A 48,728-nucleotide genomic window follows, 5' to 3' on the forward strand; every position below is an offset into this window, starting at 1 on the left:
GAACGCCGTCGCCGCGCCGGCGACGACGATGGCGGCCGCGACCGCGTCTCTCAGAACTCGCTTCATGGCCTCTTCCTCCTGCGGTGGTCGGAACGCCGTCGACGCCCACGCCGGCCCGCAACGGGGTCCTGAGGCGAACCGTTCCCTCCCGCGGCACCGTGGACGCGCGGCCGGTGACACCGACCTGCGCTGTCCTCGGCTAAGTCGGATCACGGCCTTGCGATCGGGCGCGTCACCTGTAACGTCGCGCCGCACCAAGAAGAGACCGGCCTCGGCCGGCACCAAGATTGATCGACGGAGACGCCATGTCCGCCTCGCGCGACGATACGATCGGTATCGCACCGAGCGACCTCGATGATGCCGCAGACCGCAAGCGCCGGATCTGGGCGATCGTCGGCTCGTCGTCGGGCAATCTCGTCGAGTGGTACGATTTCTACTGCTACGCGTTCTTCGCGCTCTATTTCGCGCCGGCCTTCTTCCCGAAGGGCGATTCGACCAGTCAGCTCCTGCAGACCGCCGGCATCTTCGCGGTGGGCTTCTTCATGCGGCCGATCGGCGGCTGGCTGTTCGGGCGCATCGCCGACCGCGTCGGCCGCCGGACCTCGATGGTCATCTCGGTGCTGATGATGTGCTTCGGCTCGCTGCTAATCGGCATCCTGCCGACCTACGAGCATGTCGGCACGCTGGCGCCGGTGCTGCTGCTGCTCGCGCGCATGCTCCAGGGCCTGTCGGTCGGCGGCGAGTACGGCACCTCGGCGACCTACATGAGCGAGGTCGCGATCAAGGGGCGGCGCGGCTTCTTCGCCTCGTTCCAGTACGTGACGCTGATCGGCGGCCAGCTCCTCGCCTCGCTGGTCCTGGTGCTGCTGCAGACGGTGATGACCGGTCCGGAACTCACCGCCTGGGGCTGGCGCATCCCGTTCTTCATCGGCGCCGCGCTGGCGGTCGTCGCGCTCTATCTCCGGCGCTCCCTGGCCGAGACGAAGGACAGCAGCGACAAGGAGACCGCCGGCACCTTCGCCGCGCTGGCCAAGCACTGGCGGGCGTTCCTGGTCGTGGTCGCCTACACGGCCGGCGGCTCCCTGAGCTTCTACACGTTCACGACGTACATGCAGAAGTACCTCGTCAACACCGCCGGCATGCCGAAGACGTCGGCCTCGCAGACGATGACGGTGGTGCTGTTCGTCTACATGATCATCCAGCCGATCTTCGGCGCGCTCTCCGACAAGATCGGCCGCAAGGCGAACATGCTGCTCTACAGCGGCCTCGGCACGCTCATGGTGGTGCCACTGATGACGGCCCTCGGCACCAACAAGGACCCCTACCTCGCCTTCGCGCTGATCACCCTCGGGCTCGCCGTGGTGTCGTTCTACACGGGCATCAGCGGCATCGTGAAAGCCGAGCTGTTCCCCACCAACGTCCGGGCGCTCGGGGTCGGCCTCTCCTACGCGATCGCCAACGCCACCTTCGGCGGCACCGCCGAGTTCGTCGCCCTGTGGTTCAAGGACGCCGGCATGGAGAGCACGTTCTTCTGGTACGTGACCGTCCTGATGGCGATCGCCTTCGTGGCCTCGCTGATCATGCCGAACCCCAAGGTCCACGGCTATCTCGACGGCGCGGGCACCGTGGAGGAGGCGCTGGGGAAGAAGCCGCGCCTCGCCCACGCCTGATGGGACGCCCGGCTGGACCGGGCCGGACTTTCACGCTGATATGCCTCCCGCCGGGCGCGCCAGACGCCCGCGGGAGGACGCCATGTCGAGGAACGCCGCCGCCGGGGCGCTGGCCCTGCTCTGTCTCGCCATTGCATCCCCGTCCGGGGCCGCCGAGCCGGGTGCCGCCGAGCCCGCAGCCGCCGACCGGCCGTCTAGGCCGACGCGGCCCGCGGGCTACTTCTTCGTCGGCGGCCGCTACGCCACCGCGGGCGGCAAGACGACGGCGTCCGGCCAGATGTACGTGGAGTACCGCGTTCCGGAGCGGGTGACGCAGCCCTACCCGATCGTCCTGGTGCACGGCACCGCCCAGACCGGGACCAACTTCCTCGGGACGCCCGACGGCCGGCCGGGCTGGGCCGACCGCTTCGCCGCGCAGGGCTTCGCGGTCTACGTCGTCGACCAGGTCGGTCGCGGCCGCTCGGGCGGCGACCCGGACACCTACGGCCCCTACGCCCGCCTGCCCGCCGAGGATCTGGAGATGGTGTTCACCGGGCAGGAGCGCTCCGCGCTCTACCCGCAGGCGAAGCTCCACACGCAGTGGCCGGGCGGCGCCGGGATCCGCGGCAACGCCGCCTTCGACCAGTTCTACCTCTCTCAGGTGCCCTACATCGCCAGCGCGCTGCGGAGCGAGGAGCTGGTCGACCCGGCGCTGATCGCCCTGCTGGAGAAGATCGGCCCGGCGATCCTGCTGACCCACTCGCAGGCGGGCGTCTTCGGCTGGGCGGTGTCGGATCAGCGGCCCGACCTCGTGAAGGCGCACGTGGCCGTCGAGCCGAACGGGCCGACCTTCTACGACATCCGCTTCAAGGGCGGCGCGGACTGGTACGAGCGCGTCGGCGAGGCCCGGGCGCGACCCTACGGCATCACCCGGGTGCCGCTGCACTTCGAGCCGCCGGTGAGCGGCCCGGCGGACCTGACGGTTGTCCAGGCGGAGAGCGCCGCCGCGCCCGACAGGATCCGCTGCTGGCTCCAGGCCGAGCCCGCGCGCCGATTGCCGAACCTCGCCCGGGTGCCGGCGGTGATCGTGACCGCCGAGGCGTCGTTCCGGGCCACGATGGACGATTGCACGGCGGCCTTCCTGACCCAGGCGGGCGCGAAGCCGGACCGGCTGGCGCTCGCCGAGCACGGCATCCGCGGCAACGGCCACATGATGATGCTGGAATCGAACAGCGACGCCGTGGCGGACGCGATCGCCGGCTGGATCCAGGGCCGGGTCCAAGTCCAAGTTCAGGGCCAAGTCGGGGCGCCGGCCCGGCCTTAACCCGCCGCTTACCCTGCCGGGCCAGGGTGCCCCCGTCATCCGACGAGGGACTGCATGACCGACATGACCGACACCGTGGGCGTCGCGGGCGACCGCATCCGCTCGATCATCGAGCGCGTGGAACGGCTGGAGGAGGAGATCAAGGACCTGATGGAGGCCAAGAAGGAGGTCTTTGCCGAGGCCAAGGGCGAGGGTCTCGACTTGAAGGTGCTCAAGGAGATCCTGAAGATCCGCAAGCAGGACAAGGACGAGCGCGACGAGCAGGAGACGCTCCTCGACGTCTACCTGCGCGCCATGGACGCGCCGTCGCCGGCCCCGATCGCCGCGGCGGCCTGACAGGCTCGACCGGGTGCGGCGTCGGGCGCCGCACCTCCCGTCCCGACCCCGAAGCTACGCCGCGAGATAGGCGGCGATGTTGCGCCGGATCCGCTCCAGGGGCTCCTCGGCCGGGTCCGGCAGGACGAAGCGCTTGCCCGTGATCGTCTCGTAGGCGCGGATGTAGACCGCGGCGGTCTCCAGGACGACCTCGGCGGGGATCTCGGGGATCGGGTCCTTGTAGGGGTCGCAGCGGGCGACGACCCAGTTGCGCACGAAGTCCTTGTCGAAGCTCTCCGGGGCCGAACCCGCGGCGAAGCGCTCGGGATAGCTCTGCGCGAACCAGTACCGGCTGCTGTCCGGCGTGTGGATCTCGTCGGCGAGGACGATCCGGCCCTCGGGATCCGTGCCGAACTCGTACTTCGTGTCGGCCAGGATCAGGCCGCGCTCCGCCGCCAGGGCCGTGCCGCGCGCGAACAGCGCCAGGGCCGCCCCCGACACGGTCTCCCACTGCGCGCGCGTCAGCAACCCGCGCTCGAGGATCTCCGCCTCGGTGAGCGGTTCGTCGTGGCCGCCGTCGAACGCCTTGGTGGTCGGCGTGATGATCGCCTCCGGCAGGCGCTGGTTCGGCCGCATCCCGTCGGGGAAGGTGTGGCCGTACATGTCCCGCTCGCCCGCGCGGTAGCGCGTCAGGATCGAGGTCGACGTGGTGCCCGCGAGGTAGCCGCGCACCACCACCTCCACCGGCAGGATCTCCAGGCGCCGGCCGACCACGACGTTGGGATCGGGATAGGCGAGGACGTGGTTCGGGCACAGGTCGGCGGTCTGCTCGAACCAGTAGCGGGCGGTCTGGGTCAGGACCTGGCCCTTGAACGGGATCGCCGCGAGCGCCCGGTCGAAGGCGCTGATCCGGTCCGAGGTGATGAGGATGCGCCGGCCGTCGGGAAGGTCGTAATTGTCCCGGACCTTGCCGCGGTAGTGCCGGGGCAGCTCGGGCAGGGTCGCGTCGCGCAGGACCTGATGCGCGTGCGGGGCGAGATCTGCCGTGTTCATCGGGCTTTCCGTCAGGCTGAACGGCGACCGCGCCGCCGGACTTCTGTGCGCGGACGGGCCGGGAAATTCCAGTCCCGGCCTCACCGAGGGCGCCCGGCGCCAGCCCTCGCCCTGGTCGCGCCCGGCCGGGACCCTACACTTGGACGGGGACCAACGACGGTGGACGACCGGCCGCGCGACGCCGAGCGCTTCTGCCGGACGGCCGAGGCGCGATGTACGAGACACCCCAACCGTCGGGCAGAGACCCTTTCCTGCGCCGGATAGAGACCGTGGCCCTGTTCCGGCTGTCCGACGCGGAGCGCGCCGCCCTCGTCGCGCTCCCGCTGCAGGTCGCCCAGTTCGAACCCAACCAGGACATCATCCGGGAGGGCGACCGGCCGTCCCGGAGCTTCGCGCTGCTCAGCGGTATCGCCTGCACCTACAAGTCGACGCGCGCGGGCAAGCGTCAGGTGATGAGCTACCACGTCCCCGGGGACGTGCCGGATTTCCAGAGCCTGTTCCTGGAGGTGCTCGACATCAACATCGCCACGGTGAGCGCCTGCCGACTCGGCTTCGTCCAGCACGACACCGTCCGGGCGATGCTGCGGGCGCACCCGCGCCTCAACGAGGTGTTCTGGCGCGCGACGCTGATGGACGCCGCTCTGGTCCGGGAATGGATGCTCAACACCGGGCGGCGGGAAGCGTATGCCCGGATGGCCCACCTGTTCTGCGAATTGATGACTCGCCTCGACGCCGTCGGGCTGGCACCCGACCGGACCTGCGACCTGCCGATGACGCAGCCCGAACTCGCGGATGCCCTCGGGATCACGTCGGTCCACGTCAATCGGACGATCCGCGACCTCAAGGCCGCCGGCCTGGTCACGCTCCGGGGTCGCCGCCTCACCGTCCACGACTGGGCCGGGCTGCAGGAAGCGGCCGAGTTCGATCCGACCTATCTGCACCTGCGCGATGCGGAGACGCGCTGATCGACGCACGTCAGCTGCAGCCAAGCGTTGTCGGAAAATCGAGGATCTCGCTCGCCGGCTCTACCGATCCGATGGTCGGGCGCTCAGCGGGATGATGGTGCCCAGGGACGGAGTCGAACCGCCGACACTGCGATTTTCAGTCGCATGCTCTACCAACTGAGCTACCTGGGCGTCGTCCGCGCCGGTGCCGGCCTCGGACGTCGCGGGGTATAGTGAGTGCTTGGCGGCCTGTCCAGCCTCCGGTGACATCGACGGGACCGGAAGGCCGAAAAATTCAGCGCTCCGGATCCGGCGGGGGCGGCGGCGCGTCGGGATCGAGCTCCTCGGGAATCGCGTAGCGCTCGTTGAGCCAGCGCCCCAGATCGACGTCGGCGCAGCGCTGGGAGCAGAACGGCCGGAAGTCCGGCGTGGAGGGCTGCCGACAGATCGGACAGGGGGGCGGCCGGCGCTCCCGGGTCATGCGAGGGCGCCCCACCCGGCCCGCACGGGATAGCCCTCCCCGTCGAGCAGGCTCAGGGTCTCGTAGAGCGGCAGGCCGACCACGCCGCTGTAAGAGCCGACCAGCTTGACCACGAAGGCCCCGGCCAGTCCCTGGATCGCGTAGCCGCCGGCTTTGCCGCGCCACTCGCCCGAGGCCACGTAGCCCTGGATGTCCCGGCCCGAGAGCCGCTTGAAACGGACGCGGCTCTCGACGATCCGCTCGCGGCGCCCGCGGGGCGAGAGCACGCAGACCGCCGTGTAGACCCGGTGCTGCCGGCCCGAGAGCAGGCGCAGGCAATCCGCGGCCTCGTCGGGGATCTCGGCCTTCGGCAGGACGCGCCGCCCGACCGCGACGACCGTGTCGGCCGAGAGGAGCCAGGTCGGCGTCGTCGTGTCCTCCAGGTGGAGCGCCGCCTCGGCGGTCGCGAGCTTCGTCCGCGCGAGGCGACGCGCCAGCTCGCGCGGCGGCTCGGCCTTGCGCGGGGTCTCGTCGATCTCGGCGGGCAGGAGCGCCGCGGGCTCGATCCCGATCTGCTGGAGCAGCGCGAGACGGCGGGGCGAAGCGGACGCGAGCACGAGTCGCGCCGTCGGCTCATGCGTCGCGCCGATCGCTTCAGGTTTGGCGTCCATGATGTCCCGTTCGCACAATCGACCGGAGCCGCGCGACCGGAGCCGTGCGCGCCCTGCGCGGCGGCACTTCGTCGGCCGGGACAGGCTCGATGCGCCTGCCTGATAAGGGATGGGGTCCGGCTTGTGAACTCGAACGGGTCGCGACGCCCTGGCGAACGCGCGTCGATTCGGCTGCGCGATCCCGCGCGGTTCGGCGCGTCCGCGGGCAGCGTTGCTCAGGTCTGGCGGCGCCTCGGCGTGATCGGGGCGCCGGGGAGTCCGGCTCAGAGCCCGGTGCGGGAGCATCCGCAAGACCAGCGCAAGATGTCGAGGCGGCACGTAACCCATCGTTAACCACGATCGACCCAGGATGGCGTCAGTCCAATGGGATCGTCATCGATGCTGAACGCTGACCCGCTCGTGCCGCGCCCGAAGCTCGTCAATGCGGCCCTGCTCGCCCGCGCCCTCGACGGGCTCCGACCGCAGGTCGCCTCGCCGATCGAGATGTGGCAGCGCCTCACCGACCAGTACGTGGTGGATCTCGACGCGGTCGCGGCGCTCCTGCCCGCCGACGAGCCGGAGACGCGCTGGCTTCCCGCCCGCGACTGAAACCGGCCCGGACGGCACTGCATCGCTCAAGCGACGCGTCGTGCTGCGGTGGCACATGACGTGCTTCAAGTCTTCAGCAACCGGAGGAAGCGACCAGGCAACGACAACGCGGTGGCTCGCACGCCGGAGCACCCCGCGGACCTTTCGATCACTCGAAGCTGAGGTCCGTCATGTCGGAATTGCTCTCCGTTGCCCTCGTCTGTGCCGGCACGCTGCTGGCTCAGGACTGCTCGCGCGACACCGCCCTCGACGTCATCGTCGCGCCGGCGCACACGCCGATGGAATGCCTGATGCACGCCCAGACGATGGCCGCCCAGGCCGGGTTGCCCGGGGGCAGCGACCGGTACCTCAAGGTCGCCTGCGAGCATCGTCGGAGCGAGGCCGATCCGCGCCCGGTCGTTCGCCGCGCCTCGTGACGGCGGGGTGTGCCAGGCGATTCGGCACACCCGATTGTGATCGGCGCCGCGCGTGGTGCATCAAAGTCACGTCACGACAATTCTTGTTCGCATCCGCCTATCGGACAGTTGCCGCCCCCGGGAACGGGACCCATCCTGCACGGCCACGCTGATGCAACCCTCACTTAGGCATCCGCCAACGTTGCCGCCCCGATGGCCCGCGTGCCGGGCAGGGCTCAAGCGAGTGCCTGCCCGATGCTGTACGACGCGTTCGATCTGCAGACCGACATGGCCGCCCAGACCCGGGCGTGGGGGCGGCTGCTGAACGACATCTGGTCGCCCTGGGTCGGGTGGGGCGAGCCGGCGACCTGGATGTCCGCCGGGGCCCGGATGATGATGCGCGCCGGCCTGACCTTCGCGCGGCCGCCCTACGGCATCGAGTCGGTGAATGTCGGGAACCGGAGCGTCCCGGTCTCCGAGGAGGCGGTCGAGGTCACGCCCTTCGCCACGCTGCTCCACTTCAAGAAGGACATCCACACCGAGCAGCCCAAGGTGCTGATGGTGGCGCCGATGTCCGGCCACTTCGCCACGCTGCTCCGCGCGACCGTGCGCACCATGCTGCCCGACCACGACGTCTACATCACCGACTGGCACAACGCCCGGGACGTGCCGCTCTCCGACGGGACGTTCGGCTTCGACGACTACGTGAGCCACCTCATCCAGTTCCTGCGGACCATGGGCGAAGGCGCCCACATGGTGGCGGTGTGCCAGCCCGCCGTGCAGGCCCTGGTGGCCGCCGCCGCGATGGCGCAGTCGAAGGACCCGGCCGCCCCGCGCAGCATGACCCTGATGGCCGGCCCGGTGGATTGCCGGATCAACCCGACGGGCGTGAACGAGCTCGCGACCTCCAAGCCGATCGAGTGGTTCGAGAAGAACCTGATCGCCACGGTGCCGTCGCGCCACAAGGGGGCCGGCCGCAAGGTCTATCCGGGTTTCGTGCAGGTCTCGGCCTTCATGGCGATGAACGCCAAGCGCCACGTCCAGGGCCACGCCGACCTGTTCTGGCACATGGCCAACGGCGAGCACGACAAGGCCGAGGCGATCGAGACCTTCTACGACGAGTATTTCGCGGTGCTCGATCTCGCCGCCGATTTCTACCTGGAGACGGTCAAGACCGTGTTCCAGGACCACGCCCTGGCCCGGAACGCGGTGTCGTATCGGGGCGAGCCGATCGACCTGCGCGCGATCCGCCGCACGGCGCTGATGACGGTCGAGGGCGAGCGGGACGACATCTGCGCGGTCGGACAGACCATGGCGGCCCACGACCTGTGCTCGGACCTCGCCCCGTACATGCGGACCCACCATCTCCAGGCCGGCGTGGGCCATTACGGCGTCTTCGCCGGGCGGCGCTGGGAGTCGCAGATCTACCCGCAGGTGCGCAACTTCATCCAGGCGCACAACTGACCGGGGCGCCGGTCGGGCCGCCGTCGCGCCGATTTGACCCGCCGACCTGCGCGGCCCACCATGCTAGGCACGTGTGACGGGGCCCGCCGGGGGCGGCTCCGTGGGCCACTCCTTCGGCGTGAGGCGGAACGGTCGGCGTGATCGGCAGCAACGGCACCGAGAGCAAGACCCGGGTGGGCGGAGCGGACGCGGCGTCCACGCGGCTCGACCGGCTCGTGGCGCAGGCGCGGGCGGCCGCCCTGTGGGAGCAGGCGTGGCCCGTGCTCTGGCGCGGTATCGGCGTCTTCCTGCTCTTCTTGGTCGTCTCCTGGGCGGGCGTCTGGCTCGACCTCACGCCGCTCTGGCGCCAGATCGGCCTCGGCGCCCTCGCCATCCTCCTCGTCGCCGCGCTCCTGCCGCTGATCCACATCGCCCGGCCGGACCGGCGCCTCGCCCTGGCGCGGCTCGACCGCGAGGCCGCGTCCCGCGATCCGAAGCTGCGGCACGGGCCGGCCTCGGCCGCCCAGGACAGCCTCGCCGTCGGCGCCGCCGATCCGGGGAGCCGGCTGCTGTGGGACCTCCACCAGCGCCGCGCCGCGCAGGCGATCTCGGCCCTGCGGGTCGGCCTGCCGCGGCCGGGCATGACCCGGCACGACCCCTTCGCGCTGCGCGCCGGCCTGGTGGTCGCGGCGGTCGCCAGCCTGTTCGTGGCCGGCCCCGAGTGGCGCCAGCGGATCGGCGCCGCCTTCGACTGGCAGGAGCCGGCGGCGCCCGGCCCGAACTTCCGCGTGGACGGCTGGATCGACCCGCCGCTCTACACGCGGCTTCCGCCGCTGCTGATCGCGATGGACGGGAGCGACCAGCACCTGCGCGCGCCGGTCAACGCGCAGCTGATCGTGCGGATCGCCGGCCAGGGCAAGGCCGCGTCCGAGACGACCCTCACGCCCAATGCCGGCCTCGTCCCGGTGCCGGGCCAGGAGGCGCGCCCCGACCTGCGCGAGGAGCGCTACCGCATCGTCGGCGGCGCCGCGCTGACGATCGTGACCCCGGCCGGCAAGCAGCGCCTCACGGTCGACGCGATCCCCGACAGGCCGCCGGAGGTGACCGCCGTGGGCGGCCCCGAGGTGAACGGGCGCGGCACCTTCAACCTGACCTACCGGGCGAAGGACGATTACGGGATCAGCTCGGCCGAGGCGGTGATCGAGCCGCTGAAGTCCGCGCGGGCCCTGGTCCCGGTGCCGCAGATCAACCTGGCGCTGCCGGGCGACGCGAGCGGCGACACCGACACCAAGACCCTCGTGGACCTCACCGAGAGCCCGTGGTCCGGCGCGAAGGTCCGCTACCACATCGTCGTCAAGGACGAGGCCGGCCAGGAGGGGCGCACGCCGGACACCGAGATCGTCCTGCCGGCGCGGCCGTTCCGCGAGCCCCTGGCACGGGCGCTCGCCGAGCAGCGCCGCCGGCTCGTCATCGCGCCCGACACGGATCGCCGCTGGGTCCAGGGAGCGCTGGACGCCCTGCTGGTCGCGCCCGACACGTACACGCCGCAGCCCGCGATCTTCCTCGGCCTGCGGACCGCGACCGAGCGCCTGCGCCGCGCCCGCACGGATGCCGACCTCGTCGCGGTGGCCGACCTCCTGTGGGAGATGGCCCTCAAGATCGAGGACGGCGACCTGTCGGACGCCGAGAAGCAGCTCCGCCAGGCTCAAGACCGGCTGAAGGAGGCGATCGAGCGCAACGCGCCGGACGACGAGATCAAGCGCCTGACACAGGACCTGAAGCAGGCGCTCGACAAGTTCCTGTCCGAGATGGCGCAGAAGCAGGGCCGCGAGCCCCGCGAGCAGAGCGAGCGCGGCCAGAACAACGGGCAGACCAAGACCGTCACCCCGGAGGATCTCGACAAGATGATCCAGGACATGGCGGAGGCGATGAAGCGCGGCGACACCGCCGAGGCGCAGCGCCTGATGGAGCAGCTGCGCAACATCCTGGAGAATCTCCAGACCGCCGAGCGCGGCGGCCGCTCCGATCAGGCGTCCCGCGAGATGCAGAAGCAGATGCGCGATCTCGACGCGATGTCGCGCGAGCAGCAGGGCCTGCGCGACGAGACCTTCAAGGACGGCGAGGAGCAGCGCGACGGCCAGCGCCCGCAGAACCGCGGCCAGCCGCAGCAGGGACAGCGCGGCCAGCAGGGCCAGGGGCAGCAGGGCCAACGCCAGCAGGGTCAGAAGGGTCAGCAGGGGCAAGGCCAGCAGGGTCAGGGCCAGCAGGGCCAGAAGGGCCAGGGGCAGCAGGGCGAGGGCCAGCAGGGCGGCGTCGGCGAGCGCCAGCAGGCGCTCCGGCAGCGGCTGGAGGACCTTCAGAAGCGCATGAAGGAGAACGGCATGCGCGGCGAGCAGGGCCTCTCCGACGCCGAGGACGCCATGCGCGAGGCCGAGAACAGCCTGAAGGACGGCGATTCGGACGGCGCGGTCGACGCGCAGGGCCGCGCCCTCGACGGCCTCAAGCGCGGCGCCGACGGTATGGCCCAGCAGATGCAGGAGATGGCCGAGGGCCAGGGCGAGGGTCAGCAGGAGGGCGGCCAGCAGCCGGGCCAGCAGGGTCAGGCCGGCGCGCGGGACGACGATCCCCTCGGGCGCCCGACCCGCGGCCGCGACATGAGCGACGGGCGGGTCCGCGTCCCCACGGCCGACGAATCCGCGGTCCAGCGCGCCCGGCGCATCATGGAGGAGCTGCGGCGCAAGCTCGGCGACCCGAGCCGCCCCCGCGAGGAACTCGACTATTTCGAGCGCCTGCTCCGCCGCAACTGAGCGCCCGACACCTCAACGACGCGCCGAGCCGCATCGCGGCTCGCGCCCCACCCGGATCCCCGACCGCATGTCGTCCAACACCCTCGTCCTGATCGCCTGCCTCGCCGTCGCCGCGGTCCTGGTCGCGGGCCTCGCCAATATGATGCGCGGCGGCAGCGTCAACCTCTCGCAGAAGCTGATGCGCCTCCGGGTGCTCCTGCAGTTCGTCGCGATCGTGATCATCATGGGGGTCGTCTGGTGGCGCTCGGTGTGAGCGCGTCGGGCCGGGTGTGACCGCGCCGCCGCACCGAACACCTTTCGATCCGGTGAAGGATGAATAGGCCGCCCTGCCGCGCGGGCCTCTGCTACGCTCGGTAGAAGCAAATCGCTGCGCCTAACCGGCCGAGCCCGCATGACTGCCCCTTCCCGCCTCCGTCTGTTCGGCCTTCTGACCGGGGCGGCGATTCTGCCGGCTTCGGCCGCCGACCTCGCGCCGCCGCCGCCCGCCGCCTACGCGGCCCCGGTCCAGCCGCTCAGCATCGTGTCGGAGATCCGGATCGGCGGCGCGGTGCAGGATCCCGGGAGCGCCGAGGGCAAGCTCCCCGGCTTCAGCAAGGCGAACGTCAACGGCGAGATCCTGTTCGCCAAGCCGCGCATCAGCGACGATCCGTTCTGGCAGGCCTTCGTGCCGCGGCCGACTGTGGGCGGCAGCTACAACACCGGCGGCCGGACCAGCTACGCCTATCTGGGCGCGACCTGGACGCTCGAGATCTTCCCCGAGACCTTCAACCGCCGCGTGTTCCTCGACGGGTTCTTCGGCGGCGTGGCCCATAACGGCTGGACCGGCCCGAAGGCCGAGACGCCCTACGGCTTCAACACCCTCGGCTGCTCGCCGATGTTCCGCGAGGCCGCCGCCCTGGGCTTCCGCCTGACGGAGCACTGGAGCATCATGGCGACGGTCGAGCACATGTCGAATGCCGGGCTCTGCGCCAACAACCGCGGCCTGACCAATTTCGGCGGCAAGATCGGCTACACGTTCTGAGGCACGCCACCCCGTGGTCAAGCTCAACCGCATCTACACGAGGACCGGCGACAAGGGGACGACCGCGCTGGCGGACGGGCAGCGGCGCTCGAAGGCGGACCTGCGGGTCGAGACCTACGGCACCGTCGACGAGACCAACGCCTGCATCGGCATGGCGCGCCTGCACACGCAGGGTCCCCTCGACGGGATGCTGGGGGCGATCCAGAATGACCTATTCGACCTCGGCGCCGACCTCGCGACGCCGCCGACCCCGGAACCCCTCCCCTACGAGCCGCTGCGGATCGTGGCGAGCCAGGTCGACCGGCTGGAGCGCGACATCGACGCGCTCAACGCCGCGATCCCGCCGCTGAAATCCTTCGTCCTGCCCGGCGGCTCGCCGGCTGCCGCGGCCCTGCACCTCGCCCGGACCGTCTGCCGGCGCGCCGAGCGGCTCGCGGTGAGCCTCGCGGCGCGGGAGGACGAGACGGTCTCGCCGGAGGCGCTGCGCTACCTTAACCGCCTGTCGGACTTCCTGTTCGTGGCGAGCCGGGCGGCGAACGGCGACGGGGCCGACGACGTGCTCTGGGTGCCCGGCGCCAATCGCTGAGGCGGCGGCCCGGGTTTTCGCGGGGCCGCCACGGCGCCGCGTTGACAAGGCGGAAATGTGGCCGCTACGGTCCGGCGCCTTGCGTGCCGCGGCCACGCTGCGCCTCGCGCGCCCGTGGGAGTGGCCTGCACGACGACAAGAATCCTCCGGGGAAGGATCGTGACCGCCATGAAGGTGCTGGTGCCCGTCAAGCGGGTGGTGGACTACAACGTCAAGATTCGCGTGAAGGCCGACGGCTCCGGCGTCGAGCTCGCCAACGTCAAGATGTCCATGAACCCCTTCGACGAGATCGCCGTCGAGGAGGCGATCCGCCTGAAGGAGAAGGGCAAGGTCACCGAGATTGTGGCCGTGTCGATCGGCCCGCAGCAGGCGCAGGAGACGCTGCGCACGGCGCTCGCCATGGGCGCCGACCGCGCGATCCTGGTGAAGACCGACGTGAACTGCGAGCCGCTGGCCGTCGCGAAGCTCCTGAAGGCCGTCGTCGAGAAGGAGACCCCTGAGCTCGTCATCCTCGGCAAGCAGGCGATCGACGACGACTCGAACCAGACCGGCCAGATGCTCGCCGCCCTGCTCGGCTGGCCTCAGGGCACCTTCGCGTACAAGATCGAGCCCGGCGAGGGCAGCCTCGACGTCACCCGCGAGGTCGACGGCGGCCTGCAGACGGTGAGCCTCAAGCTGCCGGCCATCGTGACGACGGACCTGCGCCTCAATGAGCCGCGCTACGCGTCGCTGCCCAACATCATGAAGGCCAAGAAGAAGCCCCTGGAGGAGCTGGCACCCGACGCCCTCGGCGTCGACGTCACGCCGCGGCTCACGGTGCTGAAGACCGCCGAACCGCCGGGCCGCTCGGCCGGCGTGAAGGTCGCCTCCGCGGCCGAGCTCGTCCAGAAGCTCAAGGTCGAAGCCGGCGTCATCTGATCCGAGGCTGGGCTCCCGGTCGACGGTCGAGCCCCGCGCCACCACCTTCGAGGGCACCCCAGACCATGACGACACTCCTCTTCGTCGAGCACGGCAACGGCCAGATCAAGGACAGCACGCTGAAGGCGCTCGCCGCCGCCAAGCAGATCGGCGCGCCGGTCCACGCCCTCGTGCTGGGCACCGGTTCCAAGGCCGTGGCCGAGGCCGCGGGCAAGCTCGACGGCGTCGAGAAGGTCCTGAACGCCGAGGACGGCGCTTACGACCACGACCTCGCCGAGCCGGTCTCGGCGCTCATCGCCGCCATCGCCGAGCCCTACGACACGATCATCGCCTCGGCCTCGACCACGGGCAAGAACGTGCTGCCGCGCGTGGCCGCCCTGCTCGACGTCGCGCAGGTCTCCGACATCATCAAGGTGGTCTCGCCCGACACGTTCGAGCGGCCGATCTACGCCGGCAACGCCATCCAGACCGTGCAGGCGCCCGCCGGCAAGAAGGTGATCACCGTGCGCACGGCGGCCTTCAAGGCGGCCGAAGACGGCGGCGCCCCGGCGCCGGTGGAGGCCGTCTCGGCGGCCGCGCCCGAGGCGGGCGGCTCGAGCTTCAAGGGCGAGGAGATCGCCAAGTCCGACCGGCCGGAACTGGCCTCGGCGCGGATCATCGTCTCCGGCGGCCGCTCGCTCGGCTCCTCGGACAAGTTCCACGAGCTGATCGAGCCGCTGGCCGACTCGCTCGGTGCCGCCGTCGGCGCCTCCCGCGCCGCCGTGGACGCGGGCTACGCGCCGAACGACTGGCAGGTGGGGCAGACCGGCAAGGTCGTGGCGCCGGACCTCTACGTCGCCGTGGGGATCTCGGGCGCGATCCAGCACCTCGCCGGCATGAAGGACTCGAAGGTCATCGTCGCCATCAACAAGGATGAGGACGCGCCGATCTTCCAGGTGGCCGATTACGGCCTCGTCGGCGACCTGTTCCAGGTCGTTCCCGAGCTGCAATCCGAGATCGGCAAAGCCAAGGGCCAGTAACGGCACCGGATCTGGCAACCCGCGAGCATTGTCGCAGAACGCGGCTTCACGGGTTCCTTCCGGATCGAGGATTGGTCTAGAAGGCAGCAGCGGCGAGACTTCGCGCGGTGCCGTCGCGTCCGTGCCGTCCAGAGAGCTGGGCGGCAGCGCTGCGGCATCCGCCTTGGGGGCACAGGTCGGCACATGCATATGGAGATCAAGCGGGTCGGCATCGTCGGCGCGGGCCAGATGGGCAGCGGCATCGCGCAGGTCTGCGCCACCGCCGGCTTCGAGGTCCTGCTGAACGACCGCGATCCCGCCCGGCTCGAGAACGGGCTGTCGGTGATCGAGGGCAGCCTCGCGCGCCTCGTCTCGAAGGGCACGCTCACCGAGGGCGACAGCGGCGAGGCCCGCTCGCGCATCGTCCCCGCCCGCGACTTCGCCGCCCTCGGCCCGTGCGATCTCGTCATCGAGGCGGCGACCGAGAACGAGGCGACGAAGCGCGAGATCTTCACCACGCTGTGCGGGTCGCTGCGGCCCGAGACCCTGGTGGCGACCAACACGTCGTCGATCTCGATCACCCGGCTGGCGGCGGCGACCGACCGGCCGGAGAAGTTCATCGGCATCCACTTCATGAACCCGGTGCCGGTGATGCAGCTCGTCGAGCTGATCCGCGGCATCGCCACCGAGGACACGACCTACGAGTCGGCCAAGGCGTTCATCGCGAAGCTCGGCAAGACCTCGACGATGTCGGAGGATTTCCCGGCCTTCATCGTCAACCGGATCCTGCTGCCGATGATCAACGAGGCGATCTACACGCTCTACGAGGGCGTGGGATCGGTCGAGTCGATCGACACCGCCATGAAGCTCGGCGCGAACCACCCGATGGGCCCGCTGCAGCTCGCTGATTTCATCGGCCTCGATACCTGCCTGTCGGTCATGCAGGTTCTCTACGAGGGCCTCGCCGATTCGAAGTACCGGCCCTGCCCGCTCCTCGTGAAGTACGTCGAGGCCGGCTGGCTCGGCCGGAAGGCCAAGCGCGGCTTCTACGACTACCGCGGCCCGACGCCGATCCCGACCCGCTGAGAGGGTCGGCCGCGGGACGGTCGAGGCCGTCCCGCGCGCGACGCCTTACTTCGGCGCGCCGTTCGCGCCCGGCTGGGCCGGCTGCGGATAGGACGGGTTGCCGCCCGGAACCGCGGTGCTGTTCGACGGCGACGAGCCGCCGGACTGACCGTTGACCGAGCCCGTCACCTCCTTGCGCGACGCGTCCTGGCTCTGGCTGGCGTAGTCCTTCGGCGAGTTGGCACCGTTCCACGTGAGCAGGCCCACGGTGGCGATCGCCAGCAGGACGAGGCTCGCCACCAAGACCCAGAGCACCGGCTTGCCGCGCTCGCCCTGACGGCTCTCGTTGGGGTTCAGTCTCTCGGCCATGTGCAAAACCTTCCTCGGCGGGACGCCACACGCCGGAACGGGCGCTGTGCGACACGATCTCGTTACCGGCCGCCAACGCGGGGCCGCCGAGGCAGGTTCCTGACGGGGCCGGCTCAGCGGCCGGTCGTCAGCAGGATCTTGCCGAGATGGGCGCTCGATTCCATCAGCTCGTGCGCCGCCCGCGCCTCTTCGAGCGGGAACGTGGCGTGGGTGACGGACCGGATGCGTCCGGCCTCGAGTTCGGGCCAGATGTCCCGGCGGAGACCGTCGGCGATCGCGGCCTTGTCGCCCTTCCCGCGCGGCCGGAGCGTCGAGCCGGTGAAGGTCAGGCGGTTGCGCATGATCGGCGTGATGTTCAGCCCGTCGACCTTGTAGCCGCCCATCAGCGCGATCATCACCAGCCGCCCGTTCGGTGCCAGCGACTTGAGGTTCCGGGCGAGGTAGCTGGCGCCGATCATGTCGAGGATGACGTCGACGCCGCGCCCGTCGGTGAGGCGCTTCAGTTCCTCGGCGAAGTCGGCCTGCTTGTAGTCGATCGCGGCATCCGCCCCGAGATCCTCGCAGAACCGGCACTTCTCGGCGGAGCCGGCCGTCGCGAAGACCCGGGCGCCGACATGCTTGGCGATCTGGATCGCCGTAGCGCCGATGCCGCTCGACCCGCCGTGGACGAGGAAGCTCTCGCCGCGCGTCAGGCGGCCGCGCTGGACCACGTTGGAGTAGACCGTGAAGAAGGTCTCCGGCAGACCGCCGGCATCGATCAGCGAGACGGCCTTCGGTCGCGGCAGGCAGTGGGCCGCCTCGGCCACGGCGTACTCGGCGTAGCCGCCGCTGATCACCAGAGCGCAGACCTCGTCGCCGGCCGACAGGCCCTCGACTCCGCTGCCGAGCGCGACCACGCGGCCGGCGACTTCGAGGCCCGGAATCTCGGTGGCGCCGGGCGGCGGCGGGTACACCCCGGACCGCTGCGCGACGTCGGGCCGGTTCACGCCGGCCGCCACCACCTCGATCAGGACCTGGCCGGGCCCCGGGCTCGGCACGGGCGCGTTCTCCAGGCTGATCACCTCCGGTCCGCCGGAACCCGCGTAGCGGATCTGGCGCATGGTCCCGGGCAGGTCGGTGGTGGCCATCAGCGATTGTCCTCAGCGCGCACGTCGTCTCGGCCGCGCTCACGGTGTCGCGGCCCGGCTCTACTTGCGGCAACGGGCGCGCTTGGCAAGCCGCGGGCGCGCCCGTCGCCGGTCGGGAGAACCGCCTAGCGGGCCGCCGCCTTCACGGCCGCCGGGAGGACGATCGCACCCTGCGCGAGGCTCTTCGGCCAGACCGCGACCTGCTTGCCGTCCTGCCACTGCGCCATCAGGCCGGTGACGAAGCCCGGCCCGTACTTGATCGAGTGGGTGAACGGGTCGTCCTTGCCGTAGAACTGCGTGCGCCCGACGGTGCCGACCCAGTCGGTCTTCTCCAGGGCGTCGACCAGCTTGTCGGCCTCCGTGGTGCCGGCCCGCTTCACCGCGTCGGCGGCGTAGTAGACCTGATCGTAGGCCATGTACCCGGCGTAGGACGGGTCGCTGCCGAAGCGCTTCTTGAACGCGGCGCTGAAGGCGAGCGACTTGTCGGTGATCGCCGCGCCCGGCACCGCGATGCTCTGGAAGATCACGCCCTGGGTCGCGCCGTTGGTGTTCGACCAGAAGGTCGAGGAGGTCGCCTGCGAGTTCATGCCGGTCATGGCGAGCGGCACCTTCTGGTTCTGCCACTGCACGGTCGGCTGCACGCCGACATGCGAGATGCCGGTGACGATCAGGTCGGGCTTGGCCGCCTCGATCTTGTTGTAGATCGGCGTGAAGTCGCCCGTGTCCGGCGAGAAGCGGATGTGGTCGACGACCTTCACGCCGATCTCGGGGAGGCACTTCTCGTACCCGACGTCGAGCGGCCGGGTCCAGGCCGCGTCCTCGCTCATGATCGCGGCGGTCTTCACCTTCATCAGGTCGATCAGCATGTCCTTGGTGGAATCGCAGATGGACTGGGCGAGCGCCGCCGAGGTCAGGTAGCCGTGGAAGGTGTACTTGTTGCGCGCGTAGTCCTTGTGGACCGCGGCGCTGATCTCGTTCGAGGCCGCGCCGGGCGTGATCATCGGCGTCTTGAGCCGAGCCGCCCAGGGCATCAGCGCCAGCACGACCTCCGAGATGTAGCTGGCGATGACGAGGTTGACCTTGTCCTCGGAGACCGCCCGCTGGAAGGCGCGGACCGCGTCGGAGGCGGAGGACTTGTCGTCGTAGGTGACGACCTGGATCTGGCGCCCGTCGACGCCGCCCTGGGCGTTGATCTCGTCGGCGGCGAGCTGGACGGCCTGCGGGATCGAGGCCCCGACCACGGACTGCGCCTCGGCGATCACCCCGATCCTGATGGGATCCGCGGCCCGCGCCTGCGTCGATCCCAACAATCCGGCCACTGCGAGCAGGGCCAGGGCCCGGCTCGAAACGCTGCGTTCCATCGGCATGGGCTTCCTCCTGCGGCCCGTGCGGCTTTTGCCGCCGCATCGGGTCCAGGACAGGATTGTGCATCACGCGGATGCTTGAATACAGTGTGCAGATGCGGAAAGCCGTGACAGACGGGCGCTCACCTGTCCGCGCGGCCGAAGATCAGGCTCAGATTGTTGGCGGGCATCGCCTCGCGCCGGACCAGGCTGAGCCCGTGCCGGGCCGCTTCCGCCGCGACGGCGTCGAGGTCCCGCACGCCCCAGGCCGGATCCCGCGCGCGCAAGGAGGCGTCGAAGGCGGCGTTGCTCTCCGCGAACGGCCGGTCCGCCTCGCGGAACGGCCCGTACAGGAACAGGACGCCGCCCGCGCTCAGGACGCGGTCGGCGCCGGCCATCAAGCCCTCGGTGGCGGCCCAGGGTGCGATGTGGATCATGTTGATGCACACGATCCCGTCGACCCGCGCAACGGGCCACGCCGCGGCGGCGGCGTCGAGCGCGAGCGGCGGCCGGATGTTGGCGAGCCCGGCCCGGAGCGCGTGCGCGGCGATGCTGCGCCGGGCGGCGGGTTCGGGATCGCTCGGCAGCCAGTCCAGGCCCGGCAGGGCGGCGGCGACGTGGACCGCGTGCTCACCGGAGCCGCTGGCGATCTCCAGAACGGTGCCGCTGTCGGGCAGGATCTCGCGGAGCACGGCCAGGATCGCGTCGCGGTTGCGCGCGACGGCCGGCGCCGTCAAGGCGTCGTTCACGTCGACGTCCCAGCCGAGCATGGAGGCCCTCCATCGGTCTGCGCACTCCGTCGACGGGATGGCGGCCGGACGCGTCAAGCACCCATATTGCGCGGGCGGACCCGTTGCCATACCGCATTCCACCGGTGTTCTGCCCGTTCGACGCGCTGTTCGCGCCAGTCTCCGTGTCTCTCGCGGCGCGAACCGTCCCGACCGGCCCGGCAGGGTCGAGAGCGCCGCCGCACTTCCGGACTTGCCGTCCTCCGAGACGTCCAGGGATTCGCCCATCGTGCCCGACCCGCAAGCCGCCCCGACACTACCCAAGGTCGCGACCGGCATCACCGGTTTCGACGACCTGACCCATGGCGGTCTGCCGGCCGGGCGGCCGACGCTCATCTGCGGCGCCGCGGGCTGCGGCAAGACGCTGTTCGCCACGACCTTCCTGGTCAACGGCGCGACGCTCTACGGCGAGCCGGGCGTGTTCATGAGCTTCGAGGAGCACGCCGAGGATCTGGCGGCGAACGTCGCGTCGCTCGGCTACGACCTCGACGGTCTCGTCGCCGCCGGCCATCTCGCCATCGACCACGTGCGCGTGGAGCGGAGCGAGATCGAGGAGACCGGCGAGTACGACCTCGAAGGACTGTTCATCCGCCTCGGCTTCGCGGTGGACTCGATCGGGGCCAAGCGCGTCGTCCTCGACACGATCGAGACGTTGTTCGCGGGCTTCACCGATCCGACACTGCTCCGCGCCGAGCTGCGCCGCCTGTTCGGCTGGATCAAGGATCGCGGCCTCACCGCGATCATCACGGGCGAGCGCGGCGAGGGGCCGCTCACCCGCCAGGGCCTGGAGGAGTACGTCTCCGACTGCGTGGTGCTGCTCGACAACCGCGTCGAGGACCAGATCACGACGCGGCGGCTGCGCGTCGTCAAGTATCGAGGCTCCGCCCACGGCACCAACGAGTACCCATTCCTGATCGATCACGCGGGGATCAGCGTCCTGCCGGTGACCTCGGCGGATCTCGTCTACGCGGTGCCCGACGGCATCCTCTCGACCGGGATCGCAGGGCTCGACGCCATGCTGGGACCGCGGGGCTTCCATCGCGGCTCCGGGATCCTGATCTCCGGGGAGGCCGGGACCGGGAAGAGCATGCTCGCCGCCTCGATCCTCGACGCGGCCTGCCGGCGCGGCGAGCGCTGCATGGCCTTCGTGTTCGAGGAGAGCGGGGCCCAGATCATCCGCAACGCGCGCTCGATCGGGCTCGACCTCGCCGCGCACGTGGCGAGCGGTCGCCTCCGCTTCGAGGCCGCGCGGCCGAGCCTGTTCGGCCTGGAGACGCATCTCGCGCGGATGCACCGCGACCTCGACCAGTTCCGGCCGGACGTTGTGGTGATCGACCCGATCTCGGCTCTGCGCGGGCCGGCGGGCGAGCTGCAGGCGACGCTCCTGCGCATGATCGACCTGATCAAGGTCCGCGGCATCACGGCGATCTTCACGACCCTCCGCGGCGACGGGTCCCTGGTCGAGGACAACGATCTCGGCGTGTCCTCCCTGATGGATGCCTGGATCAAGCTCCAGAACATGGAGGCGAACGGCGAGCGGACGCGGACCCTCTACGTCATCAAGGCGCGGGGTATGAGCCACTCCAACCAGATCCGCGAATTTCTGATGTCGTCGGGCGGGATCCAGTTGGTGGATGCCTATATTGGTCCTTCAGGTGTTCTCACCGGCACCGCGCGCCTGGTCCAGGAGGCGCAGGAGCGGGCCGCGGCGCAGCAGCACCGGGACGCGACCGAGCGCCGGCTCCGCGACATGGCGCGCCGGCGCTCCGCCCTGGAGCGCCAGATCGAGGAGCTCAGGGCCGGTCTCGAGGCGGCCGTGGACGAGGAGGAGAGCCTGCGTGCCGAGGAGTCGGCGCGGGGCGTCACGCTCGCGGCGGAGCAGCAGGCGTTGATCGCACGACGGAGTGCCGCGGAATGAGCGATGCGACATCGGACGACCCGGCACCCGAGACGGATCCCGACCGCGATTCCGGCCACTATCACCTGCGCCTCTACGTCGCCGGACAGACGGCCAAGTCTCTCGCCGCCCTCACCAACCTGAAGCGGTTCTGCGAGGAGCACCTGGCCGGCCACTACGACATCGAGGTCATCGACCTCATGAAGAACCCGCAGCTCGCTGCCGGCGATCAGATCCTCGCGATCCCGACCCTCGTGCGCCGCCTGCCGTCGCCGCTCAAGCGGATCATCGGCGACCTGTCGAACACCGAGAAGGTTCTGGTCGGCCTCGACATCCGTCCCAAGGCCGACCGGCCTTGAGCGCGGCCGCCTCGTCTCCGACGGACGCGCAGCACGTCCGGTTGCGGCTGTTCGTGGCCGGAACCGCGCCGCGCTCGCTGCGCGCGGTCGAAGTCCTGCGCCGAATCTGCGAGGCGCACCTGCCGGGCGGCTACGAGTTGGAGATCGTCGACATCTATCAGCAGCCCGACCTGGCCGAGCGCGACGGGATCCTCGCCGCACCCACACTCCTGAGACTGGCACCTGCGCCGGAACGGCGCCTCTCGGGCGACCTCTCGGACGAGGGCCGCGTGCTGCGCAGTCTCGAGATCGCGTCCGCCGCGGAGCCGCTCTGATGGGTGTGGACGCTCTGCTGCCCGGCGACGAGCCCGGGCTCGACGCCTATCGCGCCCATATCCGCGAGCTCGAGGCGCGGCTGGAGGAGAGCGAGGAGACTCTCGCGGCCATCCGCCGGGGCGATTTCGACGCCGTCGTGGTGGAGGGGCCGAACCACGAGCGCCTCGTCTACACGCTCGAGAACGCGGACCTGCCCTACCGGGCGCTGATCGAGCAGATGCAGGAAGGCGCGTTCACGTTGGCGCTGGACGGGACGCTGCTCTACTGCAACCGGCGGCTGGCCGAGATGCTCGGCGAGCCGCAGGAGCGCCTCACCGGCCGCGCGCTCCGGAATTTCGTCCACGCGGATGTCGACCTCGGGCGCCTGATCCGGCAAGCGATGGACGTGCCCGTCCGCGAGGAGATCGCGCTGCGCGCGGCGGCGGGATCGGAGAGCGCGACCTTCCTGTCGCTCAGCCGCTTCGCCTGCCAGGGCGATCAGCCGCTCCTCTGCGGGATCCTGACCGACCTGACCGAGCAGCGACGCAACATGCTGGCGCTGGCGGAGGCCCATGCCAGGCTCCAGTCCGAGAGCGCCGAGCGCGAGCGCGTGGAGGAGGCGCTGCGTCAGTCGCAGAAGCTCGAAGCGGTGGGGCAGCTGACCGGCGGCGTCGCCCACGACTTCAACAACCTGCTGACGGTGATCAAGTCCTCCACCGACCTGCTCAAGCGGCCGGACCTGCCGGAGGAGCGCCGTCGCCGTTACGTCGAGGCGATCTCCGACACCGTCGACCGCGCCGCCAAGCTGACCGGCCAGCTCCTCGCCTTCGCGCGCCGCCAGGCCCTGCGGCCCGAGGTTTTCGAGGTGGGCGCCTCGCTGCGGGCCGTGGCGGAGATGCTGGATTCGGTCACCGGCGCGCGCATCAGCGTTCTGGCCGAGATCCCCGGCACACCCTGCTACATCCGCGCCGACCTCAGCCAGTTCGAGACCGCGCTGATCAACATGGCGGTGAACGCCCGCGACGCGATGGGCGGTGAGGGCACCCTCACCCTGAAGCTGTCCGGCGACCGGCCCATGCCGGCGATCCGCGGTCACGCGGGGTCGCGCAGCACCTTCGCGGCGGTGTCGCTGTCCGACACCGGCATCGGCATCCCGGCCGACGTGCTGCCGCGCATCTTCGAGCCATTCTTCACCACCAAGGACATCGGCAAGGGCACCGGGCTCGGGCTGTCCCAGGTCTTCGGCTTCGCCAAGCAGTCCGGGGGTGACGTCGACGTGTCGAGCAGCCCGGGCCACGGCACGACCTTCACGCTCTACCTGCCGCAGGCGGAGCACGCGCCGGACATCTCCGTCGCGCCGCGGAGCGAGGAGAACGGGCTCGACGGTGCCAGCCTCTGCGTGCTGGTGGTCGAGGACAACATCGAGGTCGGCCGCTTCGCCACGCAGATCCTGGAGGATCTCGGGCACAAAACCGTCTGGGCGACCAACGCCGAGGAGGCGCTCGTCGAGATCGAGAGGATCCCCTTCCGCTTCGACGCCGTCTTCTCCGACGTCGTGATGCCCGGCATGGGCGGCATCGCGCTGGCCCGCGAGCTGCAGCGGCGCCTGCCCGACCTGCCGGTGGTCCTCACCTCCGGCTACAGCCACGTGCTGGCGCAGGAGGGCGTCCACGGCTTCGACCTGATCCAGAAGCCCTACTCGGTGGATCAGCTCTCGCAGACCCTCCGCAAGGTCGTCGGAAAGGGCCGCGCCGGAGCCCGGCGGCGCCGGCGCTGAGGCCGGCTCCTAGCAGGTGCCGTACATCCGGTCGCCGGCGTCGCCGAGGCCCGGGACGATGTAGCCGTGGTCGTTCAGGTGGCTGTCGATCGACGCGGTCCAGACCGGCACGTCCGGATGGGCGGCCTGGAACTTGGCGAGGCCCTCCGGCGCCGCCAGCAGGCAGACGAAGCGGAGGTCGGAGGCGCCCCGGGCCTTGAGGCGGTCCAGGGCCGCGATCGCCGAGTTGGCGGTCGCCAGCATCGGATCCAGCACCAGCACCGTCCGGTCGGCCAGATCGGACGGCGCCTTGAAGTAGTACTCCACGGCTTCCAGCGTCTCGGGATCCCGGTAGAGCCCGATATGCGCGACGCGGGCCGACGGGACCAGCGACAGCATGCCGTCGAGAAAGCCCACTCCGGCGCGGAGGATCGGGGCGAGCACCAGCTTCTTGCCCTGGATCTGCTGCCCCTGCATCGGCTGTAGGGGCGTCTCGATGGTGACGGGCTCCAGCGGGAGGTCCCGGGTCACCTCGTAGGCCAGCAGCATCCCGATCTCGTTGAGGATCTGCCGGAAGCCTTTGGTCGAGCGGTTCTTGTCCCGCAGATGGGTCAGCTTGTGCTGAACCAGCGGGTGATCGACCACGGTGACCCGAGCCGTCGACATGCCCCGAACCCTCCCCTTGCGGTTGAGGAGCAATGCCGGAGCGAGGGCCGGGGCGCAACTCGTCCCGCCGGTCCCGGCGGACGGCCCGGTCGACGGAGTTGCACGAGGACTCGGGCAGGCGTCGCGGTGGGGCGCGGGATCCTCTCGGAAGGATGGAGACTCGGTCGCCGCGGACCGTCGCGTGCGGGCGCGGCACGAGCGTCACTTGTCTCGTCGCGGTCAACGCTTTCGTCTGGATAACTGAGATTTTCGACCGAACCGGATACGCGAAGCTGCGCGACGGTTGCCCCTTATCTGAGCGGATAATATGATTATATCAAGTAAGTTATCAAATAGCTCAGTATTTTTATAAGAAAAAGCCATTCGACGAGGTCTTGAAGGCCCGATTTGCGCGAGATCCCGAAGCGGCTAGATGCAGTCACCTGCATCGGACTGCCCGATGCGACCGTCCCGCACTTGGATCTGGCCGAGGATCGTCATGCGCGCATCCATTCCGCTCAAAGCAATCCTGGCCCTTCTCTTCGCGGGACTTGCCCTGATCTCCGCGGCGCAAGGCGGTCTGTCCCTCCGTCAGCTGGCCGGGATCGGGCAGGCCGCAACGGCGCTGGCCAGGGACTGGGTGCCCTCCCTCGAGAAGGTCGGCGCGATCGAAGTGGCGGCCTCCGAAGTGCGCATCAAGCAGTACCGGCTCATCCTGCTGTCGGATACGCCGGAGCACCGGGACGCCCATGAGGCCGCCCTGGCGGACACGCACGCGCGGCTGCGCGACGCGCGCCGGGCTTACGAACCGCTGATCACCACCGCCGAGGAGCGGCGGCACTACGACGCGTTCGACGCGTCCTGGACCCGATTCGCGGAGGTGGAGCGGGACGTGCGGCGCCTTGTGGAGGCGGGGCGGCGGACGGAGGCGACCGCGCTGCTGATCCGGCCCGACGTCGTGGCGCTGTACGACGGCGCCCGGGCGGCCCTGGCCCGTCTGGCGGACCACGACGAGACGGCGGCCCAGCAGGACGCGGACGCGGCGATGACCCGGGTCGAGACCGCCTCCGCCGCGGCCGTCGCCAGCATCGGCCTCGCGCTGGTGTCGGCCCTGGCGGCGGCGATCTTCGGCCTCCTCTATATCTCGCGGCCGATCGCCGCGATGACCGCCGCGATGACCCGGCTGGCGCGGGGTGAGGCCGGCACCGAGATCCCGTTCCGGCACCGCCGCGACGAGATCGGCGCCATGGCGGCGGCCGTGCAGGTGTTCAAGGACAACCTGATCCGCACCCGGCAGCTTGAGGCCGAGGCCGAGGCGGCGCGGCAGGACGCGGAGCGTCAGCGCGGCCTCGCGATGCGGCAGGTCGCCGACCGGTTCGCCGACGCCGTCGGCGGGATCGTCGCGCAGGTCTCGACCGCGGCGGCATCGTTGCAGGCCACGGCCCGCGGCATGACGGAGACCGCGGCCGAGACCGCGGGGCAGTCGACCACCGTCGCGGCCGCGGCCGAGGAGGCGGCCAGCAACGTCGGCACCGTGGCGGCGGCGGCCGAGGAGCTCGGCGCCTCCGTGCAGGAGATCGGCCGGCAGGTCGACGGCTCGGCCAACCTCGCGCGGGCGGCGGTCGCGGAGGCCGACCGGACCGGCGCGCTGGTCCGGGACCTGAGCGAGGCCGTGGCGCGGATCGGCGACGTGGTCGGGCTGATCTCGACCATCGCGGGCCAGACCAACCTGCTGGCGCTCAACGCCACGATCGAGGCTGCCCGCGCCGGGGAGGCCGGGCGCGGCTTCGCGGTGGTGGCCACGGAGGTGAAGGCGCTTGCCGAGCAGACCGCCCGGGCCACGGAGGAGATCGCGGACCAGATCGGGCGGGTGCAGGCCTCGACCGGCCAGGCCGTCGCGGCGATCGGGACGATCACGGCCCGGATCCGGGACATCGACGGCGTGGCGACCACGATCGCGGCGGCGGTGGAGCAGCAGGGCGCGGCGACCCACGAGATCGTCCGCAACGTCGGTCAGGCCGCGGCCGGCACCGGCGAGGTGACCCGCAGCATCGTCAGCGTCGCGGGGGCCGTCGAGAAGACCGGTCAGGCCGCCGGGCGAGTTCTGGCCGAGGCGTCGCGGCTCTCGGAGCAGTCCGAGCACCTGAACGCCGAGGTGGCGCGGTTCCTCGATCGCGTCCGCGCGGCCTGAGACGGCACGCGGCGTTCAGGGGGTGCGTCCGGGCCATTGGGCCCGGACGCCGCGTCGATGGGTCAGACCGCGCGGCCGCCACCCTCGGCCCGGCGCTTGGCCATGAACGCGTCGAACTGCTCGCGGTCCCGGGCGCGCTTCAGCTCCTCCACGAAGTCCGAGAAGGCGCGGCTCTCTTCCTCGAGGGCGCGGCGCTGCGCCTCGAGGCGGTCGAGCTCGGCCCGGCGGTACTCGTCGAAGGCGGCGTTCCCGCTGCCGCCGCGGCGGTTCGCGGCCTCGAAGGCGCGGGCGAAGCGCGACGCGGGGCGCCCGCCCTCGAACCCCGACACCGTCCGGCGCGCGGCGTCCCGCAGCTCGGCGAAGGCCGGGTAGCCCGCGAATTTCCAGGCCACGAGCGCGAGGCCGACCGGCCACCAGTAGATGAAACCCACCACGATCGCGCCGATCTCCAGCGACCGACGCGGGAACGGGCCGGACCGGCAGAGCCTGCCGGTCGCCCAGGGAGAGGAGGATTGAGAGGTCACGGCTGTGCTCCGCTGCTCATGTGAACGCGGTTAACATGCGGGTCCGGCGTGGGCCTTTCAAGGCCGCCCACCGCCGCCGTCGCGCGCGCCGGGGCGCCCCGCCCCGTGGACCAGGGCGAGGACTCCGGCCCGCAGCAGCTCGTACTTGTCGGGGAAGCCGGGGCCGCGCGGCAGATGGCCGGCGGCCGAGAGGGTGGCGAGACCGTGCGCGAGGGCCCAGACCTCCAGCGCGATGAAGCGGGGCGCCACGCCCCCGAACCCGTCCGCGAAGGTCGCCTGCAGCGCTTCCACGAGCAGGTCGAAGGGACTCGGCCGCGCCTCCGCGCCGGGGGCGCCGGGCGGCGCGCCGGGATCGGCCCCGCCGGCGGGTGCGCCGCGGGTCTCGAAGATCGCCGCGTAGTAGGCCGGCTCCTCCTCGGCGAAGGCGAGATAGGTCTCACCCATCCGGGTGAACCGCTCCAGCGGCGTCCCGCGCGACGTCAGGGCCCGCGCCAGACGCGCGGCGAGCTCCGCGAAGCCGCGCCCGGCCAGTTCCTCCAGGAGCGCCTCGCGGCCGCGGAAATGGCGGTACAGGGCGGCCGGCGTCACGCCGACGAGCCGCGCGGCGTCGACCAGGGTGAAGCCGCCGATCCCGCGCTCGGCGATGAACCGGCGCGCGGCCTCCAGCAGGGCCTCCTTCAGGTTGCCGTGATGGTAGCTCCTCCGGTCGTCCGGTCCGTCCCGCCAGGGTCGCAAGATCTCACATCCTTCGCGCGCCTATTACACCACACCGGACCTCTACGCTCCTGTCGAGTCCGAAGACCAACGAAGTCCGCTTTTCCGAGGTCGGCCTCTACATGACCGGTGAACACGACGGTTGTTTCAGGCGCATGGGGCGACGCTTGACCGCCCCCGGAAAACTGTAACAGTGTTACACATCCCACGGGGCTTTCACGGCAGGACAACGAGCATCGCGCATGGCTTTCGTGAGCCTCAAGGCGTGGCGGGCCCGCTCGGCGGAGCGCGCCGCGATCGCGGCGCGCCTGAAGCAGGATCTGCGGACGGCCCTCGGCCTCGGCGAGGCCGACACGCTGGCGGTCAACGAGATCGCCTGCGCCGATCCGGGCTGCCCCGACATGGAGACGATCGTGCTGGTGATGCGCGCCGGCGCGCCCACGCGCGCCCTGAAGATCCGGCGCCCGATCGACGCGGTGGATCCCGACGACATCGCGGCGCTCGTCGCCGAAGACCGGTCGTCGGATCCGCCACCGTCCGGCGTCTCGACAATGTGATCCGGCTCGAGGGCTTTCGGTCCGCGGGGCGCACAGGTCACAGGGACGGGACCGGGCGCGCGACGTAGCATCCCGCCAACAGCAGCGCCCCAGCGCCGACGGGGTCGCGGGAGGATCGCACGCCATGAAGAGCCGCCGTCACGTCCTCGCGCTCGTCGGCCTCGCCCTCGCCGGCCCGGCCCTGCTCGGGGTCCCGACCACGGCCTTGGCGGGCGAGACCCGGCCGTTCTCGGACGCGGCGTTCGAGGCCGCGCAGAAGGGCGGGAAGCCGGTGCTGATCGCGGTCAGCGCCCCGTGGTGCCCGATCTGCCGGACGCAGAAGCCGATCCTCGCGAAGCTCGCGGCCGAGCCGCGCTTCAAGGATCTCCAGATCTTCGACATTGACTTCGACAGCCAGAAGGACCTCCTGCGCCGCCTGAACGTGCGGATGCAGAGCACGCTGATCGCCTACAAGGGCGCGACCGAGGTCGGCCGCTCGGTCGGTGAGACCCAGCCGGAATGGATCGAGGGCCTCGTCGAGAAGACCCTCTGACCGGCCGCGCGTCGCTGGGTCTCCCCGGTCCGGTCCCGTTCAGGGAAGCTCCTGCATAAGCCCGATCCGGACCCGCGCGACGGGTCCGGCGGAGATGATCACCGGTGTCGAGCCCCCCATTGTCAGACGCTCCGGGTCCCGATGCGATCGTGGCCGTGCCCGTGCGCAACGAGGAGGAGCGGATCGCCGCGTGCCTGCGGGCGATCGACGCTCAAGAGGGTGCCGGGTCGGGGCGCGTCGGGCTCGTGCTGTTCCTGAACAACTGCACGGACGGCACCGAGGCCCTCGTCGCCGCGCTGGTGCCGACGCTGTCGATCCCGGTCCGGGTGTCCGTCGAGAACTTCTCCGGCGCCCATGCCGGATGGGCCCGGCGCCGGGCCATGGACGCCGCCGCCGCGTGGCTGGGTGATGCGGGGAATGCGGGGATCATCCTGTCGACCGACGCCGACAGCCGGGTCCCGCCCGACTGGGTGGCGCGCAACCGCGCGGCGATCGAGGCCGGCGCCGACGCCGTCGCCGGCCGGGTCGAGCTCGACGCGGCGGAGGCGGCGCTGCTGCCGCCCTCGCTCCCTGCCCGCGGCCGGCTGGAGGATACCTACGACGCCCTGATCACCGAAGCCGAGGCGCGGATCGATCCCGATCCGAACGATCCCTGGCCCTGCCACCGGACCACGATCGGCGCGACCCTCGCGGTGACCCGCAGCGCCTACCTCGCCGTCGGCGGCATGCCCGAGATCCCGCTCGGGGAGGACGGCGCCTTCATCGCCCGGTTGCTGGAGCACGGGCTGCGGGTCCGTCACGCCACCGACGTCTGCGTGACGATCTCGGCCCGCCTGGCCGGGCGCGCGCCGGGCGGCGTCGCCGACACGATCCGCTCCCGCTGCGAGGAGCCCGACGCGCTCTGCGATGCCCGGATGGAGACCTTCCCGCGCGCCGTGCGGCGCTACCTCTGGCGGCGGCGATTCCGCCAGATGCACGGGCGCGGGGCGCTCGCGCGGAGCGACGGCTGGGCGCGGGCGATCGGCGTCGCCCCGCCGGAGGCGCGGCGCATCGCGTCCCTCCCTCTCGGTCAGGCCATCGCGGAGGCGGAGCGCGCCAGTCCGCGCCTCGCCTACCGCCCGATCGGCCCGCGCCAGCTGCCCGGGCAGATCCGGATCGCGCGGGTCGGCGTGGTCGCGATCCGCCTCGGCCTGGGGCTCATCGGCGTGGCGCAGCGAATCGCGGGCGCGGTCGCGCCCGGGCGGACGGTCTCCGACCCGCGCGGCAGCCGCATCTAAACTCGTCAGGGACGGCGTTCCAGCACGTCCCGAGGCGCCACGCCGAACCGCCGGCGGAAAGCGCGGCTGAAGGTGGCCGCGTCGGTGAAGCCGCAACTCGTCATCACCGACCCGATCCGGGTGCCGCCGCGGAGCCGCCTGTACGCCCGGTCGAGCCGGGCGTCGCGGATCTTCGCCGCCACGCCCTCATCGCCGGTGAAGGCCGCGTAGAGGCGGCTTCGCGAGACCCGCAGCGCCGCCGGCAGCGATTCCGGCCCGAAGGCGGGATCGTGCAGACGGCGCTCGATATGGGCGAGGGCCAGGGCCCGTACGGCGTCCCCGGACAGGTCGTCGCCGGCCGTCTCGCCTTGGCGGTCGGCCAGGGCGCGCAGCAGGTGCAGGACGCCCTCGAGGGCGATGCCGGCTTCCGCCTCAGACATGCCGCCGACCGTCTCGGAGAACGAGCGCAGATAAGTCGCGAACAGGCCGCTGAGCGGCGTCGCGCGGAGACCGCGCCCGGCGAAGGCTTGCACGCTGCCGACCTGACTCACGAAGGCGGCGCGCGGCACCTGGAGGCGGATCTCCTCGTAGGAATCGCGGCTGCCGATCGCGAAGGGCTGGTCCATGGCATGGACGGCGATGTCGCCCGCTCCCAGCACGGCGCCGCTGTTGCCCTGCTCGATGTAGCCGCTGCCCTGGACGAGGAGCACGATCGCGATGTCGTCGCGCCCGTCCCGGCGCACGTGCTGCGCCGTGCGCTCGACCCCGATCGGTTTGCTCAAGGTGTGCAGGATCGCGCCGTGACGGGTGATCGCGAGCCGGCGACCTGCCGCGAACGGGATGTCGGGTGCCAGCGGCGTCGCGTCGACGCGCGCCAGCGCTGTGCTGCGCCAGTAATCGAAGGCGCGCTTCTGATCGACCGAGTCGGTCGTCTCGACGACGATGGGAACGGTTTCGCGAACACTCAAGGCACGGCGATCCCATGCGCCGACGTCGGCTGACGCTCACGCCCGCAACGGGAACGCCGTCGGAAGGTTGCCGATCCGCTCGCGGGGCGCAACCTGAGCTAATTACCGGCGCGGACCCGCCTCACCGATCCGCCGCCGCCACCCGGGGGTCGGAGCGGGTCGCGGACGCGTCGGCGAAACGCAGCACCACCGCGCGCCCAGCGGCCGGCGGCGACGGCAGGCTCGCGCGGAATCGCGCGGTCTCGGTCGCGGCGAGGACCGTCCGGGGCGGCGCGACCGTGAAGGTCTTGATCGTCCGACCGCCGGCATCGCGGATTTCGACGCTCAGCGGCGCGACGGGCGCGTCCGAGCGCGCGACGCCGACGAGGTCGCCCTCGACGACGAGTTCCGCGGGACTGTCGTCCTCGGCCGGGTTGTTGAAGGCGACGACGTCGCGGATCTCGATCCCCCGCACGTTCACCGGCAGGCCGACGCGCGCGAACAGGGAGGCGGTCTGCGGGACGGCCCGGACCACGCTGGTCCGGGCGAGGCAGACGAGCGGGATCGCCGCCAGGAGCGTCAGGCCGAGAGCCAGCGACGGTGTCAGACCCGGGATCGCGCGGCGCGCCTTCCCGGCGGCCTTTCCGGGGGCGGTCTTGCGCTTGGCGGACCACCGGGATTCGGGCGCCGGAACGTCGGTGGCATTCCGCACCGAGGCGGTCGCCTCCTCCCAGGCCGCGTCCGCGAGGGGATCGGTCTCGGCCTGCGCGGCGAGCTCCGCCTCGTGGCCGGCGAGGACGTCGGCGGGCGAGATGAACCACGTCTCGCGGCAGGCGGCACAGCGGACCGAACGGCCCTCCATGCCGACCTTGCTGGCGTCGATGCGATATTCGCTCGCGCAGCTCGGGCAGGCGATCAGCATCCGCGCCATACTCGCATCGATCGGCCGCGACCGGGCCGGACTGTGAATTGCTTGAAGAAGTGTGCCCGAACAGGGTTAAGGGGCCGTGAAATCCCCGAGGCCTTGAAAACGCCCGCCGCTCCGGCGATTCCCGAGGGACGGACAGACGACATACGGCACGGCTTTGAACCTACAGGCGAGCATGAAGAGCCTGCTGCCCGGCGCGGAGCGGCCGGTGGTGCAGTTCGAGAATGTCGGCATGCGCTACGGCCTCGGGCCGGAGGTGCTGTCCGACGTGAGCTTCCGCATCGCGCCGCGCTCCTTCCAGTTCCTGACCGGCCCGTCCGGCGCCGGAAAGACGACGCTGCTGCGCCTGATCCTGCTGTCGGTGCGGCCGACCCGCGGGCTCGTCTCGATCTTCGGCGAGGAGGTGAGCGACATCTCCGCGAAGGCGCTGACCGGGCTCCGGCGCCGGATGGGCGTGGTGTTCCAGGATTTCCGGCTCCTCGACCACCTGACCACCTACGAGAACGTCGCCCTGCCCCTGCGCGTCCAGGGCCGGGCCGAGGCCAGCTACCGGGCCGAGGTGGTGGAACTGCTGCGCTGGGTCGGCCTGGGCGAGCGCATGCACGCCCTCCCCCCGCTGCTCTCGGGCGGCGAGAAGCAGCGCGCGGCCATCGCCCGCGCGCTGATCGCGCGGCCCGACCTGCTGCTCGCGGACGAGCCGACGGGCAACGTCGATCCGGGCCTCGGGCGGCGGCTGCTGCGCCTGTTCCTGGAGCTGAACAAGCTCGGGACCTCGGTCATCATCGCCACCCACGATTTCGGCATCATGGACGCCGTCGATGCCCGCCGGATGGTCCTGGGCGAAGGCCGGCTGCGGGTCGAGGAATGAGCACTCAGGCGATGCCGCGGACGAAGCCCGGTGGATCGGCCGTGCCGCCCGACCCGACGATGCCGGCCAACCTGCGCCGCAACGCGCCTCTGGTGCCCACCGACACGGCGGCGGGGCGCTCCCTCGCGGCGGTCATCGCGATCCTCACCTTCCTCGCCGGCCTCTGCGCGGGCGCGGCCGAGATGGTCGCGACCAACGCCGCCCAGTGGCAGGGCGACGTGGCGCGGGAGGTCACGATCCAGGTCCGGCCCGGTCCCGGCCGCGACGTCGACGCCGACGTCGCCCGCGCCGACGGCATCGCCAAGGCCGAACCCGGGATCGCGGAGACGCAGGTGTTCAGCAAGGCCGAGGCGGAGCGCCTGCTCGAGCCCTGGCTCGGGACCGGGCTCGACCTGTCCGACCTGCCGGTGCCGCGGCTGATCGCCCTCAAATTCTCCAGCGGCCAGGCGGCCGACCTGAAGCGGCTGCGGTCACGCCTCGTCGAGGCGCTGCCGGGCGTCGCCAGCCTCGACGACCACGCCCTCTGGCTGCAGCGGCTCTCGACTGCCGCCAACGCCTTCGTGGGAATCGGGATCGGGCTCGTGCTGCTCGTCCTGATCGCCACCGGCCTCGCGGTGACCTTCGCGACACGCGGCGCCATGGCGAGCAACCGCGAGGTTGTGGAGGTGCTGCATTTCGTGGGCGCCGACGACGACTACATCGCCCGCGCGTTCCAGCGGCGGTTCTTCGGCCTGGGCCTGCGCGGCGGCGCGATCGGCGCCGGTCTGGCCCTCGTGGCCTTCGTGATCGCCGGTCTCCTGGCCCGGGCCGCGCGCTCCGGCCCGGCCGGTCAGGAGGTCGAGGCGCTGTTCGGCGCGTTCCATATCGGCCTGCGCGGCTACGCCAGTGTGATCCTGATCGGCGTGATCGCGTCCCTGGTCACGGGCGTCGTCTCGCGCGTGACCGTGCGGCGCTTCCTGGCCTGACCTCTGCTGCGTCACGAAGACGTGGAAATAGGGGGTCTTCCGAGCGCGTTTACTATCTGGAAACTTTATCGTTGCGGTGTGGAAACAGCCGACCGCGCCGGCCTCCGAGCCGCCGCAATCGGCGCCGATTCTCCGGAGGATGACCACGCGTATGCTGCGCGCATCGGATCCGCCCTCGACCGACGCCGTCGGCTGGGCCTGGCACGAGTGGGATCTCCCGCGCCGCGCCGCCGCGCGCCCGCGCGATCGGCGGCGGATCGCGCTCTGGACCTGCGGCCTCGGCGCCGGGCTCGGGATGCTGGCCCTGTTCGCGGGCTTCCTGGTATTCGTCGGCGCGCTCGCCCGCCAGGAGCGGACGCCGACCGACCGGGCGGACGGGATCGTCGCGCTGACCGGCGGCGCCCAGCGGATCGGCGACGCGATCGACCTGCTCGCGGGCGGCTACGGGCGGCGCCTGCTCATCACCGGGGTCAACGAGCGGACCAGCCGCGACGAGATCGCCCGGCTGAACCCGACCCAGCGCGCCCTGATCGCCTGCTGCGTGGACCTCGACTACCGGGCGCGCAACACGATCGGGAACGCCATCGAGACGCGCCGCTGGATGCGCGCGCACCGGTTCAGCACCGTCGCGGTCGTGACCTCGAATTACCACATGCCGCGGACGCTGGTCGAACTCGACCACGCCCTCCAGGACAGCGACCGCGTCCTGCCGCATCCGGTCGTGAGCGAAGCCTTCGATGCCGATCGCTGGTGGCAGAACCCGCCAGCCGCGCGCCTCCTGGCCTCCGAATACATGAAGTTCCTGGTCAGCTGGGTCCGCACGCGCTTCGAGGCCGATCCCGAACGATCCCGCGCGGCGATCCTGATCGGGCGCGGCAAGCCGGTGAAGATGGTGGCCGAGCCGCTCATGCTCCGCGGCGTGGATTGAGGGCGCGGCGCGCGCGCCACCCCCGCCCCTACAGCCCCTTGCAGCGGGCCTTGATCGCGGCCGAGAACTCGCGGTCCGACCCCTGGACTTGGGCGAGGCGCTCGCCGCGCTCCGAGCCGGACAGGCAGCGGCCGTAGACGCTCGCCACGCGGCGCATCGTCTCCACGTGCCGCCGCCAGACGCGGCAGTTCTTGGCGTCGTCCCCGTCGGCCTGCTCCAGCTGCTCGAGGGCCTGACGCTGCATCGACTGCGCCACCAGGACGTCGCGCGCGCAGGTGGTCTCGCCCTGGGCGGCGGCGCCGGAGATGCCGGCCGCGAGGGTCAGGACGGCGGCCGTTCGGAAGCTCTGGATCATCACGCGGCCTGCGGTGCCGTCGAGCGCGTCAGGAGCGCGTAGAGCGCGCCGGCGTCCCGGGCGGCGCGGATATGCGCGAGCATGCCCGGCTCGCGCAGGATGCGGGCAACCTGCGCCAGGGCCTTCAGGTGATCGGCGCCGGCGCCCTCGGGCGCGAGCAGCAGGAAGGCGATGTCCACGGGCTGGCCGTCGAGCGCCTCGAAGTCCACCGGCCGGTCGAAGCGCGCGAACAGCCCGAAGAGACGGTCGAGACCGGGCAGCTTGCCGTGCGGGATCGCCACGCCGTCGCCGATGCCGGTCGAACCGAGCCGCTCGCGCTGCAGCAGCGTGTCGAAGACGGGGCGCTCACCGAGGGCGGGCAGGCGCCGCGCCGCCTGCGCGGCGAGGTCCTGCAGCACCTGCTTCTTGGCGCGGGCGCGCAGGGCCGGCACGACCGAGTCGGGGTCGAGGAATTCCAGAACTGGCATCGAACGACCGTTGCCCCGTCGCCCGTTCGCGAGGAAGCGGGCCTCGTCGCGGGGGCATCGACGACCGTTCCGGCCGCGCCCCCACCAGATTCAATAAGCGGGGAAACCAGCCGGTTCCGGCTCCGTTCCTCCCGACCCGCGGCGTCACTCGGTGGCGTTCGGCGGGTCCACCCAGCCGATCGCTCCGTCGCTCCGCCGATATACGACGTTGACGCGGCCGGTGCCAGCGTGGACGAACACAACCACTGGGGATCCCGTCATGTCGAGGGCCGTCACCGCCTCGCCGATGGTGCGGCGCTGGAGGGTCTTGGTGCTCTCGGCGACGATCGGCGGGTGGGCGTCGCCCTCGGCGGCGTCGTCCTCCTCCACCTCCGGGGCGGCGAACACCGCGTAGGCGGCCTCGACCGCCGCGTCGTCGCCCGGGCCGGTCGCGTGCTGCTTCAGCTTGTGCTTGTAGCGCCGCAGACGGGTCTCCAGGCGCTCGGCGGTCTGCTCGAAGCTCGACCGCGCGTCGTGCGCGAAGCCGTTGGCCTCGATCGTCAGGCCGGAGACGAGGTGCAGGACGCAATCCGTTCGGAAGGCTGTGCCGTCGCGCCGGAGCGTGACGTGGCCGTTGCAGGAATCGTGCATGTGCGAGTCGAGATACTTCGCCTGGATCGCCGACATCCGTTCCTCGACGCGGCCGCGCAGACTCTCGCCGAGATCCACGCCGTGGCCAGTCACTCGCAACGATCCCATGCTGCCTCCCCCGTTCTGATGCAGTCGGCCGAATTAGAGAGCCGGCTCGGGTTAAGTCAACGGAGCCCCTTGCGGTTCAAGCGCTTGCTTAACGCTGGGTTCAGCCGGCCTGTCCGTATACACGGGGCCTCCGGCACCTTGCCTTGCGACGTGAGACGACCGCCTGCATGACGATCGACCCCGGATTCTCCGCCACCGCGACACGCCGCGCCGTCCTGGGAGGCGCGCTCGGCGCTGCCGCGGGCCTGCTCCCGGCGGCCGCGCGGGCGGCCGATCCGGAGAAGGCCCCGGTCCTGCCGGGCGCCGGCGAGGCGTTCGCGGCGGGCACGCTGACCGACCTCGCCCGCGCCCGGGCCGCCGCCCCCTACGTCGCCCCGAAGACCGGCGACGTGCCGGCGGTCCTCAAGAACCTCTCCCGCGAAGCCTACGAGGCCATCCGCCCCGCGGAGGGCCGCGCGGTCTGGGCCGACCGGAATGCCGGCTACGTCCTGGAGCCGCTGCTGCGCGGCTCGATCTTCGAGACGCCGGTGTCGCTGTTCGTCGTGGAGAACGGCGTCGTGCAGCCGGTCGGGTACGACAAGTCCGCCATCGCGGCGCCGGGCCTCGACCTGCCCGACCTGACCGCCGACACCGCCTTCTCGGGCTTCCGCCTGCGCGCCCGGTTCGACGGCGCCGACGGATTGTCGAACTTCGCCCTCTTCCAGGGCGCCTCGTTCTTCCGACTCGTCGCCGAGGGCCAGGATTTCGGCATCAACGCCCGGGCGCTCGCCCTGCGGCCGGCGGATTCCCGCGGCGAGGAATTCCCGCTGTTCCGGGCCCTGTTCGTCGAGGCGCCGCGCGCGGGCCAGCCGGTGGTGGTCCACGCCCTCGCGGAATCGGAATCGGCGACCGCGGCGTTCACGATCACGCTGACGCCGGGCCGCGACGTCTCCACGGCGCAGATCGACGGGACGGTCTTCGCCCGCGCCGAGCTCGACCATATCGGGCTCGGCGGCATGCAGGGCAGCTACCTGTTCGGACCCCTCGACCGGAACCGCGTGGACGACCTGCGCGCCGCGGCCTTCTCGGTGGAGGGCCTGGCGATCCACAACGGCTACGGCGAGCCGATCTGGCGCCCGGTTCACAATCCCGAGGCGCTGCAGGTCTCGGCCTTCGTGGATCGCGGGCCCAAGGGCTTCGGCCTCATGCAGCGCGCCCGCGCCTACGACGATTTCGAGGACGACCGGCGACACTGGGAGCAGCGACCGTCCCTCTGGCTGGAGCCCCTCGACGACTGGAACGAGGGCGCGGTCACGCTGCTGGAGATCCCGAGCGATTCCGAGCTGAACGAGAACGTCTTCGCCTACTGGCGGCCCAAGGCGAAGCTCGCGAAGGGCGCGGAGATGCGCTTCCAGTGCCGGCAGCACTGGTCCAAGGGCTGGCCGGACCCGCTGCCGCCGGAGATCGCCCGGGTGCGCGACAGCCGCTGCGGCCACGGCAGCACGGGCAACCGCCGGCTCTTCGCGGTCGATTTCGAGGGCGACGCGCTGTTCCAGCCCGGCGACATCGACGTCGACCTCGGCGCCTCGGCCGGGACGATCACGCGTCAGGAACGGTTTCGGTACCCCGATCGTAGGACGCTGCGGATCCTGTTCGAGCTCGATCCGGGGAGCGAGCGGGCGAGCGAGCTGCGTCTCGCGCTCCGGCGCGGCCAGGCCCGGGCCAGCGAGACCTGGCTGTTTCGCTGGACACCCTGAACCCCGACCCGACTGCTGAGGAACGGCCTCCCCCGTGCGACCGGACGAGACCATGATGTTGCCGCCAGCGACGGATTCCGGTGCCGGGCGCGAGACCGCGACCGACGGCGGCCGTTATCTGCCGCCCGAGGCCCCCCTGTCGATGCCAGTCCAGGATCTGGCGCGCTGGGATCCGGGGCTCGGGCACCGGCCGGAGCGCCGGGTCCGGACGCCCTGGCCTGAGCGGATCCTGGTGTTCGGCGGCGCCCTGGCGCTCACGGCCTTCGGCGGCTGGCAGATGGTCGAGACCGTGTCGGTCTCCGGCAGCCCGACCGCCCTCCAGCTCGTGTTGGTCGTCCTGTTCTGCCTGACCTTCTCGTGGATCGCCCTGGCCTTCACCAGCGCGGTGCTCGGCTTCGCGACGCTGCTGCGCCGGCCCCGGCCGGCGCCGAACCCGGCCGCGCTGCGCACGCGGACCGCGGTCCTGATGCCCGTCTACAACGAGGCGACGGCCCGCACCTTCGCGGGCATCGAGGCCATGCGCGAGGCGGTCGAGGCGACCGGGCTGGGCGATCATTTCGACTGGTTCGTCCTGTCGGACTCCACCCAGCCCGATGCTTGGATCGCCGAGGAGCGGGCCTATCTCGACCTGCGCGACCGGCTCGGCCCCGAGGCCCGGCTCTACTACCGGCACCGGCCGAAGAACCATCACCGCAAGGCCGGGAACATCGGCGACTTCGTCACCCGCTGGGGCGGGCGCTACGACCACATGCTCGTGCTGGACGCCGACAGCCTGATGAGCGGATCGGCAGTCGTGGCGCTCGCGGCCGCCATGGAGGCGGACCCGGACGCCGGGATCATCCAGACGCTGCCGCTGATCATCAACCGCAACACCCTGTTCGCCCGGCTCCAGCAATTCGCGGCCCGGATCTACGGCCCGGTGATCGCCGCCGGCCTCGCCGCGTGGTCGGGCCGGGACGGCAACTACTGGGGTCACAACGCGATCATCCGGACCCGCGCCTTCGCGGATTCCTGCGGCCTGCCGGATCTGCCCGGGAAGCCGCCTTTCGGCGGACACATCCTGTCCCACGATTTCGTCGAGGCGGCCCTGATCCGCCGGGCGGGCTGGGCGGTGTACATGCTCCATCGCCTGCCAGGCTCGTACGAGGAGAGCCCGCCCTCGCTGATCGACGTGGCGGTGCGCGACCGGCGCTGGGCCCAGGGCAATCTCCAGCACGCGCGGGTGATCGGAGCCGCCGGCCTGCATCCCGCGACGCGGCAGCACTTCGCCACCGGCATCGCCGGCTACCTCGCCTCACCGCTGTGGCTGCTGCAGCTGGTGGTCGGCATCCTGCTGGTGCTGCAGACGGCCACGGAGCGGCCGGACTATTTCGGCGGTGCCGGCTTCTCGCCGGTCTTCCCGCGCTTCGATCCGGTCCGCGCGCTCCAGCTATTCGGCCTCACCATGGCGGTGCTGCTGGCGCCCAAGTTCCTCGGCCTGATCCTGGCGCTGCTGGACGGCCCGGTGCGGCGCGCCTGCGGGGGCGCCGGACGGCTCGTCCTGTCGAGCCTCGTCGAGATCCTGCTGTCCGCCCTGGTGGCCCCGGTGGCGATGGTGATCCAGTCGGGCTCCGTGATGGGCATCCTGCTCGGACGGGACACGGGATGGAACCCGCAGCGGCGGGACGACGGCTCGATCCCGCTGCGCGACATCGTCGTGCGTCACCGCTGGCACACGCTGCTGGGGCTGGTGGCGGGCGTCGCGGCCTTCGCGATCGCCACCTCGCTGTTCCTCTGGATGAGCCCGACGATCCTGGGTCTCGTTCTGGCGATCCCGATCTCGTGGGCGAGCGGCCAGCTCGGACTCGGCCTGGCGCTCAAGCGGCGCCTGCTCCTCGCCACGCCGGAAGAGGCCGCACCGCCGGAGATCGCGGTCCGCGCCGCGTCCCTCGCGGCTCGCAACGCGGAGCGCGGGTTCGACGAGGCGGATGCCCTCGCGGCCCTCCACGCCGATCCCGACCTCGCGCGTGACCACACTCGGATGCTGCCCCTCGGACAGCGGCGGCCCCGGGGCGCGATCGATCCGGACCAGACCCTGGCCACCGCCAAGATCTGCGAGGCCGAGACCGTGGCGGAGGCGCAGGCGTGGCTCTCGCCGAAGGAGCGGATGGCGCTCCTGCACGACCGGGCCCTGGTCGACCGTCTGGTCCGCCTCGACGGACGCGAACGGTGATCGCGGTCCGTCCGCCCGCGGAGTGACGGGTCGCGGCGCGCGCCAGGGATCGCTCAGCGCCGCTCGCGGAGACGTGTCGGTGTGCCCCGATCGTGAGGTCCACCGGGGCCGCGAGCCGGACCGAGCCGTGAGAAGTGATTAACCATTCGGGACCTAGATTCGCGCATCGTCACTCGGATCCGGTCATGACCCTCCTGTTCGTGTTCCTGCTCCTGCCGCTCGCGGTGGCCATCGTCCTGGCCCGCGGCGAGCCGATCCGCACCATCAGCTGCCTCGGCGCGATGGGCGTTGGCTGCGTCATCGCCGCCTCGAGCCTCGTGAGCCTCGTCCGCCACCGGATCCGGACGACCTGACACCGGAACGGGTCGCCTTCAGAGGAACCCGACCTGGCGCGGGCCGCCGCCCAGGCTGCGCCCCGCACGGGAGACGAGCTGGGAGAAGGCCAGGGCCGCCGCCGTGGCCTGGGCGCGGGACGGGAAGCTGCATCGCGATTCGAGAACGGGCTCGTCAGTCTCGTTGACGAGGACCCAGGACCACAGCGACCGGCTACGCTCTCGGATCTCGAATTGCACGGGCGCCTCCCTGTCCGGGACATGCGAAGCGAAAGACTTGCATCCGCGGGTGACACCCGGATGACGTTGTTTCGACACCGTCAAGTCGCGCCGGCCGCTGCGAGTTTCCGCTGCAGACCATTGTCTTCGTGAACGGAGCGCGGGGAGATCTATGGTTCAGCATTGTGCCAGCTATCCATCGAGATCTGACCTGAACAGTCGGGTGCGAAACCCGTGCCAGGATGAGCGGGCAGCCGGCCAGCTATCCCCAGGAACTGCGCTCGCCCCGTGACAGCCGCCTCGGCATCCGCGCGGCCGACTCCGCGTTGGGCCCGCGACGCGCGGACTTGACTGGATTGTCTGGATCTCGATGCTCTGGCGCGTTGCGGGCGGGGTCGAGGGCATTCTGGCGGCAGCACCCGGTGGCGCTGCGAGGCGGATCGACGTGATGGCAGACCACAGCAGAGTCCCGAACGAACGGTCGCGCCGCCTTCTCGACGATCTGGCCGAGACTCTCGGATGTTCGGTCGACGTCTTCTTCGACCCGGACCCGCAGGACGACCGTTCGATGACCGAAGAATTGCTGACCCTGTGGTTCTCGATCAAGGATCCGGGTGCCCGGCACCGCATCCTGGATTGTGCCCGGGCCGTGAAGGCGGAGGCCGGGGCGGACGCGCAGCCGCGCCCCTGACCGGTGCCTTGTTTCCGACGGCTTGGCGCTCCACCCAGGCAGCCCGTCCGTCGCCGCGACCCCAGTCGGAGAATCCATGAAATCCGTGAATGCTCTGATCGCCGAAGAACTCGGTGTCGGGGAGGCGCAAGTCGCGGCCACCGTCGCGCTGCTCGACGGCGGCGCGACCGTGCCGTTCATCGCGCGCTACCGGAAGGAGAATACGGGCGGCCTCGACGACACGCAGCTGCGCAGGCTGGAGGAGCGCCTGTCCTACCTGCGCGATCTCAACGAGCGGCGCGCCGCGATCATCGCGAGCATCACGGCCCAGGGCAAGATGTCCCCGCCCCTGGCGGCGGCCCTCGAAGCCGCCGACACGAAGGCGCGGCTGGAGGACCTGTACCTGCCCTTCCGGCCCAAGCGGCGCTCGAAGGCGCAATCCGCCCGCGAAGCCGGCCTCGAACCGCTGGCCCAGGACCTGCTGAGCCGTCCCGACCGCGCGCCCGAGTCGGTCGCGACCGCTTACGTGTCGGACGCGCGGGGCGTGGCGGACGTCGAAGCCGCGCTGGAGGGCGCCCGCGCCATCCTGATCGAGCGCTTCGGCGAGGATGCCGACCTCGTGGGGCGCCTGCGGGCGGATTACTGGCGGACCGGCCAGCTCGTCTCGCAGGTGCGCAAGGGCAAGGCGAGCGAGGGCGCGAAGTTCCTGGACTACTTCGACTGGAGCGAGCGGCTAGAGCGCATGCCCTCGCACCGGATCCTGGCGATCTTCCGCGGTGAGCGGGAAGAGGTGCTCGACGTCGGCTTCGCCGCGGAGGGGGAGGAATCGGCGCCGGGCCTGCCCGGACCCTTCGAGACGGCGATCTGCCGCCGCTTCGAGATCGCGGCGCGGGGGCGTCCCGGCGATGCCTGGCTCCTCGACGCGGTGCGCACGGCCTGGCGGACGAAGATCCGAACCGGGATCAAGCAGGACCTGCGCGGCCGGCTGTTCGAGCGGGCCGAGGACGAGGCCGTGTCGGTCTTCGCCGGGAACCTCAAGGACCTGCTCCTCGCCGCCCCGGCCGGCGGGCGGGCGACGATGGGGCTCGATCCGGGCTACCGGAACGGCGTGAAGGTCGCGGTGGCGGATCGGACCGGGCGGGTCGTCGCGGTGGAGACGACCTACCCGCACGAGCCGCAGCGGCGCTGGCGGGAGGCCGTCGCGACGCTCGGCCGGCTGTGCCGGCTGCACGGCGTGGAGCTTCTCGCCGTCGGCAACGGCACCGCGTCCCGCGAGACCGAGCGCCTCGCCGCGGAGATCATCGCGGCGAACCCGGACCTGCCGCTGGCGAAGGTCGTGGTCTCCGAAGCCGGCGCCTCGGTCTACTCGGCCTCCGAGATCGCCGCCAAGGAATTGCCCGACCTCGACGTGTCCCATCGCGGCGCCGCGTCGATCGCCCGGCGCCTCCAGGATCCCCTGGCGGAACTGGTCAAGATCGACCCCAAGTCGATCGGCGTCGGGCAGTACCAGCACGACGTGAGCGATGCGAAGCTGTCGCGGTCGCTCTCGGCGGTGGTGGAGGACGCGGTCAACGCGGTCGGGGTGGACGTCAACACCGCCTCCCCGGCCCTGCTGGCGCAGGTCTCAGGCCTCGGCGGCGCGATGGCGGCGCGGATCGTCGCCCACCGCGACGCCCAGGGCCCGTTCCGCACGCGGGCGGCGCTCAAGAAGGTTCCGGGGCTCGGCCCGAAGACCTTCGAGCTGGCCGCCGGCTTCCTCCGCATCCAGGGCGGTGACGACCCGCTCGACGGGTCTGGCGTCCACCCGGAAGCCTATCCGGTGGTCCGCCGCATCCTCCAGGCGACGAAGAGCGACATCCACGTCCTGCTCGGCAACGCCGCCCTCCTCGGCCGCCTCGCGCCGGAGCCCTTCGTCGACGCGCGCTTCGGCCTGCCGACCGTGCGCGACATCATCGCCGAGCTCGAGAAGCCGGGGCGGGACCCGCGGCCGGAATTCCGGACGGCGCGCTTCCAGGAGGGCGTCGAGACGATCGGGGACCTGAAGCCCGGGATGCAGCTCGAGGGCGTCGTCACCAACGTCGCGGCCTTCGGGGCCTTCGTGGATATCGGCGTCCACCAGGACGGGCTCGTCCACATCTCGGCGATGGCCCGGCGGCGGATCGCGTCGCCCACCGAGGTCGTCCGGATCGGCGAGGTCGTCCGGGTGTTGGTCCTCAGCGTCGACGTCCCGCGCAAGCGCATCGCGCTGTCGCTGCGGCTCGACGATCCCGTCGAGCCGGGCCAGCAGGCCCGGAGGACGGCCGAGCCGAGGCAGGACGCCCCGCGGAGCCGACCGAGCCCGGGTCCCGCGCCCGGCGGGGCGCTGGCCGACGCTCTCCGGCGCGCGGGCGCCGCGCCGCGGCGCGAGTGAGGCACGCGAGAGGCGCGCGCACGGCCTCCGCGTCGCAACCGGGACTGCCGCCGGCGAACCGCGAACATGGTTAGCGCTTCGTAAACCTCCGTGCGTTCAGAGTGCGTTCGTCGTGCCGCGGAGCGCGATTCAAAACACCTGATCGCGGTTCCGGGATCGCTGCGGCGACCCCACGGCTCGGAGGCTCTGATGCAAGCGCACGTTGCGGGGATCGACAACCCGAACCCGATGATCGGCCCGGCCCGCCTGATCCGGGCGGCTTTCGAGGGCGCCGACATGGCTGCCCTGGCCGCCGAGATCCTCGCCGAGGGCGGCGACTCCGCCCTCGACGCCGGGACGGCGCTGGACATGGCGACGATCCTGCTGCTGAAGCACCGCTTCACCGAGGGGCTCGCGCTCCAGAGAGAGGTTCTGGACGGACAGCGGGTGTTCTCGCTGCGCTCGAACCCGGATCAGGCTCGGATCCGCGTCCTCGTCCTCGTCACGGCCGGCGACCTCATGGCCAACACGCCGATAGACTTCTTGCTGAACGACGGCGATTTCGGCCTCACCTACCTCTATCTCCGCCCCGGCGAGCCGGTGCCGCACGACCTGCCGGCGCACGACGTCATCGTCACGGGCATCGCCTACGCGCGCACCGCCGAGCCGCTCCTGGAAGCCCTCGCGGCGGCGGCGGACCAGTGGACGCGGCCGATCGTCAATCACCCGCGCCACGTCCTCAAAACGTCCCGCCACGGGATCGCGGACGCGCTCCGCGGGGCGGAGGGGATCCTGGCGCCGGAGGTCGTCCGCGTGAGCCGCTCCATCCTGAGCGTGGCGGCGTCCCGCAGAGCCGAGGGCCCGACCTACCCGCTCCTCGTGCGGCCCCTGGACACGCACGCCGGCAACGACCTCCAGAAGATCGACCGGGCGGAGGATCTGCATCTCTACCTCGCGCAGACGGATGCCGAGGCGTTCTACGTCACGCAGTTCTGCGATTATCGCGGTCCCGATGGCCTCTATCGGAAGTTGCGCATCGTGCTGATCGACGGTGTGCCCTACCTCTGCCACATGGCCATCCGCGATCACTGGATGATCCACTACCTCAACGCCGGCATGCTGGAAGATCCGGTGAAGCGGCAGGTCGAGGCCGCCGCCATGGCCACGTTCGACACCGACTTCGCCGAGCGCCACCGCGCCGCGTTCGCCGAGATCCACCGCAGGATCGGCCTCGATTACCTGATCATCGACTGCGCCGAGAGCGCGGACGGCCGGCTGCTGATCTTCGAGGCCGACACCGGGATGGTCGTCCACGACATGGATTCGGCGGAGCTGTTTCCCTACAAGGCGCCGCAGATGCGCCGGGTCTTCGCCGCGTTCCAGGACGCGCTGCGGGGGCGGGCTCGGGGGCGGGCCGCCTAAGTCGCCCGCCTCGGGACGGGGGCTGCGGGCGTCGGGTGCTCCACCCGGCGCCCTCACCAGGGGATGCGGCCGAAACGGTCGACCAGCCGCTGGTATTCGGCGTTGCTCTCGGCCTTGGAGGTGCCGCCCGAGCCGACATCCGAGGTCCCGGAACCCGGATGCACCAGGCGGCACACCAGCGGCAGGACGAAGCCGTGCCGCACGAGCTTCACGTTGGGACCGCCGTTGCGCAGGACGTTGGCGAGCCACGGACGGACCTGGATCGCGTCCTGCAGCGTGACGGGCGCCGTCGCCTCGACGAGGTGGGCGCGGCGCAGGCCGGTCTCGGCGAGGCGGCCGAGCCACTCGTTGTCGTAGTGCCACTTCGCGGCCGGGCTGATCGCGCCGACCTGCGCGAAGGTGGTCCGCCGCATCAGCCAGCCCGACGGCGTCGCGAAGTCGTTGATCCGCACCACCTCGCCGGCCTCGTCGGTCTCGAGCTGCGTCGAGGAGACGAAATCGAAGCTCTCGAGGGCCCTCAGCGCGAAGCCCAGATAGGCGGGCAGCCAGTGATCGTCGTCCTCGAGGAAGCCGACGAGGTCCCAGCTGTCGTCGACGGCGGCGATGGCGGCGTTCAGCGCGGGGATCTGGCCCCTCTGCGCGCCGCGCGCGAAGGTGACCTGCGGGTGCGCGGCGAGCCGCGCCGGGAGCTCGATCCCGGGATCGATCCCGACGAAGAAGTGGATCGTCGCCGGCCGGTCGAGCTCCTGGGCGTTGGCGCTCGCGATCGCGTGTTCCAGGAAGTACTGGCCGGCCTTTCCGGCCAGGGTCGAGGGTTTGAGCCTCGACGGCGTGATGATCGCGATCCTCATTCCCACGCCTCACCGTGTCGGGCGCCGCGCGCCGCGGCGCGGAACGCTGTCAGAGCTTGAAGGATTGCTCGCCGATATGGCCGAGTTCCTTGCTGAGATACGGATCGCACCAGATCCGGAAGCCGGCGGCGCGTGCCCGATCGCTGAAGTCGAAGTCCTCGCCGATGTTCACGCCGGCTTCCTCGTCGACGCGGAAGCGGAAGTAGGGCTTCTTCAGCTTCTCGAAGACCGTGGACTTGATCAGCAGGAAGCCGGTCGGGATCCGGGACATCTCCAGCAGACCCTTCGGCGCGTCGGCCGGCTGCTCCGGCAGGATGTCGCCCAGGAAGTGGAACGGGGCGGTGCGGCGGGAATAGGTCGCACCGATGATGTCGACCTGCCGGACGAGGAGCTTGAGGAGCGCGTCCTTCGGGAAGGTCATGTCGCTGTCGATGAACAGGACGTACTCCGCCCCGTACTTCTGCGCGTATTCGAGGCCGAGGTTGCGGGCATCGGCGACGATCGACGACTTCCCGACGACGATCGACATCGGCATCTCGCCGAGCGAGTGCATCATCGATCCGAGGCTCACGGCGAAGTCCGCGTGGACCATGGTCCCGCAGGGGATCGCGATCGCCACATGGGGCAAACTCGGCGACGCGGAAGGGGTCGCGGCGCCAACATCACCGGACGCTTGAGCGATCACATCTGAGCTCCCTGCAAAGTGCGCCCCGTCCCCGCCGCGCCGACCGAACCGGATCGTTGCTGATCGGCCAGGCGCGACAGACTTGGTTTGCGGCACAGCTTATGGCTGCGGATGGTTAATGGATCTTGAACACACCCCGCGATCCATAAATACTGAACGCCTCAAGGATCGATTCATTAACGATCACTTCGGACACACTGGGAGTCGGCAATTGATTTAACCCCCGCGAAACGTTTGGAGGACGATTACTGGCGTACCCGAGAAACGGGTGCATCAAATCAGAAAGATAAGACCCATGTCCTCGATCACCCTGTCGGCCGCCACGCGTCAGAACCTGCTCTCGCTGCAGGACACCGCCCAGCTGATGGCGACCACCCAGAACCGGCTCGCGACCGGCAAGACCGTCAACTCCGCCCTCGACAACCCGACCAACTTCTTCACCTCCCAGGCCCTCGACGGACGCTCCTCGAGCCTGAACTCGCTCCTCGACGGCGTCTCCAACGGCATCCAGTCGATCCAGGCCGCCAACCAGGGCATCACCTCGATCCAGAAGCTCGTGGACCAGGCCAAGTCGATCGCCAACCAGGCGCTCTCGACCCAGCTCTCCACCACCGGCACCGCCGCCAACGCCTACAGCGCCAGCACCGCCTCCCAGACCGTGCTGCTGACCATCAACGGCAGCTCGGTCTCGGCCACGGTCGCCGCCTCCTCGAGCATCAGCGCCACCGTCGCGGCCCTGAACTCTGCGGTCAGCTCGGCCTCGACCTCGTCGAGCGGCTCGTTCGGCGCCGGCGCGATCTTCTCGGTCGACAGCACCGGCACCAAGATCGTCCTGAACGCCCAGGCGGACGTGGAATTCCAGAACTCCGGCAGCCAGACGGCACTCGGCTTCACCGCCTCGGCCACCACCGCCTCGACCTACGGCACCGCCGCCAGCACCGTCGTGTCCAGCGACCTGTCGATCTCGGGCGTGACGCAGCGCGCCTCGCTGGCCAACCAGTACAACAACCTGCTCAACCAGATCACGCAGCTCGCCGGCGACGCCAGCTACAACGGCGTCAACCTCATTGCCGGCAAGGGCAATGACTTGAACATCAAGTTCAACGACACCGGCAGCTCGACCCTCAACGTCGCCTCGGTCGACGCCACGGCGAGCGGTCTCGGCCTGTCGTCGATCACCAGCTCGAACAACTCGTCGAGCCAGAACGGCCTCGGCAACTTCCTGCTGAACGCGGACGTCAACAAGACCCTGGCGACCCTGACCAGCGCCGGCAACTCGCTGACCTCCGCGGCGAGCTCCCTGGGCTCGAACCTGTCGGTGGTTCAGAACCGCCAGGACTTCTCCAAGCAGCTGATCAACGTGCTGCAGACGGGCTCGGCCAACCTGACGAACGCCGACCTGAACCAGGAGGCGGCCAACTCGCAGG

General features: G+C 71.0%; 50 protein-coding genes and 1 tRNA gene. 32 read left to right on the plus strand and 19 right to left on the minus strand.

The features are described from left to right. The first annotated feature begins 305 nt into the window (after positions 1–305). The 3 genes from ACLBYE_RS09470 (at position 306) to ACLBYE_RS09480 (ending at position 3,309) form a co-directional block, all read left to right on the plus strand. Complete coding sequence (locus ACLBYE_RS09470) at positions 306–1,670, plus strand: MFS family transporter (protein WP_091677151.1); 1,365 nt, start codon at positions 306–308, stop codon at positions 1,668–1,670. A gap of 82 nt (positions 1,671–1,752) precedes the next feature. After that, positions 1,753–2,973, plus strand: coding sequence for an alpha/beta hydrolase (locus ACLBYE_RS09475; protein WP_447693961.1), 1,221 nt, complete (start codon positions 1,753–1,755; stop codon positions 2,971–2,973). A 54-nt stretch (positions 2,974–3,027) separates the two neighbouring features. After that, the gene (locus ACLBYE_RS09480) at positions 3,028–3,309 is read left to right on the plus strand and encodes a DUF2312 domain-containing protein (RefSeq protein ID WP_447693962.1); all 282 of its coding nucleotides are present in this window, start codon (positions 3,028–3,030) and stop codon (positions 3,307–3,309) included. A 54-nt stretch (positions 3,310–3,363) separates the two neighbouring features. Here ACLBYE_RS09480 and ACLBYE_RS09485 read toward each other — a convergent pair whose 3' ends face one another. Then, on the minus strand, positions 3,364–4,341 hold the full coding sequence (locus ACLBYE_RS09485; protein WP_056528367.1) for a phosphoribosylaminoimidazolesuccinocarboxamide synthase: 978 nt from the start codon (positions 4,339–4,341) through the stop codon (positions 3,364–3,366). Between the two features lie 212 nt (positions 4,342–4,553). On the opposite strand from ACLBYE_RS09485, the gene ACLBYE_RS09490 reads away from it, so the two are divergent. After that, positions 4,554–5,306 (plus strand): Crp/Fnr family transcriptional regulator, encoded by a 753-nt coding sequence (locus ACLBYE_RS09490; protein ID WP_447693963.1) that lies wholly within the window; start codon positions 4,554–4,556, stop codon positions 5,304–5,306. 95 nt (positions 5,307–5,401) lie between these two features. Here ACLBYE_RS09490 and ACLBYE_RS09495 read toward each other — a convergent pair. The 3 genes from ACLBYE_RS09495 to ACLBYE_RS09505 all read right to left on the minus strand — a co-directional run bounded on the left by ACLBYE_RS09495 (position 5,402) and on the right by ACLBYE_RS09505 (position 6,416). Further along, a tRNA-Phe gene (locus tag ACLBYE_RS09495) sits at positions 5,402–5,477 on the minus strand. Between the two features lie 103 nt (positions 5,478–5,580). Further along, on the minus strand, positions 5,581–5,766 hold the full coding sequence (locus ACLBYE_RS09500; protein WP_100251145.1) for a DNA gyrase inhibitor YacG: 186 nt from the start codon (positions 5,764–5,766) through the stop codon (positions 5,581–5,583). Then, positions 5,763–6,416, minus strand: coding sequence for a Maf-like protein (locus tag ACLBYE_RS09505; RefSeq protein ID WP_020091858.1), 654 nt, complete (start codon positions 6,414–6,416; stop codon positions 5,763–5,765). Before ACLBYE_RS09505 ends, ACLBYE_RS09500 begins: the two co-directional genes overlap by 4 nt. A gap of 378 nt (positions 6,417–6,794) precedes the next feature. Between ACLBYE_RS09505 and ACLBYE_RS09510 the strand changes: the two genes are divergently transcribed. From ACLBYE_RS09510 to ACLBYE_RS09555, 10 genes are all read left to right on the plus strand, one after another. Continuing rightward, the gene (locus ACLBYE_RS09510; RefSeq protein ID WP_447693964.1) at positions 6,795–7,004 is read left to right on the plus strand and encodes a hypothetical protein; all 210 of its coding nucleotides are present in this window, start codon (positions 6,795–6,797) and stop codon (positions 7,002–7,004) included. A 170-nt stretch (positions 7,005–7,174) separates the two neighbouring features. Next, complete coding sequence (locus ACLBYE_RS09515) at positions 7,175–7,420, plus strand: hypothetical protein (protein ID WP_447693965.1); 246 nt, start codon at positions 7,175–7,177, stop codon at positions 7,418–7,420. A gap of 234 nt (positions 7,421–7,654) precedes the next feature. Next, entirely contained in the window at positions 7,655–8,863 is a 1,209-nt protein-coding gene (locus tag ACLBYE_RS09520; protein ID WP_091677165.1) for a polyhydroxyalkanoate depolymerase, read from the plus strand. A 137-nt stretch (positions 8,864–9,000) separates the two neighbouring features. After that, on the plus strand, positions 9,001–11,649 hold the full coding sequence (locus ACLBYE_RS09525; protein WP_447693966.1) for a TIGR02302 family protein: 2,649 nt from the start codon (positions 9,001–9,003) through the stop codon (positions 11,647–11,649). A 67-nt stretch (positions 11,650–11,716) separates the two neighbouring features. Continuing rightward, on the plus strand, positions 11,717–11,902 hold the full coding sequence (locus ACLBYE_RS09530; protein WP_447693967.1) for a twin transmembrane helix small protein: 186 nt from the start codon (positions 11,717–11,719) through the stop codon (positions 11,900–11,902). Between the two features lie 138 nt (positions 11,903–12,040). After that, positions 12,041–12,670: an acyloxyacyl hydrolase gene (locus ACLBYE_RS09535; protein ID WP_056528353.1), complete on the plus strand. Its 630-nt coding sequence runs from the start codon at positions 12,041–12,043 to the stop codon at positions 12,668–12,670. A gap of 13 nt (positions 12,671–12,683) precedes the next feature. Further along, positions 12,684–13,256: a cob(I)yrinic acid a,c-diamide adenosyltransferase gene (locus ACLBYE_RS09540; RefSeq protein WP_056528350.1), complete on the plus strand. Its 573-nt coding sequence runs from the start codon at positions 12,684–12,686 to the stop codon at positions 13,254–13,256. Positions 13,257–13,424: 168 nt separating this feature from the next. Beyond that, the gene (locus ACLBYE_RS09545) at positions 13,425–14,174 is read left to right on the plus strand and encodes an electron transfer flavoprotein subunit beta/FixA family protein (RefSeq protein ID WP_447693995.1); all 750 of its coding nucleotides are present in this window, start codon (positions 13,425–13,427) and stop codon (positions 14,172–14,174) included. A gap of 65 nt (positions 14,175–14,239) precedes the next feature. Beyond that, positions 14,240–15,193, plus strand: coding sequence for an electron transfer flavoprotein subunit alpha/FixB family protein (locus ACLBYE_RS09550; RefSeq protein ID WP_447693968.1), 954 nt, complete (start codon positions 14,240–14,242; stop codon positions 15,191–15,193). A gap of 183 nt (positions 15,194–15,376) precedes the next feature. Next, positions 15,377–16,258 carry a 3-hydroxybutyryl-CoA dehydrogenase gene (locus ACLBYE_RS09555; RefSeq protein ID WP_026604743.1) on the plus strand — a complete coding sequence of 294 codons (882 nt, stop codon included), beginning with the start codon at positions 15,377–15,379 and terminating at the stop codon, positions 16,256–16,258. A 45-nt stretch (positions 16,259–16,303) separates the two neighbouring features. On the opposite strand, the gene ACLBYE_RS09560 is transcribed toward ACLBYE_RS09555, so the two are convergent. The 4 genes from ACLBYE_RS09560 to ACLBYE_RS09575 form a co-directional block, all read right to left on the minus strand. Continuing rightward, positions 16,304–16,606: a hypothetical protein gene (locus tag ACLBYE_RS09560; RefSeq protein WP_020091847.1), complete on the minus strand. Its 303-nt coding sequence runs from the start codon at positions 16,604–16,606 to the stop codon at positions 16,304–16,306. A gap of 113 nt (positions 16,607–16,719) precedes the next feature. Continuing rightward, positions 16,720–17,733, minus strand: coding sequence for an NAD(P)H-quinone oxidoreductase (locus ACLBYE_RS09565; RefSeq protein ID WP_447693969.1), 1,014 nt, complete (start codon positions 17,731–17,733; stop codon positions 16,720–16,722). Positions 17,734–17,858: 125 nt separating this feature from the next. After that, on the minus strand, positions 17,859–19,100 hold the full coding sequence (locus tag ACLBYE_RS09570) for an ABC transporter substrate-binding protein (RefSeq protein WP_100251139.1): 1,242 nt from the start codon (positions 19,098–19,100) through the stop codon (positions 17,859–17,861). Positions 19,101–19,219: 119 nt separating this feature from the next. Continuing rightward, complete coding sequence (locus tag ACLBYE_RS09575) at positions 19,220–19,846, minus strand: DUF938 domain-containing protein (RefSeq protein WP_447693970.1); 627 nt, start codon at positions 19,844–19,846, stop codon at positions 19,220–19,222. 247 nt (positions 19,847–20,093) lie between these two features. On the opposite strand from ACLBYE_RS09575, the gene kaiC reads away from it, so the two are divergent. The 4 genes from kaiC to ACLBYE_RS09595 are packed head-to-tail and all read left to right on the plus strand — an operon-like array spanning position 20,094 to position 24,191. Continuing rightward, on the plus strand, positions 20,094–21,782 hold the full coding sequence (gene kaiC, locus ACLBYE_RS09580) for a circadian clock protein KaiC (protein WP_447693971.1): 1,689 nt from the start codon (positions 20,094–20,096) through the stop codon (positions 21,780–21,782). Continuing rightward, the gene (locus ACLBYE_RS09585; protein WP_331317765.1) at positions 21,779–22,120 is read left to right on the plus strand and encodes a circadian clock KaiB family protein; all 342 of its coding nucleotides are present in this window, start codon (positions 21,779–21,781) and stop codon (positions 22,118–22,120) included. The genes kaiC and ACLBYE_RS09585 overlap by 4 nt, the downstream gene beginning before the upstream one ends. After that, positions 22,117–22,434: a circadian clock KaiB family protein gene (locus tag ACLBYE_RS09590; RefSeq protein ID WP_447693972.1), complete on the plus strand. Its 318-nt coding sequence runs from the start codon at positions 22,117–22,119 to the stop codon at positions 22,432–22,434. Before ACLBYE_RS09585 ends, ACLBYE_RS09590 begins: the two co-directional genes overlap by 4 nt. Next, the gene (locus tag ACLBYE_RS09595; protein WP_447693973.1) at positions 22,434–24,191 is read left to right on the plus strand and encodes an ATP-binding protein; all 1,758 of its coding nucleotides are present in this window, start codon (positions 22,434–22,436) and stop codon (positions 24,189–24,191) included. The genes ACLBYE_RS09590 and ACLBYE_RS09595 overlap by 1 nt, the downstream gene beginning before the upstream one ends. A gap of 9 nt (positions 24,192–24,200) precedes the next feature. On the opposite strand, the gene upp is transcribed toward ACLBYE_RS09595, so the two are convergent. Next, positions 24,201–24,836: a uracil phosphoribosyltransferase gene (gene upp / locus ACLBYE_RS09600; RefSeq protein WP_447693974.1), complete on the minus strand. Its 636-nt coding sequence runs from the start codon at positions 24,834–24,836 to the stop codon at positions 24,201–24,203. A 478-nt stretch (positions 24,837–25,314) separates the two neighbouring features. Here upp and ACLBYE_RS09605 point away from each other — a divergent pair, with 478 nt between their 5' ends. Next, positions 25,315–27,006: a methyl-accepting chemotaxis protein gene (locus ACLBYE_RS09605; protein ID WP_447693975.1), complete on the plus strand. Its 1,692-nt coding sequence runs from the start codon at positions 25,315–25,317 to the stop codon at positions 27,004–27,006. Between the two features lie 62 nt (positions 27,007–27,068). Here ACLBYE_RS09605 and ACLBYE_RS09610 read toward each other — a convergent pair whose 3' ends face one another. Continuing rightward, positions 27,069–27,530, minus strand: coding sequence for a DUF2852 domain-containing protein (locus ACLBYE_RS09610; protein WP_447693976.1), 462 nt, complete (start codon positions 27,528–27,530; stop codon positions 27,069–27,071). Positions 27,531–27,587: 57 nt separating this feature from the next. Then, entirely contained in the window at positions 27,588–28,265 is a 678-nt protein-coding gene (locus tag ACLBYE_RS09615) for a TetR/AcrR family transcriptional regulator (protein WP_447693977.1), read from the minus strand. 221 nt (positions 28,266–28,486) lie between these two features. Between ACLBYE_RS09615 and ACLBYE_RS09620 the strand changes: the two genes are divergently transcribed. From ACLBYE_RS09620 to ACLBYE_RS09630, 3 genes are all read left to right on the plus strand, one after another. Then, positions 28,487–28,801, plus strand: coding sequence for a hypothetical protein (locus ACLBYE_RS09620; RefSeq protein ID WP_447693978.1), 315 nt, complete (start codon positions 28,487–28,489; stop codon positions 28,799–28,801). 124 nt (positions 28,802–28,925) lie between these two features. Next, a complete protein-coding gene (locus tag ACLBYE_RS09625; protein ID WP_447693979.1) occupies positions 28,926–29,333 on the plus strand; it encodes a thioredoxin domain-containing protein in 408 nt (135 codons plus the stop codon). 149 nt (positions 29,334–29,482) lie between these two features. Continuing rightward, entirely contained in the window at positions 29,483–30,610 is a 1,128-nt protein-coding gene (locus tag ACLBYE_RS09630) for a glycosyltransferase (RefSeq protein WP_447693980.1), read from the plus strand. Positions 30,611–30,615: 5 nt separating this feature from the next. Here ACLBYE_RS09630 and ACLBYE_RS09635 read toward each other — a convergent pair whose 3' ends face one another. Both ACLBYE_RS09635 and ACLBYE_RS09640 read right to left on the minus strand, forming a co-directional pair. After that, on the minus strand, positions 30,616–31,557 hold the full coding sequence (locus ACLBYE_RS09635) for a helix-turn-helix domain-containing protein (RefSeq protein ID WP_447693981.1): 942 nt from the start codon (positions 31,555–31,557) through the stop codon (positions 30,616–30,618). Positions 31,558–31,678: 121 nt separating this feature from the next. After that, positions 31,679–32,458, minus strand: coding sequence for a zinc-ribbon domain-containing protein (locus tag ACLBYE_RS09640; RefSeq protein ID WP_447693996.1), 780 nt, complete (start codon positions 32,456–32,458; stop codon positions 31,679–31,681). A gap of 181 nt (positions 32,459–32,639) precedes the next feature. Here ACLBYE_RS09640 and ftsE point away from each other — a divergent pair, with 181 nt between their 5' ends. The 3 genes from ftsE to ACLBYE_RS09655 all read left to right on the plus strand — a co-directional run bounded on the left by ftsE (position 32,640) and on the right by ACLBYE_RS09655 (position 35,225). Continuing rightward, positions 32,640–33,332, plus strand: a complete 693-nt coding sequence (gene ftsE / locus ACLBYE_RS09645; RefSeq protein ID WP_447693982.1) for a cell division ATP-binding protein FtsE — start codon at positions 32,640–32,642, stop codon at positions 33,330–33,332. After that, positions 33,329–34,297 (plus strand): cell division protein FtsX, encoded by a 969-nt coding sequence (locus tag ACLBYE_RS09650; protein WP_447693983.1) that lies wholly within the window; start codon positions 33,329–33,331, stop codon positions 34,295–34,297. Before ftsE ends, ACLBYE_RS09650 begins: the two co-directional genes overlap by 4 nt. Positions 34,298–34,448: 151 nt before the next feature. Then, positions 34,449–35,225, plus strand: a complete 777-nt coding sequence (locus ACLBYE_RS09655) for a YdcF family protein (RefSeq protein ID WP_447693984.1) — start codon at positions 34,449–34,451, stop codon at positions 35,223–35,225. Positions 35,226–35,253: 28 nt separating this feature from the next. Here ACLBYE_RS09655 and ACLBYE_RS09660 read toward each other — a convergent pair whose 3' ends face one another. From ACLBYE_RS09660 to ACLBYE_RS09670, 3 genes are all read right to left on the minus strand, one after another. Then, positions 35,254–35,580: a hypothetical protein gene (locus ACLBYE_RS09660; RefSeq protein ID WP_447693985.1), complete on the minus strand. Its 327-nt coding sequence runs from the start codon at positions 35,578–35,580 to the stop codon at positions 35,254–35,256. Beyond that, positions 35,580–36,047 (minus strand): PTS IIA-like nitrogen regulatory protein PtsN, encoded by a 468-nt coding sequence (gene ptsN / locus ACLBYE_RS09665; protein WP_020093595.1) that lies wholly within the window; start codon positions 36,045–36,047, stop codon positions 35,580–35,582. Before ptsN ends, ACLBYE_RS09660 begins: the two co-directional genes overlap by 1 nt. A gap of 144 nt (positions 36,048–36,191) precedes the next feature. Next, positions 36,192–36,785, minus strand: a complete 594-nt coding sequence (locus ACLBYE_RS09670) for a ribosome hibernation promotion factor (protein WP_026605000.1) — start codon at positions 36,783–36,785, stop codon at positions 36,192–36,194. Between the two features lie 167 nt (positions 36,786–36,952). On the opposite strand from ACLBYE_RS09670, the gene ACLBYE_RS09675 reads away from it, so the two are divergent. The 3 genes from ACLBYE_RS09675 to ACLBYE_RS09685 all read left to right on the plus strand — a co-directional run bounded on the left by ACLBYE_RS09675 (position 36,953) and on the right by ACLBYE_RS09685 (position 41,086). Then, a complete protein-coding gene (locus ACLBYE_RS09675) occupies positions 36,953–38,521 on the plus strand; it encodes a glucan biosynthesis protein D (protein ID WP_447693986.1) in 1,569 nt (522 codons plus the stop codon). Between the two features lie 52 nt (positions 38,522–38,573). Continuing rightward, positions 38,574–40,733, plus strand: coding sequence for a glucans biosynthesis glucosyltransferase MdoH (mdoH, locus tag ACLBYE_RS09680; RefSeq protein ID WP_447693987.1), 2,160 nt, complete (start codon positions 38,574–38,576; stop codon positions 40,731–40,733). Positions 40,734–40,918: 185 nt separating this feature from the next. After that, a complete protein-coding gene (locus tag ACLBYE_RS09685; RefSeq protein WP_447693988.1) occupies positions 40,919–41,086 on the plus strand; it encodes a hypothetical protein in 168 nt (55 codons plus the stop codon). A gap of 18 nt (positions 41,087–41,104) precedes the next feature. Here the strand turns inward: ACLBYE_RS09685 and ACLBYE_RS09690 are convergent, their stop codons facing one another. Further along, entirely contained in the window at positions 41,105–41,305 is a 201-nt protein-coding gene (locus ACLBYE_RS09690; protein ID WP_447693989.1) for a hypothetical protein, read from the minus strand. 427 nt (positions 41,306–41,732) lie between these two features. Between ACLBYE_RS09690 and ACLBYE_RS09695 the strand changes: the two genes are divergently transcribed. From ACLBYE_RS09695 to ACLBYE_RS09705, 3 genes are all read left to right on the plus strand, one after another. Beyond that, positions 41,733–41,975, plus strand: a complete 243-nt coding sequence (locus ACLBYE_RS09695) for a hypothetical protein (protein WP_447693990.1) — start codon at positions 41,733–41,735, stop codon at positions 41,973–41,975. Between the two features lie 76 nt (positions 41,976–42,051). Further along, a complete protein-coding gene (locus ACLBYE_RS09700) occupies positions 42,052–44,364 on the plus strand; it encodes a Tex family protein (protein WP_447693991.1) in 2,313 nt (770 codons plus the stop codon). Between the two features lie 189 nt (positions 44,365–44,553). Continuing rightward, complete coding sequence (locus tag ACLBYE_RS09705) at positions 44,554–45,765, plus strand: hypothetical protein (RefSeq protein ID WP_447693992.1); 1,212 nt, start codon at positions 44,554–44,556, stop codon at positions 45,763–45,765. 53 nt (positions 45,766–45,818) lie between these two features. On the opposite strand, the gene ACLBYE_RS09710 is transcribed toward ACLBYE_RS09705, so the two are convergent. Together ACLBYE_RS09710 and ACLBYE_RS09715 are read right to left on the minus strand one after the other, a co-directional pair. Continuing rightward, entirely contained in the window at positions 45,819–46,616 is a 798-nt protein-coding gene (locus tag ACLBYE_RS09710) for a glycosyltransferase family 2 protein (protein ID WP_447693993.1), read from the minus strand. 49 nt (positions 46,617–46,665) lie between these two features. Beyond that, complete coding sequence (locus ACLBYE_RS09715; RefSeq protein WP_020093585.1) at positions 46,666–47,235, minus strand: glycosyltransferase family 2 protein; 570 nt, start codon at positions 47,233–47,235, stop codon at positions 46,666–46,668. A 361-nt stretch (positions 47,236–47,596) separates the two neighbouring features. On the opposite strand from ACLBYE_RS09715, the gene ACLBYE_RS09720 reads away from it, so the two are divergent. After that, positions 47,597–48,728: flagellin N-terminal helical domain-containing protein (locus ACLBYE_RS09720; protein WP_447693994.1), on the plus strand; the 1,132-nt coding region annotated here is incomplete at its 3' end.

It is taken from the genome of Methylobacterium sp. A52T, from assembly GCF_053346095.1.

Bases quoted from the DNA above. Each gene is read 5' to 3' on its own strand.
- ACLBYE_RS09470 (WP_091677151.1), top strand. From the start codon at position 306: ATGTCCGCCTCGCGCGACGATACGATCGGTATCGCACCGAGCGACCTC.
- ACLBYE_RS09475 (WP_447693961.1), top strand. From the start codon at position 1,753: ATGTCGAGGAACGCCGCCGCCGGGGCGCTGGCCCTGCTCTGTCTCGCC.
- ACLBYE_RS09480 (WP_447693962.1), top strand. From the start codon at position 3,028: ATGACCGACATGACCGACACCGTGGGCGTCGCGGGCGACCGCATCCGC.
- ACLBYE_RS09485 (WP_056528367.1), bottom strand. From the start codon at position 4,341: ATGAACACGGCAGATCTCGCCCCGCACGCGCATCAGGTCCTGCGCGAC.
- ACLBYE_RS09490 (WP_447693963.1), top strand. From the start codon at position 4,554: ATGTACGAGACACCCCAACCGTCGGGCAGAGACCCTTTCCTGCGCCGG.
- ACLBYE_RS09500 (WP_100251145.1), bottom strand. From the start codon at position 5,766: ATGACCCGGGAGCGCCGGCCGCCCCCCTGTCCGATCTGTCGGCAGCCC.
- ACLBYE_RS09505 (WP_020091858.1), bottom strand. From the start codon at position 6,416: ATGGACGCCAAACCTGAAGCGATCGGCGCGACGCATGAGCCGACGGCG.
- ACLBYE_RS09510 (WP_447693964.1), top strand. From the start codon at position 6,795: ATGCTGAACGCTGACCCGCTCGTGCCGCGCCCGAAGCTCGTCAATGCG.
- ACLBYE_RS09515 (WP_447693965.1), top strand. From the start codon at position 7,175: ATGTCGGAATTGCTCTCCGTTGCCCTCGTCTGTGCCGGCACGCTGCTG.
- ACLBYE_RS09520 (WP_091677165.1), top strand. From the start codon at position 7,655: ATGCTGTACGACGCGTTCGATCTGCAGACCGACATGGCCGCCCAGACC.
- ACLBYE_RS09530 (WP_447693967.1), top strand. From the start codon at position 11,717: ATGTCGTCCAACACCCTCGTCCTGATCGCCTGCCTCGCCGTCGCCGCG.
- ACLBYE_RS09535 (WP_056528353.1), top strand. From the start codon at position 12,041: ATGACTGCCCCTTCCCGCCTCCGTCTGTTCGGCCTTCTGACCGGGGCG.
- ACLBYE_RS09545 (WP_447693995.1), top strand. From the start codon at position 13,425: ATGAAGGTGCTGGTGCCCGTCAAGCGGGTGGTGGACTACAACGTCAAG.
- ACLBYE_RS09550 (WP_447693968.1), top strand. From the start codon at position 14,240: ATGACGACACTCCTCTTCGTCGAGCACGGCAACGGCCAGATCAAGGAC.
- ACLBYE_RS09555 (WP_026604743.1), top strand. From the start codon at position 15,377: ATGCATATGGAGATCAAGCGGGTCGGCATCGTCGGCGCGGGCCAGATG.
- ACLBYE_RS09560 (WP_020091847.1), bottom strand. From the start codon at position 16,606: ATGGCCGAGAGACTGAACCCCAACGAGAGCCGTCAGGGCGAGCGCGGC.
- ACLBYE_RS09565 (WP_447693969.1), bottom strand. From the start codon at position 17,733: ATGGCCACCACCGACCTGCCCGGGACCATGCGCCAGATCCGCTACGCG.
- ACLBYE_RS09570 (WP_100251139.1), bottom strand. From the start codon at position 19,100: ATGCCGATGGAACGCAGCGTTTCGAGCCGGGCCCTGGCCCTGCTCGCA.
- ACLBYE_RS09575 (WP_447693970.1), bottom strand. From the start codon at position 19,846: ATGCTCGGCTGGGACGTCGACGTGAACGACGCCTTGACGGCGCCGGCC.
- ACLBYE_RS09585 (WP_331317765.1), top strand. From the start codon at position 21,779: ATGAGCGATGCGACATCGGACGACCCGGCACCCGAGACGGATCCCGAC.
- ACLBYE_RS09595 (WP_447693973.1), top strand. From the start codon at position 22,434: ATGGGTGTGGACGCTCTGCTGCCCGGCGACGAGCCCGGGCTCGACGCC.
- upp (WP_447693974.1), bottom strand. From the start codon at position 24,836: ATGTCGACGGCTCGGGTCACCGTGGTCGATCACCCGCTGGTTCAGCAC.
- ACLBYE_RS09605 (WP_447693975.1), top strand. From the start codon at position 25,315: ATGCGCGCATCCATTCCGCTCAAAGCAATCCTGGCCCTTCTCTTCGCG.
- ACLBYE_RS09620 (WP_447693978.1), top strand. From the start codon at position 28,487: ATGGCTTTCGTGAGCCTCAAGGCGTGGCGGGCCCGCTCGGCGGAGCGC.
- ACLBYE_RS09625 (WP_447693979.1), top strand. From the start codon at position 28,926: ATGAAGAGCCGCCGTCACGTCCTCGCGCTCGTCGGCCTCGCCCTCGCC.
- ACLBYE_RS09640 (WP_447693996.1), bottom strand. From the start codon at position 32,458: ATGCTGATCGCCTGCCCGAGCTGCGCGAGCGAATATCGCATCGACGCC.
- ftsE (WP_447693982.1), top strand. From the start codon at position 32,640: ATGAAGAGCCTGCTGCCCGGCGCGGAGCGGCCGGTGGTGCAGTTCGAG.
- ACLBYE_RS09650 (WP_447693983.1), top strand. From the start codon at position 33,329: ATGAGCACTCAGGCGATGCCGCGGACGAAGCCCGGTGGATCGGCCGTG.
- ACLBYE_RS09655 (WP_447693984.1), top strand. From the start codon at position 34,449: ATGCTGCGCGCATCGGATCCGCCCTCGACCGACGCCGTCGGCTGGGCC.
- ACLBYE_RS09660 (WP_447693985.1), bottom strand. From the start codon at position 35,580: ATGATCCAGAGCTTCCGAACGGCCGCCGTCCTGACCCTCGCGGCCGGC.
- ptsN (WP_020093595.1), bottom strand. From the start codon at position 36,047: ATGCCAGTTCTGGAATTCCTCGACCCCGACTCGGTCGTGCCGGCCCTG.
- ACLBYE_RS09670 (WP_026605000.1), bottom strand. From the start codon at position 36,785: ATGGGATCGTTGCGAGTGACTGGCCACGGCGTGGATCTCGGCGAGAGT.
- ACLBYE_RS09675 (WP_447693986.1), top strand. From the start codon at position 36,953: ATGACGATCGACCCCGGATTCTCCGCCACCGCGACACGCCGCGCCGTC.
- mdoH (WP_447693987.1), top strand. From the start codon at position 38,574: ATGATGTTGCCGCCAGCGACGGATTCCGGTGCCGGGCGCGAGACCGCG.
- ACLBYE_RS09685 (WP_447693988.1), top strand. From the start codon at position 40,919: ATGACCCTCCTGTTCGTGTTCCTGCTCCTGCCGCTCGCGGTGGCCATC.
- ACLBYE_RS09695 (WP_447693990.1), top strand. From the start codon at position 41,733: ATGGCAGACCACAGCAGAGTCCCGAACGAACGGTCGCGCCGCCTTCTC.
- ACLBYE_RS09700 (WP_447693991.1), top strand. From the start codon at position 42,052: ATGAAATCCGTGAATGCTCTGATCGCCGAAGAACTCGGTGTCGGGGAG.
- ACLBYE_RS09705 (WP_447693992.1), top strand. From the start codon at position 44,554: ATGCAAGCGCACGTTGCGGGGATCGACAACCCGAACCCGATGATCGGC.
- ACLBYE_RS09710 (WP_447693993.1), bottom strand. From the start codon at position 46,616: ATGAGGATCGCGATCATCACGCCGTCGAGGCTCAAACCCTCGACCCTG.